Raw genomic sequence first — 57,671 nt, forward strand, 5'->3', positions numbered from 1 at the left:
TATATGTCAACAAATATGATTCGTATTGCAATCGCTGGCGCTGGCGGCAAGATGGGACGACAGCTCATCCAAGCTATTTCTCAAATTGACGGTGTTACCTTAGGTGCGGCTTTTGAGAGAAAGGGCTCTTCATTGGTCGGTAGTGATGCGGGAGAGCTTGCAGGAATCGGCGTTTGTAACATAAAAGTCACCGACAATTTAGAACAAGCAAAAGACAAATTTGATGTATTAATTGATTTTACGCGTCCTGAAGGTACTTTAGCCCACTTAGCTTTTTGTGTAGCACACAGTAAAATGATGATAATTGGTACCACTGGATTTGATGAAGCGGGTAAACAAGCAATTGCCGATGCAGCAAAAAAAATCGCTATTGTATTTGCCGCTAATTTTAGTGTTGGCGTTAACCTTGTTTTAAAACTACTGGAAAAAGCCACTAAAATTATGGGCGATTATACTGATATCGAAATCATTGAAGCACATCATCGTCACAAAGTTGATGCACCATCTGGTACAGCACTTGCCATGGGTGAAGCAATTGCTGATGCACTAGGTTGTCATTTAAAAGATCGTGCTGTTTATTGTCGTGAAGGTCATACTGGTGAACGACCTAAAGGTGCTATCGGCTTTGCGACTATTCGCGCAGGTGATATCGTTGGCGAACACACAGCTATTTTTGCCGACATTGGTGAACGTGTTGAAATAAGCCACAAAGCTTCTAGCCGTATGACTTTTGCTAACGGTGCGGTGCGTGCTGCATTATGGCTTGCTAAACAGCCTGTCGGTTTATATGACATGCGAGATGTATTAAATTTGAATAATTTGTAATTGCATTGCTATGTCTGATGAATATTGGATGCAACATGCATTAATGCTTGCCAAGCGCGCCGAATCTATTGGAGAAATCCCCGTCGGCGCAGTAATCATTGATGAAAATAATCAAATAATCGGCGAAGGCTTTAATCATTCCATTATTAAAAATAATCCGACTGCACATGCTGAAATTATGGCAATAGAGCAAGCTGGTATTTTATTAAATAACTATCGTTTAATTAATACCACCCTTTATGTGACTCTTGAACCTTGTATTATGTGTGCTGGAGCGATCATCCATAGCCGTATAAAACGTGTGGTATATGGGGCAAATGATTTGAAAACAGGCGCAGCAGGATCGTTTATTGATATCCTGAATTATCAAGGTCTTAATCATTATGCCGAAGTAACAGGCGGAGTTTTAATGGATGAATGTAGTGCAATATTAAGCAACTTTTTTAAAAAACGACGCTTACAGAAAAAATTATTAAAGCAATCACGTCAAAATAATGCTGAACAAGGGTAGATATTGTTGTTAGTTGAATAAATAGATTTTGCTAAACTTAAAAAAGTGCAAAAAATAAAAAATATTAATCAATTAGTATCAAAATGAAATCAAATTTTGCCGATTTGAGTTTTAGAAATACTGAGTAAATTAATACTATTGCGTACTATCCAATAAATTTTTAATATACTCAGCCTGTAAAGCAATTATTTCCCATCCTGATGATCAATTGAATTTGTAGTTGGTCAAATCACTATTATTTCAATCTTTTACAAAGTCCTTGAAGGGGTTCAAGTAAATCTGTTTACTCGAACACATAAAATATCCATACAAAATTCTCACAATATGCAATAGCCAAAATTGCACAGCAGCAAAATATAAAGCTTCGGTTTATTATCATTAAATGAAAATATCTAATCCTCATATCAGCTAATATTATCATTATTCTGAACTTTCAATAAAAAATGCTCTTAGTTGTTCTTTTTATCGAGGAATATTGTTAGAATCTAAAACGATATTTTTAAAAAATTAATTCGAGCACTATTCATGAAAAAGCATACCTTAGAAATGATGATATCTGCACAAGATATCCAAAAACGCGTTTTTGAACTTGGACAACAAATCAGTAAAGATTATCAAAATAGCCAAAATGAACTCATTTTAGTCGGGCTTTTGCGAGGATCATTCATCTTTATGGCAGATTTAAGCCGTGCCATCACTGTTGGACATGAAGTTGATTTTATGACAGCATCAAGTTATGGCAATGCTGTAGTAAGTAACCGAGATGTTAAGATATTAAAAGACCTTGATGAGGATATACGCGATAAAGATGTTTTAATTGTTGAAGATATTATTGATACAGGCAATACCTTAAGTAAAGTTATGGCAATATTAAAATTGCGTCATCCCCGCAGTATTGAAATTTGTACTTTGCTTGATAAACCTTCTCGTCGTGAAGTATCGGTGCCGGTTAAATATATTGGATTTTCTATACCTGATGAGTTTGTCGTTGGTTATGGTATAGATTATGCACAGCATTATCGCCATTTACCTTATATTGGGCAGGTCAAGTTAATTGAAGAGTAATAAATAATTTATGACTATCGAAAACTGGTAGAGTAAAGATCGTCCCAAACTATCTTACATTTTTAATATGTTATGCAAGATAGCCATTATTTGAATTAACCGGCATAAACCAGCAAGCTGACTGGAGATCAAATATTGCCGGTTATCATTTTCATCAAGTATCAATCAATTTTATTAAGATCATCGCCTCACCTCATTATTATTGGCGATTTGAAAAAACTGATTCCTTTTTGCAACCGATAATAAGGCTTATACTAACAACCTATTACATATTATATTAAAAATATGTCTTTATATCTGGACATTTCGTTATCGCAATAGCAAGAGGTAAATTAACATCAATAAACGCGCACAGCAACTTGATGTAAAATAGATTAATCTGCTTGATTCACACAATTAAACGACTGAGTTTTGCCTTTTCATAAATTAATAGATAATCAATGTAGCCAAACAACGCAACAATAGATAAACCATCACTGACCAGCAAAGCACTGCTTGTCAATAATTTAATGCTTTTTTACTTAGCTTATCATAGACGATGATAAGCTTAATATGATAAATTTGTCATCAAAATGATTTCGAAAAATTAACCTAATATAGATAGTATTTAAAATAATCAATCTTATCGAGGTATCCGTGTCACGATTTTCCCGTTCATTATGTCTAGTTTTGATGATAACCACAGCGTCTAGTTATGCTGATATGAAATTATCGATTAAAGGGTTATCAGGAGAACTGGCTGATAATGTGGATGCGCGTATTTCGTTAATTGAGCCGAGTAAAATTAATAATACACCCAATTTTAAACGTTATTTTGAAAGTGAAGTTCAAAAAGCGCTACGTGCTTTAGGTTACTACTCCCCTACTTTTGACTATGACGAACAAGATCCTAAAGTCTTAAAGGTAAAAATTACACCAGGTGAACCCGTCATTGTTGAACAACTAAATATTAATATCACTGGTGAAGGTCAACATGATGACGATTTCAAAGCGTTACTCAAAAATAAACTTCCCAAAATTGGCGATGTGCTCAACCATGGTATCTATGAGTCATTCAAAAAAGCATTACTCAATTTGTCGCTCGACAAGGGTTATTTTGATGCCAATATGACTAAACACCAGTTAGCAGTCTCAAATTATGAACATCAAGCTTTTTGGAATATTGATTTTGATACGGGTCAACGTTACAAATTTGGTAAAGTTAGCTTTCCCGATGCCAAAATTCGCACCGATTATCTAGCTAACATAGTGCCATTTAAAGAAGGTGATATGTATACTGCCGAGCAATTATCGTTATTGAATCGGCGTTTAAGTTCAACTAGCTGGTTCAATTCAGTTGTTGTGACACCCGATTTTCCTCACTTAACAGCAAATAAAGAACTCCCGATCGATGTCGCAACGGCACCACGTAAAAAGAATAATATGGACTTAGGACTTGGTTATTCAACCGATAATGGTGTTCATGGAAAAATTGGCTGGAATAAGCCATGGATAAATAGTCGTGGGCAAAGTTTTCAAAGCAATCTTTCGTTATCGTCACCCGAACAAACAATAACCATGAGTTATAAAATTCCCCTAAAAAAATCCCCATTAGAACAATATTATACGATCCAAGGTGGCTACAAAAAAATTGATAATAATGATACCTACTCGCGCTCATATACCTTTGGGGTATTACGAAATTGGGATCATTTTGAGGGTTGGCAAACGGCTTTGGGTTTAAATATGTTACGTGATAACTTTACCCAAGGTGATTCAAGTTATAAAACGTTTTTATATTATCCTTCTATGAGTTTATCGCGAATCCGTAGTGATGGTAATTTATTAGCCATGTGGGGCGATTCACAACGGTATTCAGTTGAAGCGGCGGCAGATGCATTGGGTTCAGATATCAATTTAGTACGCTTCCAAGCGCAACAAACTTGGATCCGCTCATTGCAAAAAACACATCGATTCATTGCTCGAGGTAATTTTGGTATTATTCAAGCGAGTAATTTTGATAGAGTACCGCCATCGTTTAGGTTCTTCGCTGGTGGTGATCGTAGTATTCGTGGCTATAGTTATCAATCTATTTCTCCTGAAGATAAAAAAGGCAAGTTAAAAGGCGCCTCAAAGTTGATCACCGGCTCAGGCGAGTATCAATATAATGTAACAGGTGCATGGTGGGGAGCCGTATTTGTAGATACTGGTGAAGCAATCGATAAAGTTGATAAAGCAAAATTCTATACAGGTACAGGTGTTGGCGTTAGATGGGCATCACCTGTTGGCCCAATAAAATTAGATTTAGCCACCCCATTAAATAGAAAAGATAAAGGCTCTATCCATCTCTATATTGGTCTAGGAAGTGAATTATAATATGGCAGAAAATTCTATTAATTCGAAGCAATCTAAAGCCTCGCATAACCTACATAAATGGAAAAAGCGTAGTGTTGTCATATTGTCTATTTTTATCTTCTTGATAACATTTGTCATTGTCATGATTTACACCAGTTTAGGCGTAAAATTGACAATGTTTGCGCTAAATAAATTTTTACCTGAATTAAAAATCGAACAGGTAGAAGGCACTTTTCATAATTTACATATCAAAGGGCTTTCTCTTAATTTGACTGGTGTTAATGTATCTGTTGATGATGCATCACTCGAACTTTCAGGCTCATGCTTGATTCAAACTGTAGTGTGTTTAAAACATTTTAATGCCGATGGAGTCAATGTTAATGTTAATACGCAAGAAATTGAAAGCTCACCTGACGAAGTGGTTGATAATACCTCGCGTTTTACAATAAAAACCCCCTTACCTATCAAATTACAATCCACTCAACTCAATAATGTCAAAGTGAGTGTTGATGATATGCAATTTGGTCTATCAAGTTTTAATGGTAAAGCAACGTGGGTCAATGAAAAAATTTATGTTTACCCAACTACTGCAATGGGACTTTATGCAATATTTGCTGATACACCTTCAACACCGACACCAGCACAAAAAAATGAAACCAGTTTAGCTATTAATGAACAGATTAATCAATTGTTTAATCAACCGCTAATAAGTTCATTACCTCAAGTTAGTATTCCTTTAGATATTAATGTAACGAGTTTATCTGGAAACGATTGGTTGTTACATATTGGTGGGCAAGATTATCACTTCAATCAGGTCACAATAAATACCGATATGGTAAACAATCACATTGTTGTAAAAAAAGTGGATACAGAGATTAAAACCCCTTATGCTAATGGTCACGCCTTAGTATCGGGTGAAATCACACTGGGTAATGATTGGCCAATTGTTGCCTTAGTCAAAGCTGATACCGAGCAAAACCACTTTAATGGTCAATTTTCTGGAAAATTACTGGGTGAATTATACACTAACACTCGCTTAGAAGGGCTAAACCAATTTGATCTTGATGGCCATATCAATTTTATCGAAAAATATTTACCGGTGATGACCAAACTCCAGGGTAAACACATTCAATGGCCAATTGAAGGGGCAGCCCAATATCAACTTAACGATTTTGATTTAACGCTGGACGGTAACGTTCAGCAGTATGGTTTAACCGCAAAAGGATCGGTAGCCGGCGAAAATATTCCCGCAACCACATTCGATATTGCCGGTAAAGGTACAAATCAAGATGCAACTTTAGCTCATAGCAGAATTAAATTGCCGCAAGGCAACATAGACCTTAGTGGTCACATTAGTTGGCTAAATGCGTTGCAATGGGATACTATTATCAAGCTTGATCATGTCGACATTACCAAAGAACTCCCTGATTATCCGGTTCTGTTAAATGGTCAACTTAAAACAAGTGGAAGCTTAGAAGGTGATAATTGGCAAGTGAATATTACCGATCTACAACTAAAAGGTAAAATAAAACAAGCTGATTTTGCGGCTAATGGTAATATGTTTGTTGATTCGAATAAGTCCTTATCGGCAAATAATCTTGCTATTATGTGGGGAAAAAATCAAATTAGTGTTGATGGTTCAACACAAAAAGCGAATTTAAATACCAAACTAAATTTAGCGTCGTTAGGATTACTTTTTGATGATATGCAAGGGTCTATTGTCGGCAATATCAAAATGAATGGGACAAGTACAAATCCAATTGTTGACTCGAATTTAACTGTCACTGCATTAAGTTTAGCCAATATGTCCATTGCTAAGGCAAACTTATCTGGAAAAATTCAATATCAAAATCAGTTAAGCGGTCAGCTGAAACTAATTGGTGATAATATCCAATTAGCAAGCGAGACAATAAAAAAAGCCAATATCGAACTGACAGGTAACGAAAAAAAACATACTTTAACTCTAGCGCTCGATGGACTGCCAGCATCGTTAAAGACAACCTTAACAGGTCAAATTGATAAAGATCATACTAAATGGACCGGAAACATTGCTAATGCACTGTTAAATTTAGATAATAATAACCACTGGCAGTTAACCAAACCGATATCATTATCTTATGATGTCACCAATCAGATCCCAACAATCGGGGCGCATTGTTGGCGTAATAATTATTCTAACCTATGTTTAGACAAACCATTATCAATATCAGCCAATAGCTCAAGCACAATTTCCCTTAAAGACATTGATTTGGCTAAATTACCGATACCCAATGATGGGGATACTAAAATTACCGGGAGTTTAGATGGAAGAGTCGATATTAAGTTCAATGACAATAACAAAATTCCATCCATCAAAGCCAACATAAATAGTAATAAAATTTATGTACAGCAAAGTATAGGTAGTCAAACTTTACCTATCCCTTTTGATTTATTTAATATTAATGCTGAATTTAATGAACAACAAGCAAAATTAGATTGGCGTTTTAGTTTAAAGCAACTAGGTAAAGTAAGAGGTAATTTGATAATTGATGATCCAATTAATCAGAAAAAACTAGGTGGCCAATTAATTATTGATAATTTGGCATTAGCTATACTCAACCCATTATTGGATAAAAATGAATATGCTAAAGGCGCAATTAATGGTGCCGTAAAATTTTCCGGTTCGCTCAACGATCCGTCTTTAACAGGTGACATTAACTTAAAACAAAGTGAAATCAAATCTAATCAGCTGCCTGTTGATATTAATTCAGCTATGGTAGATATAAAATTAAATGGTAAATCATCAACATTAAAAGGGATTTTAACTACGCAAGCCGGTAATATTAATATTAATGGTCATGCTAGTTGGCTGAATTTAAATAAATGGCAGGCTGAAATCACTGTCAATGGTGCAGCAATGCAAGTCACAGTGCCACCAATGATTGTGATGAATGTTGTGCCTGATATTAAAATTAATGCATCTCAAGATGAATTAACGTTATTAGGTAAGGTTAGTATTCCAAAAGGTAAAATTACCGTTGATTCACTGCCACCATCGAGCGTGGATGTATCGTCTGATGAGGTCATGTTGGATAAAAATCGTCATCAGATCGAGCCGCAAAAATTTGGTATGAAAATCAATAGTCATCTAGATATCGAAATTGGTGATGATGTTACCGTTGATGCCTTTGGTCTAAATGCTTCATTAAAAGGTAATTTAATCGCTACCCAGACAAATAAAGGATTGGATTTACACGGTGAAATTCATATTCCAAACGGTCGATTCCATGCTTATGGGCAAGATTTAATCATTCGCAAAGGCGTCATTACCTTTTCTGGACCAACCGACCACGCTATGCTTGATGTTGAAGCCATCCGTAATCCGGATTCAATGGACAATAATAAAATTACTGCTGGCATTCGTGTTACTGGTTCGTCAGAAGATCCGAAAATCGAAGTGTTTTCAGATCCGGCAATGTCACAGCAAGAAGCTTTGTCATACTTAGTGCGAGGTCAAGGGCTTGATAGTACTGATCAAAGTGACAACGATATGATGACAGCGCTATTAGTCGGGATTGGTACATCGAAAACAGGGAAATATATTGGTGATATAGGGAATGTTTTTGGCATCAAAAATTTGACTTTAGATACACAAGGCGCAGGCAATAGCTCAAAAGTAGTTGTAAGCGGCTATATTTTACCTAACTTACAGCTTAAATATGGTGTCGGTATTTTTGATTCGCTAGCCACTTTTACTTTACGTTATAGATTAATGCCAAGTCTCTACTTAGAGGCTACATCAGGACTTGCTCAAGCACTCGATCTCATTTATCAGTTCGAATTTTAGTATTAAATAATAAAAATAGTGTTAAGTTAATAATACTGTTAATTAATAAGCGAAAGTCAGTGTTTATTAAAGCGGGGATTGATTGTATTTTACTGCAATGTTGCTATTGAGTAAAAGCGAGCAGCCCCATGCTAAGCAGGGGCCATTAATGCGATTATTGTTCTAATTTTCCGTCATTGAAAGGCGCATATCCAATACCTCTTTCGATGTAAGCATCTTTTACTTGACGACATGGATAGGTTTGTCTAATTGTTTCTTCTAATTGAATTCCTTTTAAAAAATCTGAATTTTCAGCCTTAGCTTGTTCTAGTCTATCGATGCAAGCATTATAAGTAGTCACAAATTCTGTATTGTTTTGAGTATAAAACTTGACAAGCTTGTTATGTTGATTTTGCCAAGCGTTATTCCAAGCAACTCTACACACCGCTAAAAGTTTTAAATCGTCAGCACAATAAATGGGCTCTTTAGCTTTAATTGTTTGCAGATCATCGTTAGCTAATTCTTCAGTTGCTTTTTCTTGTAATGCTTCTTGCGCGATACTACAATTAGAAATAGTTCGTTTATCTAGCTTACATAATGATGTCATTTTAGTTTTAAGTTGATCAAAGGATAATTGTTTTAGCTCTTTTTTACCTTCATCAACTTTTTCTTTAAAAATAGTTTCCCATGCAACACATTTAGGATTACCGCTTGTACTTGAAAATAAAGCTTTTTTACATTCATCAATCTTTAAATACTCATCAATAACGTCAGTCCATGCCAAGCCATTAACTTGTTTTTGAATATCTGCCATTGCTGAATCAATGGCTTGTTTTTGCTCAGCTTCTTTACGCTGTTTTTCTTGTTCATCTTTTAGTTGTTTGTCTTTCTTAATAGCACTTTCTGCCGCCAAACACTCTGGATTATTACTGACTTTTTCAGCAGCATTTTCATCTTTTGCCATAAAAGCTTTTTTAAAATCTTGGGTGCATTGTTCAAGTTTTTCGGTTGCTGCATCAATATTTTTTAGAAAATATTCTTCATTTTTTTCTTCACAACCAGCTAAAGCCATAGCGCCTATTAACGCCAGTGGTAATATTTTAAAAGTTTTCATGTTTTCTCCTGTTCAACTTAAGTTGTACTTTCCTTATGTTATTTAAAAATAATCTATTGTTATATTTCAAGATATTATATCAATGAGTTTATAAATTTTAGTAAATTGTTGAATTATTCGTTACCCTATTCACTTATCTTATTAATTACAAGATGATTGATAATAAATGATTATGACAATTTTATCTACTTAGCATAACTTATCATTTATAGCCAATTAGCATTTCTCGCTTTATCCCAAATCCTTTTTGCTTATTAACAACAAAGCCAGCACTCAGTAAATTACGGCGCACAAAACCCGCTGCGGTAAACGTTGCAAAACTTCCACCTGAGCGAGTTAGCTTATAGCAAGCCTTAAACAAGGATTCAGACCACATGTCGGGATTTTTAGCCGGTGAAAAACCATCAAAAAACCAAGCATCAATTAAAATATGTTGTTTAGTTAAAAATGTTGCAAATTGTGCAACATCATCATAACAAACCGATAAATTGACATCTTGACTTAATAACGTGGATTGACTTAAATGCTCGCGCAATTTTTTTGCTAATGGCGCTAATGGATGATCTTTTGCAATTACACTATTGTGTATTTTTTTCATTTCATCCATCGATAATGGGTATTTTTCGACACTAAAAAATTGCAATTTTTTTAGTGGATGATCGGGGTTGTGTTTTTTGAATTGTAAAAAATGATACCATAAAACTAAAAAACTCAGTCCTGAACCAAAACCGGTTTCACCGACAATAAATGTATGATGATCATGTTGTAAAAATCGCAAATTAAGCTCATTGCCTTCAATAAAGACATATGTTGTTTCAGCAACCGCACCATCAGTATTGAAATATACATCATCAAAATAACCAGAAATTGCTGTATTATTATCCCAAATAATTGTCGATTTTTGCATAAATACCCTTAATATGTGAAACAGAGAAGCTAACTGTATATTAGCCTAGATTAAGTATATAATAAGCACATTAAACTTATGAGGTAAATTATGGTTTTTCTTTTTCGCTTAATTAGTGTGATAGTTATAGGGATTATTGTTTGTGTCTTAGGTATAGTTTTTTGTCTATTTAATCCACGTAATCCAAAAAATATTGCTCGATTTGCTCATCTTTTTAGCTTCTTTTTTAAACCAATCTTAGGGCTAAAAATTGATACACGTAAATATCCTGATATTGAAAAAATAGGTAGTTGCGTCTATATCGCCAACCACCAAAATAATTTTGATATGATTGTTGCTGCCGATATTTTTCAACCTAAAACAGTTACAGTTGGTAAAAAAAGTCTTGCTTGGATTCCTTTTTTTGGTCAGCTCTATTATCTCACCGGTAATATTTTAATTGATCGCAAGAATAAATCTAAAGCGCATGATACGATTGCATTAGTTGTTGATGAAATAAAAAAACAAGGCATCTCAATTTGGATGTTTCCTGAAGGTACCCGTAGTCAAGGTCGTGGCTTACTACCATTTAAAACCGGTGCATTTAAAGCTGCGATTGCCGCCGGTGTGCCAATTGTGCCTATTTGTGTTTCTGATACCAATTCGATTAAATTAAATCGTTTAAACAACGGTCATATGATTGTTGAGATGCTCGCACCGATCGAAACTAAAAACCTACGAAAAGAGGATGCTCGTACTTTAATGGAACAGTGCCACCAATTAATGAGTGACAAAATCGAACAAATCAATATGCAAGCCAAGCAACAAGATAATCAAAAATAATTTATGACTAAACAAGACCGTAACTTTGATGATATCAGCGATAAGTTTGCACAAAACATTTATGGCACAACAAAAGGAAAAATTCGTGAAGCGATTGTTTGGCAAGAGCTAGTTAAAATCTTAACATGTTACCCTACCAATCAATCATTAAGAATTCTTGATGCAGGTGGTGGACAAGGGCAAATTGCTTGTCGATTAGCCCAAATGGGACACCAAGTTACGCTTTGTGATATTTCTGAACACATGTTAGCTTTAGCCAAACAAAAAGCCCAAACTGAAAACCTTACGTTGAATTTCATTCATAGCTCAATTCAACAGCTCAGTAATTATGTTCATGAACAATTTGATCTCGTCATTTGTCATGCTGTTTTAGAATGGGTGGCAGAGCCTGTTGAGGTCATCGCATCTTTAAAAAAATACTTAAAACCTGAGGGTTATCTATCTTTGATGTTTTATAACCTTGATGCATTACTATTTAAAACTGTCACACTAGGCAATTTTGGTTACACCCAAGCAGGTCTTCGTAAACGTAAAAAAAAGACGCTCTCACCTGATTATCCAAGAAAACCTAATGATGTCTACACTTGGTTAACTCACCTCGGCTTTGTTATTACCAATAAAACAGGGATCCGAGTTTTTCATGATTACTTAAATAATAAATCCAAAGCTGAAAGTCATTTTGAACAATTACTTGAGTTAGAAAAACAGTATTGCCAAACTGAACCTTATCTGAGTTTAGCTAGATACATTTTGATAAGTGCAAAATTAAACAATGACGATTGAGTGATAGATGAATATAGCCTGATATTAGGCTATATTCATCTTCTAAAATAAGTAGAATTAAGCCTTTACTATAAATAAACGTTCTGTCCGCATCGCCTAACAACAATTGGGGTTGCCTTCGAACATTTTAATTGGTTCTTTTACTTCGACTCATCTAATCAGCAGTTAATTAGCCAACAGGCGTACTCTATAAATTTTACACAAACAATCAATACTGCACGACAATTAGCCTTAAATTATGCTTTAGCAATGATAGTCATAAAACTAAAAAATTTTAGGCAAAAACATTCTACTTGTTATCATTTTAGAGGTAACGTTGAACAAGTTTGGTTAACAACGCCTAAACAGTTGCTGAATCGACATCCATAACAAATCGATAGTAAAAATAATACAACGCTTTTATAGGCAGGCAATGTTTGCTTTGACAAAACAGGGATTAGCGCTGTAACCATTATTGATACAACAAATTCTTTTGTTGGTATTATTAATTATGATGTTATTTGAAAATAGCTCAACGGTTATCCCTGATTTACACCATAAATACGTTTATAGTGGCATAATAACTGGCTACATTATCAATAATAATAACCAATATACTCAATGCAGTCATAGCACTGACAGAACACTATAGGCCAAATCAAATTACCGCTTTGCTAGTACTTAATGATCAGCAAAACTAGTAGGAATACTTTATATTTCTAATATCCAGTATAAATTACCCCATTTTTTAGTTAAGTCGTCAATTGTTCTGTACAATTTAGTTACTAATGCTCAATTATGACTTTAACTTAAATGATTACTCGAAAATTTTTGCATAAATCGGTATCATAAGTAGATTAAATAGATTAGTTAAGGAAAATGATTATGATCGTAGTAACTGGTGGCGCTGGTTTTATAGGAAGCAATATTGTTAAAGGATTAAATAATCAAGGATATCAAGATATTTTAGTTGTCGACGATTTAACCGATGGAACTAAATTCGCAAATTTAGTCGATTTAGATATTGCTGACTATATGGATAAAGATGAATTCATTTCAGCAATTATTGCTGGAGAACAGCTTAATATTGAAACCATCTTCCATCAAGGTGCTTGTTCATCAACAACAGAATGGGATGGCAAGTTTATGATGGAAAACAACTATGATTATTCAAAAGATTTGTTACATTACTGTTTAGATTTCAATATTCCTTTTTTATATGCGTCATCTGCGGCAACTTATGGTGGACGAAGTGATAACTTTATTGAAGATCGCTGTTATGAAAAACCGTTAAATGTCTATGGATATTCTAAGTTTCTTTTTGATCAATATGTAAGAAAAATCCTACCTGATGCAACTTCACAAGTGTGTGGTTTTCGCTATTTTAATGTTTACGGGCCACGCGAAAATCATAAAGGCAGTATGGCTAGCGTTGCCTTTCACTTGAACGAACAAATCCATAAAGGTGAAAAACCGAAATTATTTGTTGGCAGTGATAATTTTAAACGCGACTTTATTTATGTTGGCGATGTAGTTGATGTCAATTTATGGTTTTGGAAAAATAATATCTCTGGAATTTACAATTGTGGTACTGGCCGCGCTGAGTCATTCCAAGCTGTTGCAGATGCGGTACTAAGTTATCACAAAAAAGATGAAATTGATTATATTCCGTTTCCTGATCACCTCAAAGGACGTTATCAACGTTTTACTCAAGCAGATTTAACTAAGTTTAGAAAAACGGGTTGTCCAATTGATTTTAAAACAGTAAGTGAAGGGACAACTGAATATATGCAATGGCTTAATGCGCAATAAAGGAAGTCAAATGAAAACGTTGATAATTGGCCCGTCTTGGGTGGGTGATATGATGATGTCACAAAGCCTATATCGAACTTTAAAACAACTTGATCCCAGCGTTGAAATCGATGTCATGGCACCCGCTTGGTGTCGAGCATTACTGAATAAAATGCCGGAAGTAAATCAATCGATTGCGATGCCTTTAGGTCATGGTGAATTTAATCTCATGCAACGTTATCATTTAGGCAAAGAGCTACGTAATAACAATTATGAACAAGCTTTTATTTTGCCTAATTCGCTTAAATCAGCATTAATTCCTTTTTTCGCCAAAATTCCTAAACGAACAGGTTGGAAAGGTGAAATGCGTTATGGATTGTTAAATGACTTGCGCAAATTAGATAAACCAGCGTTTCCACAAATGGTCGAACGTTATGTTGCGCTTGCTTATCCTAAACAACAAATTCATTCAGCACAAGATCTGCCTAAACCATTATTGTGGCCAAAATTAGAGGTTAGCCAAGAGGATATAACCAATACTTTAACCATGTTCAATATTGCAAACGATGAACCTTTAATTGGTTTTTGTCCTGGCGCTGAATTTGGACCGGCTAAACGATGGCCCGATTACCACTATGCAGCACTAGCCGATATGATTGTAAGCCAACATGCTAAAATTTTAATATTTGGTTCTGCCAACGATCGGGAAGTTGGAAATCAAATTATGGCCAAAATGACGCATAGCGATCAATGTATTAATCTTGCTGGCGAAACACAGCTTGAGCAAGCAATTAATTTAATTGCAGGCTGTAAAGCAATTGTCACTAATGATTCTGGTTTAATGCATGTTGCTGCTGCATTAGATAGGCCACTAGTTGCGCTTTATGGTCCAAGTAGTCCTGATTTTACGCCACCTTTATCCAACAGAGCAGAAATTATTCGATTAATCACCGGGTATCACAAAGTACGTAAAGGCGATGGCGATCAAGGATATCACCAAAGTTTGATCGATATAAAACCCGCTCAAGTGTTCGAAACGTTAATGAATCTCATCGTACGTTGTGAAAAAGAGTAACTAACCATGCGTGTACTTGTTGTTAAAACCTCTTCGATGGGAGATGTGCTGCACACACTACCTGCACTAACTGATGCAGCAAATTGCTTAACTGATGTTACTTTTGACTGGGTAGTAGAAGAGAACTTTGCCCAAATTCCCAGTTGGCATTTTGCGGTAGATACAGTTATACCAGTGGCAATCCGACGTTGGCGCAAAAATTGGTTTGCAAAACCAATACGGCAAGAACGTCACGCTTTTATTGAACAACTTCAACAGAAGCAATATGATGCAATTATCGATGCACAAGGGCTAATTAAAAGTGCGTTTTTGATTATGCGCAAAGCTAAAGGCATTAAACATGGTCTAGATCGTCAAAGCATCAAGGAACCCATAGCGAGTTGGTTTTACGATATAAAGCACCATATACCCAAGCAAATGCATGCAATTGAACGTGTTAGGATGTTATTTGCCCAAAGCCTTAATTACCCTACTCCAACCCTCACTGGCGATTATGCTATTGCTCGCCACTTTCTGAGTACTTTACCAAGTGATGCAGGACAATACCTTATTTTTTTACATGCTACAACGCGTGATGAAAAACATTGGAGTGAGGAGCAATGGCGAGAATTAATCAAACAAATTGAGCCAACAGGATTAAAAATTAAATTACCCTGGGGCGCACCACATGAACAACAACGAGCAATTCGCCTTGCACAAGGTTTTAACCATGTTGAAGTTTTACCTAAACTCTCATTAAATGATATTGCGACCATTATTGCGGGTGCTAAAGCGGTTGTTTCAGTTGATACCGGATTGAGTCATCTAACAGCAGCATTAGATAGACCAAATATTACGCTTTTTGGTCAAACTGATCCTAAGTTGATTGGTGGATATGGCAAAAATCAATACAGTATTATTTCACCTGAAAAAAGCATGAAAACAATCACTGCACAGCAAGTTTACCAAAAATTGACTGATTTGTTATAAATGAGTCAATTCATCATTGCTCAACTAAAAAGGGATAAAATTAATGAATAATTATTGTGAATTAATTCGTGAAAAATATGCACAAATTGGCAGTAATGAACTTGGTTATATTGAAGATGCGCTAAGTGCTGTTATGCAAGCACTTGATGAAGTAGCCAGCAACCAACTTGTCCCTAAAGAGTTAAGAGATAAAGCGGCTTACGCAGCCGCAAATTTACTAATTAGCGACTTTAATGTCACATAGCAGTGGGTAAATTGATAATAAATCGTGTAGATTGTTCATCAGACTCGACATAAATAGAGCCTTTATGCGTTTCAATTATTGATTTTACAATTGCTAATCCAATACCCGCACCAGAAGCATCATTTCCATTACGATGACGAGATTCATCTACACGATAAAACCGGTCAAAAAGATGAGGTAAATGCCGGCTATCAATTTTCTTACCTGGATTAGAAATGATAATCTTCACACGTTTATCGGTGACTTGACTTAAAACAATTCTGATAATTTGATTTTCAGGCGTATAACGAATAGCATTGGATAAAATATTACTTATTGCTCTAGCTAGCATCATTTTATCACCTTGAATATGTGCACAATTACCTTCCAGATTAAAAGCAATATTCTTTTCATCAGTAAGGGGTTCAAAATATTCACACATTAAGCTGAGCATATTATGTAAGTCAATATCGATTAAATTTGGCACTAATTGACGATTATCAGCCTGAGCTAAGAACAGCATATCTGATATCATTAATGACATTCTTTCATACTCTTCTAAGTTAGAATATAAAATTTCTCGGTATTCTTCAGTTGATCGAGCATTATTCAATACGATTTGAGTTTGAGTAGTTAAATTAGTAATGGGTGTTCGCATTTCATGCGCAATATCAGCAGTAAAATTACGCTGACGAAGAAAAACATCTTCCATACGACTAAGCATATTGTTAAATGCGCGTACAAGGCTGACGTATTTGATAGGAACAGTCGAGGTTGAAATTCGATAATTAAGGCTTTTCATATTAATACGCTCAATTTTCTTAATTAAGCGATTAATCGGCTTTTGAGTATAATATATCGAAATGATTGATCCAATTAGCGCAAGTACACAAGAGATTGCAATGAGGAGACCAAGCCCATTTCTTAATCGATTAATAAATTCCAATTGCAAATCACGACCAACAGCTACAATAGTGGTATATTGATTATGTGGTTCAACCATAACGCGTGAAGCGGCAATTCGATAAGATGATTTATCCATATTGGATATTGCAGTCGTATGCTCAGTAACTATCTTTTCAAATTCATCTGGTTTTAGAGCAAGCATTAAATTAGGACCACGTGTCCGATATAATATTTTACCAGAATCATCAATAATATAGACAAACAGATGATGATGACCTGTCAAAATTAATAATAAATTTTGAAAAAATTCATCACGGTTATCATCAGGAGAATAATAAGTAAGCTCTCGTTCAATCGAAGAAATGACTGAATTTAATTCAGTGACATTTTGTTGAATCGAAAATTTTTCAAATGAACGTTCTATCAAATAACTAAAACAATAAAGTAACCCACATGTCAGTAAGCACACAATTAAGGGCAAACGAAATGAGATAATTTTAATCCGCTTCATCCAATACATCTAATTTATATCCCATTCCACGCACAGTATGTATTAATTTAGGTTCAAACCCAGCATCGATTTTATTTCGTAATCGTCTAATTGCCACATCTATCACGTTGGTGTCACTATCAAAATTCATATCCCACACTTGTGAAGCAATAAGCGATCGTGGTAAAACTTCGCCAGGATAACGTAAAAAATACTCCAGTAACAAAAATTCTTTATTAGTTAATTCGATTCTTTTATCCGCTCGCGTAACTGTCCGCTTAGGTAAGTCCATCACCAAATCAGCAATGGTAAGTTGATAATTGTTAACTTGAGGAACATTACGTCTTAATAATGATTTTACCCTCGCTAAAAGTTCAGCAAACGAAAAAGGCTTAACTAAGTAATCATCAGCACCTAAATTAAGTCCTTTAACCTTATCATCAACACTACCCATTGCGGTAAGCAAAATAATTTGTGTATCTTTGCCTGCCTCACGTAATGATTGGACTATTTTCCAACCAACGATATCGGGTAACATCACGTCGAGTATGATTAAGTCATAATCTTCGGTCATAGCACGATGGTAACCATCTAAGCCATTATCGGTTAAATCAACAATAAAACCAGATTCAATTAAACCTTGGCGTAAGTATTCGCCTGTTTTATGTTCATCTTCAACAACTAACAATTTCATTTTGAGTATTTCCTTTATTATTTTATTTGATTATCGAAATTGCATAATGCTGTAATAGGATATATGAAAAAACCAAATGACATCATGACAAATTGATGACTATATTGTAATTTTTATGTCACTAATTAGTTTGTTTGTCTCTGTTATAGTATGCACACAATGATTCATGAGGCTAGACATTATTGTTTCATTGTTTTATTTCCTTTCATCCATTCCTTGCAATTTAATGCAGCCCTAGTTTATCTAGGGTTTTTTTTTATTAATAATAAAGAAAATAGCGATCTATAAACCAAACACCGTTTTTGCGTCGAAAGGTGTATGTCATTTTAGCAAAATTAAAGCATTTTGGGTACGCAAAGAACTATTTTTTCTTTAGTACTACACCCATTTCGATATGATCTGTATATGGGAACTGATCAAACATAGCTAAATGTTTAATTTCATGTGTTACGGTAAGTTGTTGCAAATTTTCTTTTAAAGTATAAGGATTGCATGAAATATAGATAATTGTAGCGTAGTTTTTAAGATTATTGATGGTACCTTGGTCTAATCCACCTCGTGGTGGATCAACTAAAACGGTTTGGCACTGATAACTGTCTAAATCAATACCTTTTAATCGATTAAATTCACGCTCTTTTTTAATTGCGCAAGTAAACTCCTCGGCAGATAGTCTGGCTATCACTAAATTATCAATTTGATTAACCGCAATATTATGTTGTGCCGAATAGACCGAAGCTTTGGCAATTTCTGTCGCTAAAACTTTACGAAAGTTTTGTGCTAAAGCAACCGAAAAATTACCATTACCACAATAAAATTCAAGTAAATCGCCAGATGAACCTTTAGTCACTGAAATTGCCCACTCTAACATTTTGATATTGACTGCGGCATTAGGCTGAGTAAAACTATTTTCAACTTGACGATATTGAAATGTTTTATCCAACACTGGCAAAACCTCATCCACATAATCAACATCAATTGAAATTTTTTGATTACTTGAACGCCCAACTAAATTGACATTAATTCCCTGATCGGCTAATTGTTGCTTTAACAATCTAGCTTGAGCGATCCAATTTTCATCGAGTTTTTTATGATATAACAACGTAATTAATAGTTGGCCACTTAACGTGGAAAAATAGTCTATTTGAAAAAGTAAATGACGTAATGATTCATTGTACTGTAAAAGTGGTAAAACAGCTTGCATAGCTTGATTAATAAGCTTTGTTGCAATAGGAAAGCTATCTATACGAACCCGTTTCTTAGTTTTTTTATCATACATAATATGATAAAGATCTTCGCCATTATGCCATATTCTAAATTCTGCACGCATCCGATAATGACTTACTGGAGAAGAATAAACTTTCAATTCAGGTAGCACAAAATCGCTAAAAAGTGTTTTTAGATTATTGATTTTGTTTTGTAATTGTCGGTTATATTGATCGTTGGAAAAACATTCAGTCATCTTAATTAAGTCATCGCTATTAGGAAAATATGATAAAAGAAATACTGCTTATCGTAGTATAACTAATCAACTACCATAAATAATCCAATTAGATGATTAATTAAAAACGCTATTTAAAAGCAGTAATAGTATGATTTAATAAAATCCTGTTAATCATAACATATACATGAAGGCTGTTATAACAATAAACACATTATTAGCCTAGGATTTAGGCATTTTACTTAAAATTTAATATAAATTTTTGTTATATATAACTGCATTGCTTAATATATCATTCATAAATCATCTTAAATTCAAGATATTGAATTAGATTTTATTTAAATATCGCATCGGCTATTTTTAACAAATAATCCTTTGTATGTTTTTTGCGCTCTAAAAATTGCGCCTGCTCGCTAAGCGAGCTGGAGGCAATTTTTAACATTCAAACACTAGCTATCTGCTCTATGATTAATCACTTACAACACATTTAACCAATGACAAAAGTTTAGAAAAATTTTATCGATTAAAGCGCCATTTATGATCTCTCTTGAAATAATAATTGTTTTAATTGTTTATCATGCCACAGGCGATAAACTAAAAGATCAACAGACCTGCTATTGGGCAATGAATAACCAAACTCAGTTTTTGTTAAACCTGAAATATCCAAATTTAACATAGCTTTATCAAGTAAAGCTGCCTGTAAAATCGGTTTATTGGCTAACTTTTTATAGCGCTTTATTCGAATAGTTAAGGGTAAATTTAACACCTCTAATGCCAAATAAAGCGATACACCGTAAAGCTGGACAAACATTCTTTCTCGATAAAAATAAATATTATCAATACGCTCACTCTGTTTTAATTTTTCAGTAATATTCATTATCCTTTTATTACCTTCTAAAAGGTTATACAAGCAACTCTTGCGCTTGTTGTTGTACTCCAGGAGGTATCAACGTCACCATAATTAGAATGAACATTAAATACAAGTCCCCCCGTTGTTTTATGATTAACAACGTAGTCACCGGTATACCAGTTACTGCCTGTATAATAGTCATTATTTACCATTCCCCATTCGTTGAATAACCCGCCAATCCAATGCTCATTCCAATAACTGATTCTTCGTTGATAAACATTACCTTGACCAGGTAAACCCATCGCCAATCGTTCACCAGATACAATATCCCTACCGTTTGCATTCGTTAAATCAAACACTTCAGGAAGTTTATAATTTCCCCCCAAAGAACGACAAAAAGCCTGACCATCATCAAAAAAAGTATTATCAGTACTTGGTTTTACTAAATACCAACGCCAAATGGTAAATTGGTAGATTAGATTAGTTTTACTTTGATCGCTATAGAGTTTAAATGTTGAAACCGAAAACGACTTATTTGACGAGTCTATAGTAGGTCCTTTCAATGTAATGCGTACAGCATAATCACCTTCGCGACTGAGTGATAAAGAAATTCCAGTACCCGATGAAGCATTGACTGTATTACTATTTATTGCAATAAATTCATTTGCTGTTAGACCTGCCAATTGCATAATAAAAAAGAAATTATTAGAACCGGTTGTTGGAAAATTACTTGTGGCATCATTAATATTTTGCGGCTTAAATCCTCTATCCGGATCCCACTGCTCAGGGGGACCAGCATAATTGCCATTTTCATATATCTCTCCTGGTTGACTTCCTTTACCGAAAACTAAATGAGGTTTTAAATAACACGCTTTTTTTACATTCGGAATAATGTAATAGCTATGGCTTCCGCCTTTGAATGAACTCATATCTGGTATGCCATAATTGGTTACTAAAGTACCATCATCAGCACTAAGTGTTAATTTATAGGGGGATTTGCACGCATCTAACTCACTATTCGGATTCGATTTAATATTGTCTGTTACATCGACACCTTCAACATCCTCCCACTTTGCTTTCAAATAACCCGTGACTGTATAAAGCTTATCCCCATCAGCATCACGCCAATAATTATTTGCTACTATCACATTGGCTAACGGCATTGATGGATAATTAGTAAAAGGTAAATTGGTTTTGATATCTGCAAATGTTGGTGATGGTTTATCTATTACTATTGGATTTAAAGAAGTTGAATTATCTTCTAAAACGGATATTGCCTGATTATTCGGTAATATTAACGATAAGAGTGGTAATACTGTCGTTGAAGTTGTCTTTCCATCATCAAAACTGATATAAGGACTATTGCCATTTATTACCTGTGCTGTTTGTGTCGTTAAAGCATGTACCGGTTTTATTGATACCACTGTAAACAACACCAACAAAAATAGAGTACATAAACCTGTTTTTACTATCCCCTTTCTCAAAAACGCTCTGAATAAGGAGATATTATTAGGCTGATTGATATAGAAAAAATAAAGAAATAAATTTGAAAGTAGATTTTTGTATAAAGAATGAAACTCTTGATAACAATTATTATAACTATTAACTAATAAAAACGATGCCCGATGCCCGATGCCCGATGCCCGATGCCCGATGCCCGATGCCCGATGCCCGATGCCCGATGCCCGATGCCCGATTAAGACCATATTTTAACATATTTTTACCAATCCTTATAGCGGTTTATCTGGTTTTTTTAAAATTATTCAATAAGATATACTGTTAAAAAATGAAGATAAATTTAATAACAATATAACTATAATCGAATAATAATTTGATAATATACTAAATGATATGAATTTTTTTGTAATGTGTTTTTCCGTAAAGTTTTGTAAGGCGTTGATGGTGCTTAAAAGTACACGTTGATAGACGGCAAAATATTTATTTTCCGTTCAACCATTAAGCATTGCTACGCTTTTATTGATTGTAGTTATAGGGATTGCCGCTATAATGTGTACCAAAATTTTAGCTAAAAAGATCATTATGACCGCACAAACATTTTTAGATTTAGGATTAGATGAGATCTTAATCAAAAACCTGCAAGCACAAAATATTCATACACCAACAGCCATTCAGGCACAAACTATCCCTGCTGCACTCGATGGTAAAGATATCTTAGGATCTGCACCCACAGGTACAGGTAAAACATTGGCTTTTTTAATCCCTGCGGTGCAACATCTGCTCGATTTTCCTAGACGCAAACCTGGTCCACCACGTATTTTAATTTTAACACCAACTCGTGAACTTGCCATGCAAATTGCAGAACAATCAAAGCGCCTAACACAATCAACGCATTTGAGCACTGCGACAATAACCGGTGGCGTGGCTTATATGAATCATGCTGAAGTGTTTAGCAAAAATCAAGATATTGTGATAGCGACAACCGGTCGATTATTACAATATATCAAAGAAGAAAATTTTGATTGCCGCGCTGTTGAAATGTTAATTTTAGATGAAGCTGATCGTATGTTAGATATGGGCTTTTCACAAGATGTTGAAACCATTTCGGCAGAGACACGTTGGCGTAAACAAACACTTTTATTTTCGGCAACGCTTGAAGGTGAAGGATTGCATGACTTTGCCAGCCGTATCTTAAATGATCCAATTGAAATTAATGCCGATCCCTCACGCAAAGAGCGAAAAAAGATCTTACAATTTTATTATCGAGCCGATGATTTAACGCATAAAATGGCTTTATTAATCCATTTATTAAAACAAGATGAGTTAAAAAAAACCATTATCTTTGTGCGTAAACGTGAACGTGTGCATGAGTTGGTGACTTGGTTACATCAAGCTGGCATCAATAGTTGTTACCTAGAAGGTGAAATGGTACAAGCCAAACGCAATGAAGCAATAAAAAGAATGATCAATAATACAGTTAATGTATTAGTGGCGACTGATGTTGCTGCACGCGGTATTGATATTGATGATATCAGCCATGTGATTAATTTTGACGCCCCTAAAACAGCTGATGTTTATTTGCATCGCATTGGTCGTACCGCGCGTGCTGGCAAAAAAGGCACGGCGATAATGCTCATCGAAGCTCATGATAATGAGTTATTACAAAAAATCGAACGTTACATTCAAGAACCGATTAAATTAAGAACTATTGACGAATTGAGACCGAAAACCAAAGCCCCTAAACGCGTAACAAAGAAAAAGCCATCACACAAAGCAAAATTAAAAAGTGAAACCAAAAAACAAGATGCAAAAAATAAAAAAGTCAAATTACGCCATCGTGACACTAAAAATAAAGGGAAACCGAAAAAATCAATAAGTAATTTCGAACAAAAACAACAAAGTTAATAGTTTAAACTTATGAAATCAATTGCTTATAACGAATTGGACAAATAGCGTTAATTGCTATAATAAGTCCCGTAGCTTGATTTATATTTTATTTGTTAAGGAGAAAATTATGACATTAGTCACTCGCAAAGCCCCTGATTTTACTTCAGCAGCTGTTTTAGGTACTGGCGAAATTGTAAACAATTTTAATTTAGCTGATCATATCAAAGGTAAATATGCAGTTGTATTCTTTTGGCCAATGGACTTCACTTTTGTTTGCCCTTCAGAAATTATTGCTTTTGATCACCGTTTAGATGAATTTAAAAAACGCGGAGTTGAAGTAATTGGTGTTTCAATGGACTCTGAGTATGTTCACAACGCTTGGCGTAATACTCCACAAGATAAAGGTGGTATTGGTGAAGTGAAATTCCCAATTGTCGCGGACATTAAACATGCAATTATGCAAGCATATGGTGTTGAACATCCTGAAGCTGGTGTTGCTCTACGTGCATCGTTCTTTATCGATAAATCGGGTATTGTTCGTCACGAAACTATCAATGATTTACCAATTGGTCGCAATATTGATGAAATGCTTCGTATTGTTGATGCTTTCCAATTCCACGAAGAACATGGTGAAGTTTGTCCTGCGCAATGGACAAAAGGTAAACAAGGTATGCAAGCTAATCCAAACGGCGTTGCAAGTTACCTAAAACAACACGCTAAAGAAATTTAATTATCAAATTATCACTCTAATGTTTTATTCAAAAGCTTTGCGTTAACCGGAGTTTATCTCCGGTTTTTTTATCTATTATTTTATCGTAGTTTAGAATTATCAAAGCATATTTTATGCTGAACTTTTTAGCAGGTTTTTATATGATGATTAATTAGTTAATTCAACTTATCGCTAAGTAGCGATCGCAACAATAGGTTTTATGTTCTAGTAAAGAAATCAGTAACAATAATTCATTAAAATTGATAATATGTGCATCACATCGTCATATGTAATCCAACCACGCCAATAATAATAATTGCTAAACCAAATAAACGTTGCATGTTTTTAGGTTCATTAAATAAAAATATATTGGCTAATACCGCACCAGATGTTCCAAGCCCTACCCAAACAGGGTAAACAATACTTAACTCAAGATAATGAAGTGAAAAATAAAATAATACAAAAGAGATAAAAAAACCACCCCAATATGCAATTAATCGCAGCACATTTTTTTTCTCTGCATAAAGCTTAAGCCCTACTGCACCTACAACTTCAAAAATCGATGCAGTAAATATTAACAGCCAACCCATGAATACTTATCTCCTACTAATATCCTTATTGTTAACTATCAGTACGTTTAAGTTGAATAACACCAATAATAATTAAAGCCACAAAGAACACATGAAGCAATGTAACATGTTTATCAAATAATAACACATCAAAAATGGTTGCTCCGACCGCACCGACCCCTGAAAAAATTGCATACACAGTACCTGTAGGTATGGTTTTGCAGGCATTCGTTAAAAACGTAAAATCAACAATAAGTAAAGTGATAATGATAAGCCAATGCCATAATTCGGTTGCGACACTGAATCCAAAGATCCAACACAACTCAAAAAAACAGGTAAGCACGACAAACGCCCACTCTTTATTTATATTAGACATAGCTACCTCATTGCTATCATCAACTCTTTTAATCATTATTTAGTTTTGCTTTTTCACCGAATTTGTATCGTAGAAAACAAAAGATGGTTCGCAAACCAAGAAAGTTGCCACCAAAAGAAATTAGTTAATTTGCTAAAAAAGATAAAGCTTGTTTTATACTTAAACGTATATAGTTACTTAAACTTTTTTACAAAAACTTTATTATAAATTGCTTATAATGGGATAATTCTACAACGAAGAAATAGAAATTGCAAGGTTAAAATCGTTTATTATTCAATAGTTCAAGCTTTTATGATTAGGTTAGTTTTGCATGAATTATCATAATAACGATATAATGTTATTGCTATAACATCTTGAGATTAGCTATGAAAAATTCCGATAAAATGAAAAATACAGGGCCAAAAGGACTTGAAGCCCACGCAATGGTAGTGGCAGCGATAGATTTTATGGAGGAAGTTGGCAACTCCGCTTTTAGTATGCGTAAACTTGCCGCCAAAATCGCTTGTGATCCAATGTCACTACAATATCATTTTAAATCAAAAAAAGGGCTGGAACGGGCAATGGCTGAAGAATTAACCCGTAGAATATCAACTATTGATAACAGTATGCCTTGGGATGAACGTCTTCGACATTTAGCTTATCAATATCGGCAAATAGCTCTTGCCTATCCAAATAGTTTCAAATTAATGCAGCAGTTTTGGAGTACTGGACTTGCCGATTATATTAGAGCTGAATATGTTTGTCAGGCGTTAACAGATGCTGGTTTTAATGATAATCAAGTAACTAGTTTTTGTTTGGGTTATTACGCTTGTATTATTGGACTTGCGGCTTCTGAAGCAGGAGGATTACTTCGCCCTGCTGATGATGCGGATCTAAATGACATTGAAAATCTGCCTCAGCAAGGTTTTACATTAACCAAAAAATTAGCTCCTGCATTTCAAGCTGTTGAACCCGGTCAAGTATTTGCTTTTACCGTCGAGCTATTTTTACAAGGCATAAAAAAAGCATTATAAATAAAACTATCGCTGATCAATTGATCATGTACAGCGAATGAAGAAAAAAGCAAACTTACTTAAAATGAAAGATTTGTACCAATAAATAACGTACGACCAGGTTCATTATAAGTTGCTGCACCCGCACCACGAACGGTTATCACGCCATTTTTTGGATTTTTTAGAGATGATGAATTACCCTCTCTAAATAAACGTTTATTAAAGAGATTATCAACACCTGCAGTTAGGGTAAAGTTTTTATTAAATTGATACTGACCACTAAGATTCAAAATTGCATAAGGGCTTAGTTGATGAGTTGAAGTATCGGTTACTTTATCCCCAAGGTAGTCATATTTTTTCGGTTTTTGTTTACCATACCAAGTTAATGCTGTTAAAAATGAGAGTTGTTCAGTCACTTGCCAGTCAATTGCTGAATTGAGAGTATACTTTGGAATGATCGATAAATAATCCCCTGTTTGTTTATTTTTTGACTGTAACATCCATGTAAGATTATTACGCCAATTAATGGTTGATGTAACCGGCACCGTTAAGCTACCCTCTAAACCTTCAACCACGGCTTTAGGTACATTTTGCCATTGAAAAATATTAGAATTTTTGAAGGCGTTTTTTCCACCATCAGCTTGACCAATTGATCTGATACCTGAATCAATTTTATCACGATAATCATTACGGAAATAAGTCATACCAGCAATAAGACCGTCATTATGAAATTCTAAACCTATCTCTTTATTTACACTAGTTTCAGCTTTTAAATTATTATTACCAATTAGATAACAACTACCACCAGCACCATAACACCCTTGTCCTCGACTATAAAGTAGATAGTTAGGATTTGATTGATACAAGTTTGGAGCCTTATAAGCTCGAGCAATACCTAATTTTAAGGTAAAATAGTCACCTAATTCTTGAGCTAAATTCAAACTTGGGCTCCAGTTGCTACCCGAGTCACTTTGATGATTATAGCGTAATGCAGGTGTTAACATTGTTGTTTGGGTTAACTCAATATTGTCTTCGACAAACATTCCCCATAAATTAGCTGAACTTTCCACGCTTCGATTTTTATCTTTAATCCATGGTACACTGCCGCCTTCTTCTGTGGATTGAGTATTTGAAGTAGGATCTTTCATTTTTTGATGATTATATTCAGCTCCAATGGTAATGGTTTGCGGCACAACAATAGTCAACGGTAAATTGGTTTCATTATGTAAGGTAATATTGTCATATTTGATCGTTGAAAAATCGCCATTATCAAATCGACCTTCTGTACCACCAGCCAAACCTTCATTTAAACGACTGTTGCGTGTTTTTTCTACTTGTACATAAGATATGGTATTGACACCATTATCCCAATAGCCTCGATGGGTTAATGCATAATTTTGCCGATACATTCTATTCGTTTCATCATTGTAAAAACGACTAACTAATGGATTTGGGTTATTATTTTGCGTATCACCCGCATAAATATTACCTTGACGACTCACACCAGCTTCAAATTCCAATGATTGCTGTTTGCTAATATCCCAACGTAGTAATCCATTTAGATCTTTATTGCGTACCCCTTCACGCCCTGCACTAGTAGAATTAGGATTAATCTGATGTTTTTGATTGATATCCCAATCATCAGCCTCGGTTTTATTAATATTCCCATATAAACGCATGCTTAAATTATCGGTTAAACCACCAGTTAATACAAAGTCGGTTCGTTTGGTTGCTCCCTCTTCGCTATGAGATGGTAAATTGATATAGCTGTTTAACGCGCCATGCCATTCATTAGTTGGCTGTTTAGTAATAATATTAATCACCCCACCAGCAGCTCCATCACCATAACGTGCAGCAGCTGGTCCACGAATAACATCAATCCGCTGAACAATATCAGCAGGTACCCAGTTAGTATCACCACGTGTATCACGCTCTCCTCGCCATCCATAACGAACTGACATACGACTTTTTACCGGTTTACCATCCACTAAAATAAGGGTGTTTTCTGGTCCCATGCCACGAATATCAATTTGACGATTATTACCACGTTGACCACTGGTTGAGTTACCAGTCAAGTTAACACCAGGCATGGTACGAATAATTTCAGAGAGATCATTTTTGGGAGGCATTTTACTGATATCTTTTTCGGTAATAACCGAAACACCTAGTGCTTGCCTAGTTTGTTCTGCTGCTGTAACAACCATTACATCATCACTATCATTATTTTTGTTGGTTGATGACGGGGTATTGTCTGCGTAGACATTATGACAAACAAAGCTAATTAAAACCGTCAATAGATAAGTCGATTTACGTTTTAAAATCATGTATTTTATTTCCTAAAAAAATGGGAGAGTTAATTAATAATAGTTATCATTATTAATTAACTGTAAATAATGTAAACCGAATTTACACAAAGAAAGTCTATTTGATTGTATTTAAAGCAAAAAAATTTATAAATTAATCGGCGATAATTCAATATTTTTAATTGGCATTAAAATTTACTTGCATCCCCTCTTGCAGTGCAAAAATAGCCACCGTTTTATGAGACTGATTAGGATAAATAGTATAATTCAATTGTAGATTCGTAATATTAGCTTGTTTTAATTTTTCAAATAGTCGCGTTGAAGAATCAACCATTTTTCGATTTTGACGATGCTGTAATAATATTTTTTGTTCCGCTTCAGGTAAACTCAACTCAGCAGCAAGTAATGATTGCTCGGCTCCACCGACAGAAAGCCATAAATTAACTGGTTTACCCAAAGTTGGGCGCTTATCGTTGGCTAGATGTTTAGACAATAAGTCAAACATATATCCACCACTAAACCACATCGATGGGCTAGAAATAATATAAGTATCAAAAGCTATCGGTTTTGCTAAAAAAGCATAAAGATTAAATAATCCCCCATATGAATGACCAAAAATCGCTTGTTTGTTAGGATTAATAGGAAAACGTTTTTCTATTTCAGGTTTAAGCTCTTTTGTTAGAAAATCATAAAAATCATCTGCTCCACCATAACTTACAGGTAAATTGATTTGATGATTAGGCAAAATTTCGGCAACTAGCTTTTCAGGTTTAGGTAAATAATCCAATCCGCGTCGAGATTCACCCGAATAATCAATTGCGACAATCATTCCTTCCTTAATCACACAACGATCGCAAGCTTGATTGGTCATCATATTGTAAGCAGTTAAAAAATAGCTGTCGCCATCAAGTAAGTAAATAACTGGCCAACCATCTTTGGGTGTTGGTTTATTTGGTGTATAGATAGTTATTTTATAATCGCCAATTGATTTGGAATGAACAACTTCGGTTTTAGCATTCGCCACAATAACATTCATTGATTTTTGACGACCTGTTTGACAACCAGTCAACATAAAAATAACCACAAAATAGACCAAAATTAAACGTAACATAGAGTAAGCCAGTTAAAATTGAAATAGTAATAACTTATTTTATTCATCTAATTGATATAACATCAATGATCACATCATATAAAAATAGTGAATATTTTTAATAACATTATCAAATAATTATCTACGCCGACAAAGTCGGCATAATAAAATCTAATTATCTAGCTTTACGATATTCTACAATATCTTCGATAGTAACCACTGGTAAATTATGCTGTTTGGCAAATTCAACTATTTGCGGAGCTCTTGCCATTGAGCCATCATCATTGGTGATTTCACAAATAACCGCAGCGGGTTTGAAACCGGCCAAAGTCACTAAATCAACCGACGCTTCAGTATGGCCACGACGTGTTAAAACCCCACCTTCTTGTGCAACTAATGGAAAAACATGTCCTGGATGATTTAAATCACACGGTTTAGCATGATCAGCAACGGCCGCTTTAATAGTGGTTACGCGATCTGCGGCTGAAACGCCTGTTGTTACGCCTTGAGCTGCTTCAATTGATATCGTAAATGCGGTATGATTTTTGCTAGTATTATTCGCAACCATCATAGGTAATTGTAATTTGTCACAATAAGCTTTTGGCATACATAAACAGACAATGCCACTGCCATGACGAATAGTCAGTGCCATTTGTGGTGTTGTAATTGTTTCGGCTGACCAAACAATATCGCCTTCGTTTTCGCGGTCTTCATCATCTAAAACTAAAACACCTTGACCGGCTTTGATGGAATTAATTGCACGTTCTACTCGTTCAACAGATGTTCCAAATTCATTTAAATTAAACTGATTCATGGTAAATACCTATCCTTTTATAAAATAATTATATTTATCCCAAAGCAATACAAAATGAATCTGATATCGATAGATAAAAAAAGAACAACTAAGTAGATATCATTAAGTAAAACTATAAGTATAAATAAATTAAATACCAGAATCAGGGCAAGTGCTTGACCATAATGATTTTGCTAATAGCAAATTAAGAAAAGATAAGCTACTCTCTTTCATCCAGACTATAACTGTCGGCTTTGGAATTACACCAAATCTGCTTGTCCTTAATGTTTATCAATATTAAATATATCAATAGGATAAATATTAAGCGCTCGTGGGCTATACCACCGGTGGGGAATTACGCCCCGCCCTGAGAACTTTGTCACTAAATTGACGGCAAATACTATAATACAAAATAAATAAAAAAACACGAAAATTTATTAAGTTAGCCTCAAGCAATTGTATCGAAAGTACTATATCAATTAAAAAACACGTTTAAAGCTAATTGCATTGAGCGCTAACCACTGTTATTTAACTTATCGCTCAGAGTCATTTAGGGTAACAATGTTAATAAAATTGTTCAGTATCGATACCTATTGTTATACATTAATAAAATAGACCTAAATGCTAAAGGCGTTTATAAACCCAATGATAAAGTTAGCTTAACGTCACATAATTCTATCTATTCAAGTTAACAAACTACACAAAGATAACAAAGGCTAGCACTGTCACGCAGAGTAACATCCTTTTACATTTCAAAATCAGCATAATAATTTATGTTGCGCAATGCATTGAACCAATCAGCACTTATACGGCACAATTACAGATTTGCCCAACAGCAATTCAAGCGCCAAATAGTTTCGGTTAAATCTTTTTAACAATCACTTATGAAGGATGAGAATAAAATCAGCAAATGCGAATGAAGATATTATTTTGAAATTGTGGGAGTTGAAGAACTATCATTATCAATGATTCATAACATATTTTTATTAACGTGACAAAATCGATACTAAACTTGTAGTATAAGCGCTAAAACAGAATATAACCTGAATTTAGCGCCTGTATCGTAACACTCAAAAATAACATTAGGCAATGCCTAAAAGCCCATTAAGCATCAATATTATCTAATGTCCACGCATTTCACGCATTTTGCGTCGTTCAGCTTTACGCATCCATAACCATGAGATAAATCCAATTATTCCTACTATTAATAAGATAATTGTTGCCAATGCGTTGACCTGAGGATCGACACCTAATCTTACTTTCGAAAAGATTAATTTTGGCAATGTCATTGCGCCAGGACCAGTAACAAAGTTAGCAATAACCACATCATCAAGGGATAGCGTAAACGCCAATAACCAGCCTGAAACTAAAGCCGGTGCAATCATTGGTAACGTAATAATGAAAAATACTTTTAAAGGATTGGCACCTAAATCTAACGCTGCCTCTTCAATTGACTTATCAAGCTCGCGTAACCTTGCACTAATAACAACGGTGACATAAGCAGTACAGAAAGTTGCATGTGCCATCCAAATAGTTATTGCCCCTCGATCTTTTGGCCAACCTAATACTTGTCCCATTCCAACAAATAATAGTAATAACGCCAAACCAGTAATAACGTCAGGCATGACTAATGGTGCAGTAGTCATAAATGAAAAAAGATTAGAGCCTTTAAATCGTCTAAAGCGGATAATTGCATACGATGCTAACGTACCAAGAACAATTGCAAGCGTTGCTGCTCCTGCCGCAATAGATAAACTTAATCCCACCGCTTTAAGTAGGGTTTCGTTATGCACTAGTTCAACATACCATTTAGTCGAAAAATCAGCCCAAACGGTCACTAGACGAGAGCTATTAAACGAATAGACAATTAGAATAATCATTGGGATATACAAAAAAGAAAATACCACCAATAAAATCAGCGCTTTTAAACTGCGACATATCAACGCTAAAGTGATAATCAAGGTAACAATCACACTGAAAATCAAACAACCAATATATAGGTGACTATTGCCAATTAATTCTAATCCTGATGACGAGATCAAAACGGTTAACAATAAAGCGCCTAAGAATGAAGCAATAAAAATAATCACAGCGGATCGCATAATAACAGGTAAATTATTCATCTATTTACCTCCCAATTGTCGATTTTGGAATTTATTAAAGTAGTAAATAGGTATAATTAATATCAACAACATTACCGAAGCCACTGCAGATGCTGCCGGCCAGTCATGGTTATTAAAGAATTCAGTCCAAAGTTGTGTACCTATCATAATGCCTTCAGATGGACCTAATAGTTCAGGAATCACATACTCCCCAACAGCCGGAATAAAGACCAACATACCACCAGCAATTACACCATTTTTAGTTAATGGCACAATAATTTTAAAAAAGGTTTTAATTGGTTTACATCCTAAATCTAATGCAGCCTCGATCAAAGTAGAGTCCACTTTACTTAATGAGGTATAAATTGGCAGTACCACAAAAGGTAAATAAGAATAAACAATACCAATATAAACCGCAAAATAGGTCTTCATTATAATAAGTGGTTGGTCAATAACACCTAACCACATTAAGAAATTATTAAGTAGTCCATTAGGATTTAAAATACCTATCCAAGCATATACTCGAATGAGGAACGATGTCCATGATGGTAAGATAATTAATAATAATAAGATATTTCGGGTTGAGGGTTTACATTGTGAAATAGCCCAAGCTAATGGATAGCCAATTAAGATACATAAAATCGTTGAAATAGCCGCTACTTTCAATGATTGCAAATAAGAATCAATGTAAATGGTATCGCTCAGTAAATTTAAGTAATTACCAAAATTTAAAGCAATATTGAGTAAACCATCATCATAACTGAATAAGTCAGTATAAGGTGGCACCGCTGAAGCCATTTCAGAAAAACTAATTCGAAATACAATTAAAAATGGTAATAAAAACAGTAATAACATCCATAAATAAGGGATACTAATCACTGCTAGTCGACCATATAAAGTCATTAAATCTGAGTCATTGCGTTGTTGGCGCATCTTTTTATAAGCAAAATAGATTGCGACCAAACCAGCAGGAATAAATAAAATACTGCCGGCAATAATCAAACGATAAGCAAATTTAGATGGCTTATAATAGGCTAAATATAATCCTAAGCATGACAATAAAAAACTGAATGTCATTGCAGTGAAAAGCGCATCTAAAAATAGATTGTCAAATGAATCTGTTGAGACAAAACGCCAATAAACATTGAGTAATACAAATGCATTTAACAATAAACCCAATAAAATGGATCGCATCATGATATCCTCTTTTGTCTATTCGGTAAGCACAACACAACTATCAATATCCCAACTAAGATTGACAATGTCGCCCCATGTTGGCATACCTTTACGATAACGATGTTCGTTTTGTAACTGCGCAATAATAATTTGCCCACTTGGTAATTTGACATGATAAATTGATAAATCACCAAGATAGGCAATTTCAACAACCTCACCACTCGCTACGTTGTAACCTTGTTCTGGAATTTCGTCACATAATTTAATTTTTTCTGGACGTAGTGCAACTTGAATAGGAACACCTTCAACCGCTGGTGAATCATAATCAACTTTTAATGGGTGTTTGATCATTGGGCAGTTAAGAATCAAACCATCTTCTAATGTTTCTTGCAAAATACCATCAAAAATATTGACTGATCCAATAAACTCAGCACTGTAACGGCTGTTTGGATGTTCGTAAATCTCTTCTGGTTCACCGATTTGTACAAATTGACCTTTATTCATAATGGCAATTCGTCCTGCCATCGTCATTGCTTCTTCTTGATCGTGCGTAACCATGACACAAGTTGCACCTACTTGTTCTAAAATGCTAACTACTTCAAGTTGCATACGGTCACGAAGTTGTTTATCCAAGGCACCCATTGGTTCATCAAGTAATAATAATTTTGGTCTTTTCGCTAGACTACGAGCCAAGGCTACACGTTGTCTTTGACCACCTGATAGCTGATGGGGTTTACGTTTACCAAATTGTTCCATATGAACAAGCGCTAACATCTCTTCAACGCGTTGTTTGATTTCGTGCGCATTTAATTTGTCTTGTTTTAAGCCAAAAGCAATATTTTGCTCAACCGTCATGTGAGGAAATAAAGCATACGATTGAAACATCATATTGATCGGGCGATTGTAAGGAGGAACTTGCGATAGATCCTTACCATCTAAAATAATTTGTCCGGAGGTAGGTTGTTCAAAACCAGCAAGCATACGCAATAATGTTGATTTTCCGCTACCCGATGCCCCTAACAAGGCAAATATCTCACCGGTATAAATGGTCAGGTTGACATCATCAACCGCATAATAATCATCATTAAAAACTTTAGTTAAATTTTTGATCTCCAGTAATGGAGTTATCATCTTTTTTTTAGGCTGTACCTGATTTGTTGTTTTATTGTTCACTCTTTTTTCCTCATAACAACAAGCCATAAAAAACGAGACGGAAAGATCAAATTAACCTCTCCGTCTATATCAGACTAGTAAATAGTGTAGTACCAAGAATATCGGTTATTTACCAGTTTTTAGTTTTGTCCACGTGCGGGTAATAACACGTTCAAGTTTAGGTTCTTTTACTTTTAAAGTGAATAATTTTTCCATTACTTCTGGTTTTGGATAAACCGCTGGATCGTTTTTCACTTCTGGTTTAACAAACTCATCATTAGCCGCTTTATTAGCACTCGCAAAGTTAACATCGTTGGTTACTTGCGCTGCAATTTCTGGTTTCATGACAAAGTTTAAGAACTCATGTGCTTCTTCTACATTTTCTGAATCTTTTGGAATAGCAAAAGTATCAAAGAAGACTAATGCCCCTTCTTTTGGAATTTGATAACCAATATGTACGCCGTTTTTCGCTTCGTTTGCTCTATCTCGGGATTGTAAAATATCGCCTGACCAACCTAAAATAACGCAGATATCGCCGTTAGCAAGATCTGTAATATATTGTGAGGAATGGAAATAACGAATATTTGGTCTCACTTTTTCTAACAACTCGTAAGCAGCGCCAGTGTAATCTTTTGCATCTGTACTATTTGGATCTTTACCTAAATATTGAAGAGCACTAGCAAAGATTTCGGTCGGTGCATCTAAAAATGCCACACCACAATCTTTAAGCTTTTCCATATTTTCTGGTTTAAATACTAAGTCCCAGCTATCTACAGGTGCATTATCGCCTAAACGTTCTTTCACCTTATCGATGTTATAACCAATACCCGTTGTCATCCATACATAAGGAATGGCATAGGTATTATCAGGATCATGGTTAGCCATCAATTTCATTAAATTAGGATCTAGATTTTTCCAATTTGGTAATTTACTTTTATCTAACGGTAAATAAATTCCAGATTTAATTTGTCTAGCTAAAAAGCTATCAGAAGGCGATACGACATCAAAACCTGAATGCCCAGCCATGAGTTTTCCTTCTAATGCTTCGTTTGAATCATAAACATCATAAACCAGTTTTATACCTGTTGATTTTTCAAAATCACTGATAGTTTGTGAACCGATTTGTCCTGCCCAATTATAAAAATGGACGACTCGATCTTTAGCTATTGCTGATTGAGATAACGCTAGTGAAACACCAGCTACGATTGAAAGAATTGTTTTACGTTGAGTAAACATGCTCACCACTTCTCCTCTAGTTTAGGGATATTACATGTTAGACACAAGCCCATTGGATAAACTCAATGGACCCCCAAATTTTACCAATAACTTCATTAAAAAGTATGGCGAAACCGAGGTAATCAGGCAATCACAAGTCATTAATAAATTTAATGAACGAGTAGAGCTAACCTTGCATTACGAGGGATAAAATACCTTTTTTTTTTGAGATGTCTACTTAAAATATCAAATATCCTAAGTTTCGGGGTTGAGTGACGATATTTTGACCGCTCAACCCACTGTTTATAATAAATTGACAATTAATTTAGCTGTTTTATTCGGCAGTCGCTTGCAAAATTTTGGCGTCTGCTTGCCAGACACGATATTTAACGGTTAAATCATTTGGTACATAAAAAACAATTGGTAAGCGACTATTATAATTTACCGTTCCGATATTGTTACCGATAGTTACAAATTGATTTTTATTAGCACTTTCTGGGCAAGCCATGAGTGTTGATATGCCATCTTTAGCTTTATCAACAACATAATACGAATATCCCCAACCTTTTAATTCTTGTTGTTTAATAGTCCCGCTAAGGCTATGCGCATTACAATCAACATTCATATCTTTACCAACTAACACTTCGACACGGGCACTATTTTCATCTTTTAATGCAGGAAGATGAATAGCATAGCGAGTATAGCCAGGCATGGCTTCTGGGAAAGGTGCTGTATCATTTGCATTCTGTACAACTTTAGATGATTTTGGTGATGTAGAACATGCAGCTAATGCAACACTCATCATCATTAATAACATTATTTTTTTCATTTTTACACCTCCGAAAAAAGTATAATGGTTAACACACAACATATGCTTTTTGAATCTTATTGCGTATAATAACATTTTCTAGACTAAATAATACGGTACAAAAATGCCAGCTGAAAAAAATACGTACGATTTACTGAAATTGATTTTAAACCTATTAATAATAGGATTACTAATCATTATTACTTATCGTGTAGTTGAACCTTTTTTGTTTGGTTTTTTTTGGGCGGTCATGGTGGTAATTGCCACTTGGCCATTAATGATAAAAATCCAACAAAAACTATTTAATAAACGCTGGTTATCACTGTTAGTCATGGCACTAATTTTGGCTTTCGTTTGTATTATACCATTTATATTAATTATTAGTAGTGTTGCACAAAATGGTCATTATTTAATTGAATGGGCCAGAACACTACCTCATCGTGAATTGCCGACATTAGATTGGTTAAGTAGCCTACCTATGTTTGGAAATGAATTACACCAAAAATGGTTAGAAATCATTCAAACAGATGGATCGGAGCTGATCTCCGATATCCAGCCGTATATCGGTATTTTAGTTGGATGGCTTTTAGAACAAGCCACCAATATCAGTATATTCATCTTCCATGCCGGTGTAATGATCATCTTTAGTTTATTATTATTTCTTAAAGGTGAAAGTATTACAAAATACGTCTATGTTTTTGCTAATCGTTTATCAAAACAGTATGGTAAAACAACCGTTACTTTAGCTGGTCAAGCAATAAGAGCTGTGGCTTTAGGTGTTGTAGTCACAGCTATCACATTGGCACTAATTGGTGGCATCAGTTTTGTGCTTACTAACATGCCCTTCCCTGGCATTTTGACGCTCATTTTATTTATCTGCTGTGTGGCGCAAATCGGTCCGGTTATTGTCATGATAGGCTGCATTATCTGGCAATTTTGGGATGGTAATACCATTTCGGCAATTGTGTTAATTTTTGTCGCGATTATTTTAACAACACTTGATAGTGTAATGCGCGCATATTTAATAAAAAAAGGCGCCGATTTACCGTTTTTACTTATTTTGTTTGGTGTTATTGGAGGAATACTCGCCTTTGGTATTATGGGATTGTTTATCGGTCCAGTTGTGCTAGCATTGACTTATAAGCTTATTGAATCATGGGTCGATGAACAAGCTTAACAATAAAGTTGATTAGTCATTAATCGAAGCTTGTCACAAACTTGATTTATGCCCTAATGTAAAGTAAAAAGGAGTATTATTTTCTGGTGTATTTTATGCTATGCTACTACATAGTCCAGTTATAATGATATTTAAATAATGAGAATACCTTTTATTAGATATAACCATCAAAAGCATCTTGATGATTTAGCAAAAATGCCTCAAGATGCTAGTCAATACCGCATTTTATTTGATCCAAATGCATATCGAATTGCTTTGCTCGAAAGTATTCACAAAGCACAACACCGAATTTACATAATAGCGTTATATTTAGAGCAGGATGAAGCAGGACAAGAAATTTTAAATGCACTTTATCAAGCAAAAAAACAAAAACCAAATTTAGACATTAAAATTTTTGTCGACTGGCATCGAGCACAACGCGGACGGTTTGGTGAAGACAAAAATCAAACCAATGCGCGTTATTATAATCAGATGAAACAGCAACATCCCGATATTGACATTCCGGTTTATGGTGTGCCAATTAATCGACGAGAAGTGCTTGGTGTGTTGCATCTTAAAGGATTAATTATTGATGATACAGTCATATACAGTGGTGCAAGCATCAATAATGTTTATTTACATAAATTTAATAAATATCGTTATGACAGATATCATCTTATCACCAATAAAACGTTAGCTGATTGCATGATAAAATATGTCAATGATAATTTTTTACCTTTTGATGGATTGCAGCGTTTAGATGGGGAACAACATAAAACCCGTAAACAAATTAAAGTTGAAATAAAAACATTACGCCAACACCTTAGTGAAGCAAATTATCAATATAAGGGCGATGCAAGTAACAATGAATTAACCGTCTCGCCTATTGCAGGACTTGGGCGCAATAATAGTTTAAATAAAATTATTCATCATTTAATTAATACAACACAACATAACGTTATATTTTGTACCCCTTATTTTAATTTACCCAATATTTTGGTTCGCGATATTATTCGATTACTTAGAAAGGGTAGACAAGTCGAAATTATTATTGGCGATAAAGAAGCAAATGATTTCTATATTCCACCAGATAAACCTTTTAATATTTCGGGTGGATTACCTTATTTATATGAAATCAATTTAAGAAACTTTATTGAACGCTTACAACCTTATATCGATAAACAACAATTAATTATTCGTTTGTGGAAAGATGAAGATCAAACTTATCACCTTAAAGGTGTTTGGGTAGACAATCAATGGATGCTTATTACAGGTAATAATCTTAATCCTCGTGCTTGGCGTTTAGATCTGGAAAATGGCATTTTAGTTCATGATCCTAAACAAGAGTTACAAAAACAAATTAAGCAGGAACTCGATACCATTCGTCAAAAAACGACATTGGTTACTCATTTCCAACAAATTCAAGCTAGTCAATTTTACCCAAAACAGGTACATAAATTGATTAAACGCTTAAGTCGCATTCGTGTTGATAGAATTATTAAACGTTTGTTATAACGTGTTAAACTAAATAAATTTAAATTAGTTGGTATTGAGATCAGTCATTACGTTTTTAATGCCCTGTTAGTCATGCAATTTAAATTATTTCATACTCAAATGTCGCGCTTTTTTTAATATTTTTTACAACATTTAACTGTGGGAAAATAAAATCGATGACTCACTCTCAAGATGTTTACAACGATTTCAGAAATAAAAAAATTAGTTGGTTGTTTTGGCAGTATGCTTTACCGGCAGTAATTGGTACTATTGTCAATACACTGTATAACATTATTGATGGTATATTTATCGGTCATTGGATTGGTCGTGAGGCACTGAGTGGGGCTGGTATTATTTTACCTGTAATGAACCTGACAGCAGGTATCGGTATGCTTGTAGGTATTGGGTCAGCGAGCCGCATATCAATTTTTTTAGGTCGTGGAGAAACGGATAAAGCCGAAAAAATTGCTGGAACATCGTTTATGTTAACCGCTGTTTTAAGTGGTATAACTTTAGCATCACTACTCTACTTCGTTGATCCCGTTTTACATTTTGTCGGCTCCAGCCCAACCAATCATCAATATGCTAAAGAGTTTTTGCAAGTATACTTGCCCGGCAGCATATTTATTACATTAACATTTAACTATAACAATATGATGCGGGCAAGCGGTTACCCATTTAAAGCAATGGTCACCATGTTTATTAGTGTCATTGCCAACATCATTTTAGCACCTATTTTTATCATTGGCTTTGGTTGGGGGATGCGTGGCGCAGCTTTTGCAACTACTTTATCGATGTTTATTAGCTTTTTATTTGTGATGCAGCACTTTATCAGTAAAAATAGCAATATTAAACTGTATCGATGTAACTTTAGATTTAATTTGATATATATTAAATCAATTTTATCAATTGGTATGTCACCTTTTGCGATGCAAGTCGCCGCTTCTATTGTGGTTGTGTTTATTAATTGGCAACTTACCCATTATGCTCCTTTGTCAAACGTTTCAAGTGATGATGCGATTGCAGGTTATTCCAATGCTAATCGATTAATTACATTGATTATTATGATTGTTATTGGTATCAATCAAGGAATGCAGCCAATTATTGGCTATAACTATGGTTCGAAAGACTATCTACGAGTTAAAGCCACTTTTTTCTATGGGGTCAAAGTTGCAACAGTCATTACTAGTATTGGCTTTATTTTAGGTTTTTTTGTTCCAGATGTATTAGTTCGTGCATTTAGTTCTGATGAGGATTTAGTGCACATATCGGCGATAGCTTTACGATATACAACATTATCTTTTGCTTTTGTCGGTTTTCAAATGGTTACCACGAGCTTTTTTCAGTGTATTGGTATGGCAAAAATATCAATTTTATTAAGTCTTTCCCGACAAATTTTGATTTTATTACCAACACTATACCTATTACCGTTATGCTTTGGATTAGATGGGGTTTGGGCCTCATCACCAACAGCAGATCTTTTATCAACTGGCGTTGCATTTACGGTACTATTTTGGTATTTCAAATCGATAAAAAGTCGCTGTCACACTAGTTAGTATTAAAAAATAAATTCATTACTTTTTTGATTAATACAAATTATGGTCAGTTTTAAGGTTAGAGATCAAAAACAAATTGGAATATCACCAACATCTGGGTCATCACATGCTTGAATAAAGTATTGCGTTGACTTTACATAGTTTGGTTCAACAAAAACACCTTGAATAAACATTAACCCTAAGTAATATTTTGCATGAACATCACTTTTTGCAGCAACTTCAAATAGTTTTATTGCTTGAACATAATCTGGTTGGGAACCATCATTATTTATATACATAAGAGCAAGGTCATTTTCAATGTTTAATTTGGCACTGTCTATAATCCATGATTTTGCATCATTATAATTTTTCTCAACGCCGTTACCATTTAAATACATCAAACCTAACATTACTTTAGCGCGATTATCGTTTTGTGCCGCTGATTTTTCAAACCAACTTTTTGCTTGCTGATAATCTTTTTCAACACCATACCCATTTGAAAACAATAAACCTAATTGCAATTGTGCACGTACATCACCTTGTAGCGCTGCTTTTTCATACCACATTTTTGCTTTAGCGTAATCTTGTTCACCAGCATACCCATAAAAATAATAACAGCCTAAAGCATATTGAGCATCAGCATTTCCTTGTTGTGCTGATGTTTCATACCATTGCTTAGCTAAGTGACTATTGTGATCAATACCAATACTATTTTGATACAATGTGGCTAAATCAAATTCTGCACTAGCATCACCTTGTAAAGCAGCAGCGTCAAGCCATTGTTTTAATTTAATACGATCTTGTATCTCATTACCATCAACGTATTGATATTGAATACCAAAATCATATTGCGGCTTTTCTGGTAAACTTTCAGCTGTCATTTGCAAAAGTTCATCATTAGTTAATTTTTTTAATTCATTAGCGTTGACTGTACTCACTGATAATAAAAGTAAAAGTAAAGCGTTTACATTTTTATTCATCTTTTAGTTCTAAACTCCATTACTTGAAATCCCAGTTGTTAGGTCATAACAATAGTGGCTTCAACTATCTTTAATTAAACACTTATTTAGATAAATGCGCTAACAGGTTATTTTATTCAAATACTATTTTTCATTGAATATACACATCTTCTATTTGATTATTGGCAAATTTGATGTTGAAAACCATTTGCACAAGCGTTTTGCAACCATTGCTTAGCTAATTTAGGATCTTTTTTGACACCTAAGCCATGTAAATACATTATCCCTAAATAATACTGGGAATGCGCAAAACCTTGTGCTGCACTCTGTTCAAAAAATTGTTTTGCTTTAGTAAAATCTGGCTTGATAACATAATTATTATAGCCACTCTTATCATCAACGCCATAATAGTAAATTTGCCCCAAGGCGCTGTTCGCGCGGGGTTGATTTTGATAAGCCGCATTTAGAAAATAATCTAATGAATATCCATTAAACTCGGTACTATCTAGACCATAAAAATCGAAATAAGCCACCATATATGATGCTTTAACATTACCTTGGTCAGCGGATTTCCAGTACCAATAATTAGCTTCAGTATAGTTTTTTAAAGGGACGCCATGCCCCATTCGATACATTTCACCTAGATAAAATTGTGCTTCATCACTCCCCATCAATGCGGAATTTTGGTACCACTGTTTGGCTTTAGTATAATCTTGTTCAACACCATAGCCTTTGTCATATAATAAGCCTAAGTTAAATGCTGCGTTCGCATCATTTTGTGCTGCTGCCTTTTCAAACCAGTGTTTTGCTGCTGTGTAATCTTGTTCGATCCCCTTACCTTTGGCATAAATCAGTCCTAACGCCAGTTGAGCACGGCTATTATCTTGTAACGCAGCTTTTTCAAACCACGCTTTAGCAACGGTCGAATTTTGCTCAACACCAATACCTTCAAGATAAAATTTTCCAATATTATATTGAGCATCAGCATTACCTTGAAGCGCCGCCTTTTCAAACCACTCTTTAGCTTTCTTATTATTCTGTTGTATTCCATTATTATTCTTTGAATATAATAATGCTAACTGTAACTGAGCGGTTACATCACCTTGTAACGCTAACTGTTCATTCAAGGCTAACATTTTAGCTTCATGAGATAATAGCGTTGTTACTTTTGATACATCATCTACACTTTCAGATTTATTTGTTGCTTTTTTTCGCCACTCTTTGGCTTTAGCAGGATTGGGGGCAACGCCTTGCCCTGTTTCATACAAATTAGCCAATGCTAGTTGTGCATCCATGTTATTTTTTAAGGCAGCTCTTTCAAACCACTGTCTAGCTTTTACATAATCTTGATCGTCATCATTCGCTGTTAAGTACAAACTTGCTAATTGCACCTGCGCATCATCATGCCCTTGCTGCGCCGCTTGTTCATACCACTGCTTAGCTTTAATAATATCTTGCGTAACACCATAACCATATTGATAAAATTTGCCCAAAGCATATTGTGCATTCACATTACCTTGTAAAGCGGCTTTTTCATACCATTGTTGAGCTTTAGTGAAATTAATCTCAGTACCTTGTCCCTTTTTATATATTTCACCTAGATAAAACTGATAATTAGAGTTGCCTCGTGAAGCTGCTTTTTCGAACCATTCATTAGCTTTAACGTAGTCTTGTTTAACACCTTTACCATTTTGATACATTAGACCTAAATTAAATTCAGCAAGATCACTAACTTTTGTTGCCGCTTTTTCAAAATACTCTTTGGCTTTCACATAATCTTGTTTTACCCCATCGCCATTTAAATAAAGTAATCCTAATTGCTCTTGCGGTCTTGAGTCAGGAAGTGCTGCACTTTTCTCAAACAACTCTTTAGCTTTGACAAAATCTTGTTTTACACCATTGCCATTTTTATACAGCATAGCTAAAAAGTATTGCGACAATTTATCATTTCGTTTAGCTGATTTTTCCAACCATTGCTTAGCTTGTACATAATCTTGTTCAGAACCAATACCATAGTAATAGTAGATACCTGTTTCGTATTCACCATCGAGATCGCCCTGTTCTGCGGCTTTTTCGAACCATTGTTTAGCTTTAGAAAAATTGACATCAATACCGTATGGCTCTTGATTGGTATAACTAAAAGCTAAAGATACCATTGCATTGATATCGCCTTGCAATGATCTTTTTTCATACCACTGTTGAACTTTAATATAATCCTGACTAAGATCATCAACATCTTCATTGTTATCTATTTTGTTAAAATCTGTCTGAGATAATCCTTGTTGACGTGCAGCCTCAAACCACTGATTAGCCAAATCTTCGTCTTGCTTTACCCCTTCACCACGTAAATACAGTTGCCCTAATTTATATTGAGCATAAGCATAGCCTTGCTTAGCAGATTTTTCGAACCAATTTTTAGCGTCAAGATAATATTGTGCATCTTCTTGTGCTTTTGCATAATTTATTATGCCTAAGTAGTATTGGGCTTTGGGATGATTTTGCTGAGCGGCAATATTAAGCCAATATTTGGCACCATCAATATATTGCATCTGCCCTATACCATAAAGTGCAAACTGCCCTAAATTAGCTTGAGCATCACTGTGACCTTTATTAGCAGCACTGGCAAACCACTTTCTCGCTAATCTATAATCTTTTATTACACCATATCCATTTTGATATAAAATACCCAAATAAAATTGCGCACTACTATCACCTTCAGCGGCTGCTTTTTCAAACCATTCTTTAGCTTTGGCGTAATTTTTTTCTAATCCTTCATCACCGATAAAATACAAAATTCCAACTCTAAATTTAGCATCATTGTCAGTTTGCGAAGTTAGCTTTTCAAATAATTCTTTCGCTTTTAGATAATTTTTTTCAACACCATTGCCTTCCTGATATCGAACCGCTAATTCATATTGTGCACTTGGAACTTGTTGTTCATAAGCTAATTGTAACAACTCATCTAATTTTAAATTTTCTTGATCATTGGCATGAACCAAATTTATTGACATGAGTAATAATATTAGTAGATATTTCTTCATTTCTTAATTTGTTCCTTGATTATTATTACCTCAGAAAACAATTTTATACCGGACAGCTTAAATTGTTTTATTATGATAAGCATAAACGATATAGAGAAAATTAGGAATCTAAAGATGTATTTATACATCAGGAAAGATTTTATTAAACATGGATTTGATGACAAAACCGTGTAATTGATTTTGCAATTAAAATAGATTTACTTTAGACCAAATGCTTTGGGGATTGATAGCTTATTTACAAATTTCGCTATCAAGTCCATTTTCACATGCTTTTTTGTACCAATTTTGCGCTTGTTCTGGATCTCTTTTTACCGCATTTCCATCTTCATACATGATACCTAAATTATACTGTGCTTCGGGTTGATCTTGAGCTGCGGCCCTTTCAAACCATTCTTTCGCCAATTTCAAATCTTTTTCAACGCCTTTGCCTTCATAATATATCCACGCTAAATTAGTTTGTGCTTCAGCATCACCTTGAAGTGCTGCCTTTTCAAACCACTCTTTTGCTTTGGTATAATTTTGTTCTATTCCTTCGCCTGTGTCATACATAATGCCTAAATTGAATTGAGCATCGACAAAACCTTGTGTAGCTGCTTTTTCGTACCATGTTTTTGCTTGAGTAAAATCTTGTTCAACACCTCTACCATTCTCGTACATCATGCCTAAATTAAATTGCGCATCAACATCACCTTGTGATGCGGCTTGCTCAAACCAGTTTTTAGCTTGAACATAATCTGGAGCACTTCCCATACCAGTATAGTAAATTTGTCCTAAATTGAATTGAGCCTCAACAATACCTTGCGATGCCGCTTTTTCATACCATTGCTTAGCTTTTTCATAGTCCGGTTCAACACCTTTACCCTGTTCATACATTACACCTAAATAAAATTGTGCTTCAGGATCGTTTTGTTCTGATGCTAATTTAGACAAATCGTTAATACTTAAATTTTTAATATCTTGTGCACTTACTGCATTAGTTAAAAATAAAAAAAATAAAATAATTGTGTAAAATTTTTTCACTTCTTATTCCTTAACTACGAGATAGTTATATTATTTAGATTATCGTATTTACATTTTATTCTAGCAATATAAATAATGATTACCAATGAATTTTAATTAAGTTTTTTAAATCACATTTATGCTTAAACTGGACGATAACCGCAAAATATCAAAACAAGAGTAGGTTTGTCGTAATTATTTAGGAGGCGACAGCCTCCTTTGTAGTGAGTTAAATTTTGTTAATTATTTACAAATTGGATGATCAACACCATTTTCACAAGCTTTTTCAAACCATTCTGATGCTTTGTCATCATCTTTTGGTAAACCACCCATACCGTTTTGATACATCACACCTAAGTTAAATTGTGCTTCTGGTTTTCCTTGCTGAGCAGCTTTTTCCATCCAAACTCTTGCTTTATCGTAATCTTTTTTGACACCTTCGCCTAACAAATACATTTGACCATATTGATATTGTGCATTAACAAAACCTTGTTCTGCAGATTTTTCAAAAAGCTCTCGGGCTTTTGCAAAATTTTGCGATACACCACGACCATTTTGATACAAAGTTGCTAAATTGTATTGACCATGCTGATCATTTTGCGCTGCTGACTTTTCGTATAACTGTTTAGCTTTTTCATAACTTTGTTCACCAGCAATACCATTTTCATAAAAAACACCTAAATTAGACTGTGCCGGTGCATAACCTTGTGCCGCTGATTTTTCGTATAATTCTCTCGCTTTAGCTTGATCTTTTTCAACATTTATACCGTCTTGATAATCTTGTGCTAAAGAGTATTGTGCTTTAGCATCATTTTTTTCATTAGCAAGTTTAATAATTTCTTCTCGAGGCAGTTTTTCTATATCTTCTAAAGAGGTTTCTGCATTAGCAGTACCCGCTAAAAACAAAAACAGTAAGCTTGTGGTGAATATTTTTTTCATGTTTTTTCCTTATCATCTTTATAGGTTAAATAATTCATATTATTTCTATTGTTGTGCTTGGTAATATTGTCAAAATTATTGATCAATAACAACTGACAACATTAATTTTTTGACTAATATCAATATTTTTTTAAGAAAAATAGGTGATTGATTTCAGAGTGACTATTTACGATGAAAAATCTAATGATAAGGTGAATAAAATCAATTTTATAAATATATCTGTGGAGGATAAATACTATTTACACACAAACTATTTAATTATCTTGGGTTTGAAACTGATGCTTTATTTAAGGTCGATAGCGTAACTAAAACAAGGCAAATAAAAATAAATACTATTCCCAACCAACCTAAAAAAGATAGATACTCATCGATAATTAACATGGCTAAAATAGCTGCAATAACCGGCTCTAATAGTGTAATAGTCGTTGCTGTGCTAGCCGATATTTTTGACAGCCCATAACCATAACATAAATACCCGATAAACATGGGAATCAATGCCATATAAAGGCTTATGGTTATATTGATTAATGAATCAAACAACTGAGTTCCAGCTAAAATCATAACTGGAATTAACAATAAACCTCCGCATCCAAATGTCGTTCCCATCGCTGACTTGCTAGATATACCCTTTAACATCATTTGACGAGCCGACCAAGAGTATAATGCATAAGTGAATCCAGCAATTAAACCAAGCAAAATACCAATAGCCAAATGACTATATTGCGTTGATGTCGCACTATTTTCAGAAAAATAAAGAAGCATAATGCCTAAAATGCCAAAAGCCGCACCAATAACCCATTGTTTAGTAATATGAAAATCCTTGCTACTATACTCAATTATTGCTGAAAGAATCGGTGCCGTTCCAATGGATACTACTGTACCAACAGTCACACCAGATAGTCGCATAGAAGAGTAAAATGCTAGCGGATAAAGGGAAACAGCAATACTTCCAACCAGTAAAAAACCTAAGTGATTTGCTATTAACTTACGTTCTTTAATTATATTAGATAAAGCAAAAATAGATTGTAATAATCCCCCTACACCCATGGCAAAGGAACCAATAAATAAAGGAGAGAGTGATGGGGCTAAGGTTGCTGCCGTACCTGTTGTACCCCATAAGATTGATGCCAATATGACGGCAATAACACCGAAAGAACGATTCATTGTGACTTAAAGTGAGTTAGTTTTTTACTCAATGTTTTGCACTTGTTCTCTAATTTGTTCAATAAGAACTTTTAGTTCAATAGCACTTGCTGTCACATCGGCATTGATTGATTTAGAGGCAATTGTATTCGATTCACGGTTAAATTCTTGCATCATGAAGTCCAATCTACGCCCCACTGCTTCGTTTTTCTTTAAAATCGAATAGGTTTCTTTCACATGCGTTGTTAAACGATCAAGCTCTTCTGCTACATCAATACGTTGGGCAAGCATAACGATTTCCTGCTCAAGACGAGAGTTATCAAGTTCTATATTCGCTTCTTCAAGTTTGCTTTTCAGTTTCTCTTTTTGCCATTCCAGTATTTGAGGCATACACTTTTTAATGTTATTAACTTGTTCTGTAATACCTTCTAATCGTTGAATGATCAAATCACGAAGAGCTTGCCCTTCTCGTTCACGAACGGTGATAAATTCATCAATGGTAATATCCAATAGTGCTAAAATCTCTTGCGAAATCGTGTCAAGGTTTTGCTCTTTCGCTGATAACACACCTGGCCAACGCAATACATCGATAGGATTGACTTCAGCAGCTTGATGTTCGGTTTTAATCCAATCTGCAGCAGTTAAAATTTGTTTTGCTAATTCTTTATTGAGTAATAATTCTTGATCTTGTGCAGCAGAATCCAATTCAAAGCGCAAATTACATTCGATTTTTCCTCGAGTTAAACGATTACGTAAGCGTTCACGAATAATAGGCTCTAACGATCGAAACTGTTCTGGCAAACGGATATACGTTTCTAAATATCGTTGGTTGACTGAACGTAATTCCCACGAAGCATTACCCCATTGTTGATTTAGTTCTTTTCTTGCATAAGCCGTCATACTTGAAATCATAATTGCACCCTAAAATTGAAAAACTTGCTGGGCATTGTATCACAAATTCTGTATAATATGCTCTTAGCTTAGGCTAAACATCAACGTAATCCAGTTGATGTCCTCCTAAATGATTAGCTCAATACGATAATTTTTTAAATTAAACTGCTGGAGAATTGCATGCGCCCGTCTGGTCGATCTGCGGAACAAGTCCGCCCAATCAAAATAACCCGTCATTATACTAAGCATGCAGAAGGTTCTGTATTGGTTGAATTTGGTGAAACCAAAGTACTTTGTAATGCCACTGTTGATGAAGGTGTTCCACGCTTTTTAAAAGGTCAAAATCAAGGTTGGGTTACCGCCGAATATGGTATGTTACCTCGCGCAACCAATTCAAGAACACAGCGCGAAGCGGCGAAAGGTAAACAAACTGGACGTACAATGGAAATTCAACGCCTTATCGCACGTTCATTACGAGCAATGATTGATCTTAAATTACTGGGTGAATATACCATTACATTAGATTGTGATGTCATTCAAGCTGATGGTGGCACCAGAACAGCTTCAATAACTGGTGCTTGTGTCGCGCTTAATGATGCCATCAACCAAATGTTGGTTAAAGGACAAATTAAACAAAATCCAATTAAATCTTTAGTCGCTGCGGTATCTGTTGGTATTGTTGAAGGCGAAGCATTATGTGATTTGGAATATATTGAAGATTCTAATGCAGAAACCGATATGAATGTTGTCATGACCGACGATGGTCGAATTATTGAAGTACAAGGCACGGCCGAAGGTGAACCGTTCAGCCACGATGAATTATTAAAGTTATTGGAACTCGCTAAAAATGGTATTGCCACCATTATTGAAACACAAAAACAGGCCTTAAAAGATTAATTGGAGATAATCGATGAAATCATATAAAAGTGAATTTATAGAATTTGCTTTAGAAAGGCAAGCATTAAAATTTGGTGAATTCACCTTAAAATCTGGCCGTAAAAGCCCCTATTTTTTTAATGCAGGACTCTTTAACACTGGCAAAGATCTAGCTTTATTAGGTCGTTTTTATGCAGCAGCATTAACCGATGCTAATTTACAATATGATGTCATTTTTGGTCCAGCCTATAAAGGTATTCCTATCGTCTCATCAACGGTTGTTGCACTTTCAGAACACCATAATGTTGATGTGCCTTATTGTTTTAATCGCAAAGAAGCGAAAGATCATGGTGAAGGCGGAAATTTAGTAGGAAGTTCTATTTATCAACAGCGAGTTATGTTAGTTGATGATGTAATTACAGCCGGTACAGCCATTCGTGAATCAATGCGAATACTTGAAGACAACAAATCTGAATTAGCAGGTGTGCTCATCTGCTTGGATCGTCAAGAAAAAGGACGCGGTGATCTTTCAGCTATTCAAGAGATTAAACAAACTTATCAATGTGATGTCATTTCAATCATTACGCTAGATGACTTGATTCAATATTTATATAAAGATCCCGCCCGCCAAGACCAAGTTAAACAGGTCGAGGCTTATCGCGCGGAATATGGTATAAGGTAATTACCGTCAGATGTTGTTTAAAAATAGATTTAATCAAGCGCTTTTAAAGCGCTTTTTTTATCTTAAACAGTGATAAATCAATAGTAATAATTAAGTTAATCGATTAAATAATGATAAAATGTTTTTAACTATCACTTCGAATGACTTTGCACATAAAATTTGGCATTATCATAATGATAAATGATCTGGGAAAAATCGAAAGGCTCACCGGCCGAAGTATAAAAGATCTCCTCAACACATAGCGCGGGATCCCCCGCTTTTAGCCCTAAATAGCTTGCAACATCTTCCTCTAATTTTATCGCTTTAAAATATTTATCCGAAAATCCGATATTGATATTGCAAATGTCTTGTACATAACTAAATATAGAGTCTTCTGCTATTTGTTTATTCAAATAAGAGACTAATTTTTTGCGATAGTAAGATTGTTCAAAACCATAGACTTCACCATCAACATAACGTAAACGTTTAATAAAGTATACGTCTTCATCATCACTGCATTGCAGATTTTCTTTAATCTTTTGGCTTGGTCGAATAATATCAACATTAAAAACTTGTGACGATCCTGGTAAATCGTTTAAATCGACACTAAAACCATGGCTTTCTAAAAAATTAAGATAACCACTCTTTTTAGGTTGACGAACAAAAATACCGCTACCTTGAATCTGGTAAATAACACCATGACGCTCTAAACGATTAAGGGCTTTTATAATCGTAGTCCGGCTAACCTGATATTGATTAATTAACCCTTCTATATTAGGTAGCTGGGTATCTTTAGGCATGTTTTGTTGATAGATAGTTTGCTTAATTTTTTCAGCAACATCTTGATATTTCAGCATGGCGTACTCTTTATTCTTGTTATAAGTAAACGTTATATATTTTATACAGGTTGATAAGTTTTTTAAACAAAGTGAATGAAAAGTTAGATCTAGATCACAAACAATATAATTGGTCATTAACAATTTTTAATTTAAGGATAATATATGCTCACTTACCTGTTAAAAGGAGTTTAATTGATGTCATCTAAAATTAGAGATTATAATAAATTAGCAGTTGATATATTAAATGAGTTAGGGGGCGAAAATAATATTGTTTCTGTAGCGCGTTGTGCAACACGTTTGCGTGTCGTTACTCAAACCACCCCAGCTGAAGCAAAAGAGAAAATCGCCAATTTGCCAGGTGTTATCACCGTGGTTGAAAAAGGTGGGCAGATTCAAGTTGTTATCGGCACCAATGTAGACAAAGTCTATAATGCATTTACTCAATTAATGAGTGGAAACAATAAAATTGATGTAAATAGCAAAAGTAGTATTTTAAATCGTATTATCGCCACAATGTCAGCTGTTTTTGCTCCCTTTGTTTATGTTTTGGCTGCATCAGGAATTCTACAAGGGATCTTAATTTTAATTAAACTCGCTTACCCAGCATTTGAAAAAACGGGGACTTGCCAAGTCTTCAACTTTATTTCATGGGCACCATTTGCCTTTTTACCTATTTTTATTGCAATTACAGCATCACAACACTTTCGTTGTAATATTTATATTGCGGTCGCTTGTTGTGCAGCTTTATTATCGCCAACATGGGCCGAACTTGCGGCTCTAATAAAATCGGGGCAAGGAGTTGATCTATTTGGTATCGCTTTATCTGAAACCACTTATACATCAACAGTATTGCCACCTTTATTCTTAGTTTGGTTGCTATCTTACCTTGAACGATTTTTAGAACCACGTTTACACAGTATTATTAAACCACTTTTAATGCCACTTATCTGTTTAGTGATTATGGTGCCATTAACCTTACTAGCTATTGGACCATTAACCGCTGGCGCTGCTCACTATATTGCTCATGGCTATAACTGGATAGTTAGCCTTGCACCATCTGTTGCAGGTGGAATAATTGGCGCTGTATGGCAAGTCTTTGTCATATTTGGCGTACATTGGGGTATTACACCTGTTATCATTGAAAATATTAACCAGTATGGTCAAGACTCATTCCAAGCTTTCCAAACTATCGCCGTTATTGGTCAAGTTGGTGCAGCATTAGGTTTCTACCTAAAAACCAAAACCAAAGAGATGAAAGGTGTATCATTATCCGCTTTCGTGACAGGACTATTTGGTATTACCGAACCAGCCATTTATGGCGTTAATTTACGCTTTAAAAAGCCTTTCATTTATGGTTGTTTATGTGGTGCAATTGGAGGGATTGTTGCTGGTTTGTTTTCACCCTATTACTATACCTATGCCGCATTACCAGGGCCATTAACTATTGTCAATGCGATTAATCCTGAACATCCTGGTTCATTTATTGGCGTTTTAATTGGATCAGCAATTGCATTATTCGGTCCTGTGTTGATAATCCAAATTTTAGGAACGGGCGAAGCGAAACAAATACAATCAAATGAGATTGAAAATGATACCCCTAAAGTATTATTAGACGATGTAGAAATAACAAGTCCAATGTCAGGTAAAGCATTGCCACTTAGTAAAGTTCCTGATCCTGCTTTTGCTCAAAAACTTATGGGAGAAGGTATTGCAATTGAACCAACAGATAATCATGTATATGCGCCTGATGATGCACAAGTTACCGCTGTGTTTGCAAGTTCTAAACATGCTATTGGTTTAACATTAGATAATGGTGTTGAATTACTGATCCATGTTGGAATTGATACCGTTAATTTGACAAATAATGAATTTAGTTATCATGTAGAACTTAATCAAAAAGTGAAAAAAGGTGATTTATTAATTAGTTTTGATCCTCAAGCTATCAAGCAAGCAGGATATCCACTAATTACACCAATTATTATTGTCAATACCGATCAATATCAACAAATTATCTTAACGGAAAATACAGAAGTTACACCTAAAGATATTATATTTAAAATTAAGCAATAATAGGGAAAAAGTTATGAAGCAAAAAACATTTTTATGGGGCGGTGCATTAGCTGCCCATCAATTTGAAGGCGGCTGGAATGAAGGAGGCAAAGGCCCAAGCGTTGTCGATGTGATGACAGCGGGTGCGCATGGTGTAGCAAGACAAATTACTCAAGATATTGAAGCTGGTAAATTTTACCCGAATCATACAGCTATTGATTTTTATCATCACTATAAAGAAGATATTAAGCTATTTGCAGAGTTAGGTCTAAAATGTCTGCGTACTTCCATTGCATGGACGAGAATTTATCCTAAAGGTGATGAGTTAGAACCGAATGAAGAAGGTTTAAAATTCTATGATGCGGTGTTTGATGAATTAATCGCAAATGGCATTGAACCTGTTATCACCCTATCACATTTCGAGATGCCACTGCATATTGCCCGTCACTATGGTGGATTCCGTAATCGTAAAACCGTAGAGTTTTTTGAGCGTTTTGCTATTACCTGTTTTGAACGTTATAAACACAAAGTCAAATACTGGATGACGTTTAACGAGATCAATAACCAAATGGATACCAGTAACCCGATCTTCTTCTGGACTAATTCAGGTGTGCAAGTTAAACCAGGGGAAAACCCTCAAGAAGTGCTTTATCAAGTTGCACACTATGAGCTGTTAGCGAGTGCTAAAGCTGTGATTGCTGGTAAAAAAATTAACCCAGATTTTCAAATTGGTTGCATGGTTTCTCATGTACCTATTTATCCGTTCTCTTGTAATCCTGAAGATATGATGGCGTCAGAAATTGCAATGCATCAGCGCTTCTTTTTCCCTGATGTACATGTTCGTGGCTATTATCCAGCATATGCATTAAAAGAGTTTGAACGCGAAGGCTACAAACTTGATATTACTGAAGAAGATTTAGCTTATTTGAAACAAGGTACTGTTGATTACATCGGCTTTAGTTACTACATGTCAACTGTCGTAAAAGCTGATGTGAAAAATGATAACCGTGATAATATCGTCAATGGTGCACTACCTAATGCAGTTGAAAACCCTTATATAAAAAGCAGTGACTGGGGCTGGCCAATTGATCCTGAAGGTTTGCGCTATACACTTAACCGTTTATATGATCGCTATCAGTTACCTTTATTTATTGTGGAAAATGGTTTTGGTGCAATTGATGAATTAGAACATGATAATCAAATTCATGATAAACCTCGCGTTGAATATCTGGGCGCACATATTAAAGCGATGCAAAAAGCTATTGACTATGATGGCGTTGACGTGATGGGCTATACCGCATGGGGAATTATTGATGTGGTTTCTTTCACTACAGGTGAAATGAAAAAACGTTATGGCGTGATTTATGTCGATCGTGATAATGAAGGTAACGGCACAATGAAACGCTATAAAAAAGATTCATTTCAATGGTATAAACAAGTCATTGCCACCAATGGTGCTAATTTAAAATAGTGCCGTTTGATGTTTGATTAGCAACAATGAGGATTTTATTATTACAAGTAAAATCCTCATATACACGTTATATTTTTAATCGCCAGCTAACACAATGATTGACTGACAAACATTTTCAGAATCATCAAAAATTGAAAATTAACTGTTTATCCAATTGTGGATCAATTAATGTAACATGAAAACCAATTAACCTGACGCCTCGATTATTACGTCTTTCTTGCCATACTTTATAAGCTTGAGCAATTAAATCTTGTTTATCTAATTTTGGCCAGACATGTTCTTGTGTGGTTAATTGAAAATCATCAAATTTGAATTTGACTCCTTGTCTTGCGATCGATAGATCTGTTCTAACTTTGCTTAATCTTTTCTCTAATTCATCATACAACGGTTCGAGTTGGTCTAAACATGCTTCCCATTGATAAATGTCATCGATTAACGTGCGTTCAACGCCTACCGATTTACGTTGTCGATCATTACAGACCTCGCGTTCATCAATACCTTGGCATCGTTCAAATAACACTCGACCAAATTTACCAAACTGATTAAGTAGTTTAGTAAGATCGTAATTAACAACATCGTTACAAGTAAATAAGCCCAATTCAGCCAGTTTTTTTTCGGTCACTTTACCTACACCAGGAATTTTATTAAGTGGTAACTGTTCAATAAAATGGTTCACTTGTTCGGGCCTAATGACATACTGACCATTAGGCTTATTCATATCCGATGCAATTTTTGCTAAAAATTTTAAAGGTGCAACTCCGGCTGACGCAGTTAATTCAAGTTCATTAAAAATAGCTTGGCGTATATCTTGGGCAATAAGCGTTGCTGAACCATGACAAAGTTTACACTCTGTTACATCTAAATAAGCTTCATCAAGCGAAAGTGTTTCAATTGCAGAAGTATAACGCGCAAATATTTGGTGAATCTGATTTGATACCTCTTTATAAACTGCATGTCTACCAGGAATTACTTTAAGATTAGGACATAGTTTTATCGCTTGTGCTGTTGACATTGCACTATGTACACCAAATTGACGTGCTAAATAATTAGCTGTTGCAACAACACCTCGTTTGCGCGGATCGCCACCTACTGCAATAGGTAGATGACGATAACGAGGATTATCTCGCATTTCAACTGCAGCATAAAAACAATCCATATCGATATGAATAATTTTTCGCATAAAGGGTATAATTTTACTTAAGATATAACTGTATAAATATACAATATCATACCTTAAGTACACATGCAAATCGACAATAAATTAGTGTGATAATTTATCAAAATCGATCAATCCATTTTTATCATAAGGATCGCCTATCCACCGAGTTGATTGATGAAAGTTAGGATTAACAATACTTTTTTGCGGTTCATATAAGTTATAACTTAGTCCAGCCAAATCAGACCAAGTATGAATCAAATCTTGAGTACTGTATTTACGATCAACATAGTTTTGATAATTATTAGGATGTGTTGCCCGCCACTGCGGTGATTGCCAAAGCATAAATGGCACGGTGTACATGGTTTTCGTTGGTGCTTTTTCATTACGACCTAATACATCATGAGGTGGAGTTTGGTAGACATCTTCACCATGATCAGAAAAATACAAGATAAAACCATTTTCGTGGCTTTGTTTAAACATTTTAAACAAGGTTGTTGTAACATAATCATTATAACTGACCGCATTATCATAACTATTATAAACATCTAACTTATCATCATCTAAAGGATAAGTAACGCCGGTTTTATCGCGAAAACGATCATGCTCGCCATCTTTTGGATAGCGAAACTCATACTTCATATGCGTACCAAGTAGATGAATAACAATAAATTTCTTTTCTGCAGGATCGGCTAACACAGTTTTAAAAGGCGGAAAAACAGACTCATCATACTGCCTTGAACTTTGATTGCGATCATTATTCATATAAAACTGCTCATCAGCCTGCTTTGAAAACATGGTTAACATGGTATTACGTTCCGTCATTGTCTGTTGATTAGTGATCCAAAACGTTTTATAACCAGCTTGTTTCATCAAGTAAATTAGTGAGGGAGTTTTCAAATATAAATCAGGATGCCGCTCATCAGCAAAGGTTAACGCTTGTTGTAGAATTTCAATGGTATACGGCCTTGAAGATACAACATCATTAAATACGAATAAATCTGGATTATCCTTTTTAAATTGTTCAATTTGAGGCGTCGTATCGCGTCCGTAACCATAAATCCCCATGCGATTACGAGTGGTGGATTCACCAATAATTAGCACCAAAGTTCTTGGCGTATCACCATTAGCATCGGTTAAATTTTCTAACTTTGGTAAGGTTTGCAAGTGATTTAAGATATCTTCCATACTAGATAATTGCGAACGATAAGCTATGTAACTATTGATTAATTGCCAAGGTACTGTGGTTTC

Annotated in this window: 46 protein-coding genes, 1 pseudogene and 1 riboswitch (1 of these 48 only partly in view); of the genes and pseudogenes, 21 read left to right on the forward strand and 26 right to left on the reverse strand. The window is 34.8% G+C overall.

Annotation, left to right across the window (positions count from 1 at the left end):
* The first annotated feature begins 3 nt into the window (after nt 1-3).
* From dapB to A9G09_RS12095, 5 genes are all read left to right on the forward strand, one after another.
* Complete coding sequence (dapB, locus tag A9G09_RS12075; RefSeq protein WP_065635087.1) at nt 4-825, forward strand: 4-hydroxy-tetrahydrodipicolinate reductase; 822 nt, start codon at nt 4-6, stop codon at nt 823-825.
* A gap of 10 nt (nt 826-835) precedes the next feature.
* Nucleotides 836-1,336 (forward strand): tRNA adenosine(34) deaminase TadA, encoded by a 501-nt coding sequence (gene tadA, locus A9G09_RS12080; protein WP_065635088.1) that lies wholly within the window; start codon nt 836-838, stop codon nt 1,334-1,336.
* 525 nt (nt 1,337-1,861) lie between these two features.
* On the forward strand, nt 1,862-2,401 hold the full coding sequence (gene hpt, locus A9G09_RS12085; protein WP_065635089.1) for a hypoxanthine phosphoribosyltransferase: 540 nt from the start codon (nt 1,862-1,864) through the stop codon (nt 2,399-2,401).
* A gap of 672 nt (nt 2,402-3,073) precedes the next feature.
* Nucleotides 3,074-4,756, forward strand: a complete 1,683-nt coding sequence (locus tag A9G09_RS12090; RefSeq protein WP_141671598.1) for an autotransporter assembly complex family protein — start codon at nt 3,074-3,076, stop codon at nt 4,754-4,756.
* A gap of 1 nt (nt 4,757) precedes the next feature.
* Entirely contained in the window at nt 4,758-8,561 is a 3,804-nt protein-coding gene (locus A9G09_RS12095) for a translocation/assembly module TamB domain-containing protein (RefSeq protein WP_065635091.1), read from the forward strand.
* A 154-nt stretch (nt 8,562-8,715) separates the two neighbouring features.
* Here A9G09_RS12095 and A9G09_RS12100 read toward each other — a convergent pair whose 3' ends face one another.
* Nucleotides 8,716-9,654, reverse strand: a complete 939-nt coding sequence (locus A9G09_RS12100) for a hypothetical protein (protein ID WP_065635092.1) — start codon at nt 9,652-9,654, stop codon at nt 8,716-8,718.
* 202 nt (nt 9,655-9,856) lie between these two features.
* The gene (gene mnmD / locus A9G09_RS12105) at nt 9,857-10,561 is read right to left on the reverse strand and encodes a tRNA (5-methylaminomethyl-2-thiouridine)(34)-methyltransferase MnmD (RefSeq protein WP_065635093.1); all 705 of its coding nucleotides are present in this window, start codon (nt 10,559-10,561) and stop codon (nt 9,857-9,859) included.
* 90 nt (nt 10,562-10,651) lie between these two features.
* On the opposite strand from mnmD, the gene A9G09_RS12110 reads away from it, so the two are divergent.
* From A9G09_RS12110 to A9G09_RS12135, 6 genes are all read left to right on the forward strand, one after another.
* Nucleotides 10,652-11,383 carry a 1-acylglycerol-3-phosphate O-acyltransferase gene (locus A9G09_RS12110; RefSeq protein ID WP_065635094.1) on the forward strand — a complete coding sequence of 244 codons (732 nt, stop codon included), beginning with the start codon at nt 10,652-10,654 and terminating at the stop codon, nt 11,381-11,383.
* A 3-nt stretch (nt 11,384-11,386) separates the two neighbouring features.
* On the forward strand, nt 11,387-12,166 hold the full coding sequence (gene cmoM, locus A9G09_RS12115) for a tRNA uridine 5-oxyacetic acid(34) methyltransferase CmoM (RefSeq protein ID WP_065635095.1): 780 nt from the start codon (nt 11,387-11,389) through the stop codon (nt 12,164-12,166).
* An 864-nt stretch (nt 12,167-13,030) separates the two neighbouring features.
* Nucleotides 13,031-13,957: an ADP-glyceromanno-heptose 6-epimerase gene (rfaD, locus tag A9G09_RS12120; protein WP_065635096.1), complete on the forward strand. Its 927-nt coding sequence runs from the start codon at nt 13,031-13,033 to the stop codon at nt 13,955-13,957.
* 10 nt (nt 13,958-13,967) lie between these two features.
* The gene (gene rfaF / locus A9G09_RS12125) at nt 13,968-15,011 is read left to right on the forward strand and encodes an ADP-heptose--LPS heptosyltransferase RfaF (RefSeq protein WP_065635097.1); all 1,044 of its coding nucleotides are present in this window, start codon (nt 13,968-13,970) and stop codon (nt 15,009-15,011) included.
* A gap of 6 nt (nt 15,012-15,017) precedes the next feature.
* Nucleotides 15,018-15,980, forward strand: a complete 963-nt coding sequence (gene rfaC, locus A9G09_RS12130; RefSeq protein ID WP_065635098.1) for a lipopolysaccharide heptosyltransferase RfaC — start codon at nt 15,018-15,020, stop codon at nt 15,978-15,980.
* Between the two features lie 43 nt (nt 15,981-16,023).
* Nucleotides 16,024-16,224 (forward strand): YaeP family protein, encoded by a 201-nt coding sequence (locus A9G09_RS12135; RefSeq protein ID WP_065635099.1) that lies wholly within the window; start codon nt 16,024-16,026, stop codon nt 16,222-16,224.
* Here A9G09_RS12135 and A9G09_RS12140 read toward each other — a convergent pair.
* The 5 genes from A9G09_RS12140 to A9G09_RS12160 form a co-directional block, all read right to left on the reverse strand.
* Complete coding sequence (locus tag A9G09_RS12140; RefSeq protein WP_065635100.1) at nt 16,217-17,620, reverse strand: heavy metal sensor histidine kinase; 1,404 nt, start codon at nt 17,618-17,620, stop codon at nt 16,217-16,219. The two genes, A9G09_RS12135 and A9G09_RS12140, sit on opposite strands and share 8 nt — an antisense overlap.
* A complete protein-coding gene (locus A9G09_RS12145; RefSeq protein ID WP_065635101.1) occupies nt 17,607-18,293 on the reverse strand; it encodes a heavy metal response regulator transcription factor in 687 nt (228 codons plus the stop codon). The genes A9G09_RS12140 and A9G09_RS12145 overlap by 14 nt, the downstream gene beginning before the upstream one ends.
* A gap of 361 nt (nt 18,294-18,654) precedes the next feature.
* Nucleotides 18,655-19,752 (reverse strand): tRNA (uridine(54)-C5)-methyltransferase TrmA, encoded by a 1,098-nt coding sequence (trmA, locus tag A9G09_RS12150; protein ID WP_065635102.1) that lies wholly within the window; start codon nt 19,750-19,752, stop codon nt 18,655-18,657.
* Nucleotides 19,753-20,266: 514 nt separating this feature from the next.
* Nucleotides 20,267-20,608 carry a hypothetical protein gene (locus A9G09_RS12155; RefSeq protein WP_065635103.1) on the reverse strand — a complete coding sequence of 114 codons (342 nt, stop codon included), beginning with the start codon at nt 20,606-20,608 and terminating at the stop codon, nt 20,267-20,269.
* Between the two features lie 17 nt (nt 20,609-20,625).
* Nucleotides 20,626-22,287 (reverse strand): hypothetical protein, encoded by a 1,662-nt coding sequence (locus A9G09_RS12160; protein WP_065635104.1) that lies wholly within the window; start codon nt 22,285-22,287, stop codon nt 20,626-20,628.
* Nucleotides 22,288-22,621: 334 nt separating this feature from the next.
* On the opposite strand from A9G09_RS12160, the gene srmB reads away from it, so the two are divergent.
* Together srmB and A9G09_RS12170 are read left to right on the forward strand one after the other, a co-directional pair.
* Nucleotides 22,622-23,944, forward strand: coding sequence for an ATP-dependent RNA helicase SrmB (gene srmB / locus A9G09_RS12165; protein WP_065635150.1), 1,323 nt, complete (start codon nt 22,622-22,624; stop codon nt 23,942-23,944).
* Between the two features lie 109 nt (nt 23,945-24,053).
* On the forward strand, nt 24,054-24,656 hold the full coding sequence (locus tag A9G09_RS12170) for a peroxiredoxin C (RefSeq protein WP_065635105.1): 603 nt from the start codon (nt 24,054-24,056) through the stop codon (nt 24,654-24,656).
* A 254-nt stretch (nt 24,657-24,910) separates the two neighbouring features.
* Here A9G09_RS12170 and A9G09_RS12175 read toward each other — a convergent pair whose 3' ends face one another.
* Both A9G09_RS12175 and A9G09_RS12180 read right to left on the reverse strand, forming a co-directional pair.
* A complete protein-coding gene (locus A9G09_RS12175; protein WP_065635106.1) occupies nt 24,911-25,225 on the reverse strand; it encodes a multidrug efflux SMR transporter in 315 nt (104 codons plus the stop codon).
* Nucleotides 25,226-25,256: 31 nt separating this feature from the next.
* Nucleotides 25,257-25,580, reverse strand: a complete 324-nt coding sequence (locus tag A9G09_RS12180) for a multidrug efflux SMR transporter (protein WP_218056920.1) — start codon at nt 25,578-25,580, stop codon at nt 25,257-25,259.
* A 365-nt stretch (nt 25,581-25,945) separates the two neighbouring features.
* Here A9G09_RS12180 and A9G09_RS12185 point away from each other — a divergent pair, with 365 nt between their 5' ends.
* Entirely contained in the window at nt 25,946-26,593 is a 648-nt protein-coding gene (locus A9G09_RS12185) for a TetR/AcrR family transcriptional regulator (protein ID WP_141671593.1), read from the forward strand.
* Nucleotides 26,594-26,652: 59 nt separating this feature from the next.
* Here A9G09_RS12185 and A9G09_RS12190 read toward each other — a convergent pair whose 3' ends face one another.
* From A9G09_RS12190 to eco, 8 genes and pseudogenes are all read right to left on the reverse strand, one after another.
* Nucleotides 26,653-28,896 carry a TonB-dependent siderophore receptor gene (locus tag A9G09_RS12190; RefSeq protein ID WP_081297573.1) on the reverse strand — a complete coding sequence of 748 codons (2,244 nt, stop codon included), beginning with the start codon at nt 28,894-28,896 and terminating at the stop codon, nt 26,653-26,655.
* A 157-nt stretch (nt 28,897-29,053) separates the two neighbouring features.
* On the reverse strand, nt 29,054-29,986 hold the full coding sequence (locus A9G09_RS12195; protein ID WP_081297574.1) for an alpha/beta hydrolase: 933 nt from the start codon (nt 29,984-29,986) through the stop codon (nt 29,054-29,056).
* A gap of 154 nt (nt 29,987-30,140) precedes the next feature.
* On the reverse strand, nt 30,141-30,779 hold the full coding sequence (ribB, locus tag A9G09_RS12200; RefSeq protein ID WP_065635107.1) for a 3,4-dihydroxy-2-butanone-4-phosphate synthase: 639 nt from the start codon (nt 30,777-30,779) through the stop codon (nt 30,141-30,143).
* A gap of 197 nt (nt 30,780-30,976) precedes the next feature.
* Nucleotides 30,977-31,137, reverse strand: a riboswitch (FMN riboswitch).
* A 742-nt stretch (nt 31,138-31,879) separates the two neighbouring features.
* The gene (locus A9G09_RS12205; protein ID WP_081297583.1) at nt 31,880-32,638 is read right to left on the reverse strand and encodes an ABC transporter permease subunit; all 759 of its coding nucleotides are present in this window, start codon (nt 32,636-32,638) and stop codon (nt 31,880-31,882) included.
* Between the two features lie 243 nt (nt 32,639-32,881).
* Nucleotides 32,882-33,754 (reverse strand): annotated as a pseudogene (potH, locus tag A9G09_RS12210) (putrescine ABC transporter permease PotH); the annotation flags it as partial.
* Nucleotides 33,755-34,072: 318 nt separating this feature from the next.
* Entirely contained in the window at nt 34,073-35,209 is a 1,137-nt protein-coding gene (gene potG / locus A9G09_RS12215; RefSeq protein WP_218056922.1) for a putrescine ABC transporter ATP-binding subunit PotG, read from the reverse strand.
* A 105-nt stretch (nt 35,210-35,314) separates the two neighbouring features.
* Entirely contained in the window at nt 35,315-36,424 is a 1,110-nt protein-coding gene (locus A9G09_RS12220; protein ID WP_065635108.1) for an extracellular solute-binding protein, read from the reverse strand.
* Between the two features lie 313 nt (nt 36,425-36,737).
* The gene (eco, locus tag A9G09_RS12225) at nt 36,738-37,232 is read right to left on the reverse strand and encodes a serine protease inhibitor ecotin (RefSeq protein WP_065635109.1); all 495 of its coding nucleotides are present in this window, start codon (nt 37,230-37,232) and stop codon (nt 36,738-36,740) included.
* A 103-nt stretch (nt 37,233-37,335) separates the two neighbouring features.
* On the opposite strand from eco, the gene ydiK reads away from it, so the two are divergent.
* From ydiK to A9G09_RS12240, 3 genes are all read left to right on the forward strand, one after another.
* Entirely contained in the window at nt 37,336-38,388 is a 1,053-nt protein-coding gene (gene ydiK / locus A9G09_RS12230) for an AI-2E family transporter YdiK (RefSeq protein ID WP_065635110.1), read from the forward strand.
* A 138-nt stretch (nt 38,389-38,526) separates the two neighbouring features.
* Nucleotides 38,527-39,882, forward strand: coding sequence for a CDP-diacylglycerol--serine O-phosphatidyltransferase (pssA, locus tag A9G09_RS12235; protein WP_065635111.1), 1,356 nt, complete (start codon nt 38,527-38,529; stop codon nt 39,880-39,882).
* A gap of 155 nt (nt 39,883-40,037) precedes the next feature.
* Nucleotides 40,038-41,417, forward strand: a complete 1,380-nt coding sequence (locus A9G09_RS12240; protein ID WP_065635112.1) for an MATE family efflux transporter — start codon at nt 40,038-40,040, stop codon at nt 41,415-41,417.
* A 65-nt stretch (nt 41,418-41,482) separates the two neighbouring features.
* Here A9G09_RS12240 and A9G09_RS12245 read toward each other — a convergent pair whose 3' ends face one another.
* The 6 genes from A9G09_RS12245 to A9G09_RS12270 form a co-directional block, all read right to left on the reverse strand.
* A complete protein-coding gene (locus A9G09_RS12245) occupies nt 41,483-42,376 on the reverse strand; it encodes a tetratricopeptide repeat protein (RefSeq protein WP_065635113.1) in 894 nt (297 codons plus the stop codon).
* A 158-nt stretch (nt 42,377-42,534) separates the two neighbouring features.
* Nucleotides 42,535-45,396 carry a tetratricopeptide repeat protein gene (locus A9G09_RS12250; protein ID WP_065635114.1) on the reverse strand — a complete coding sequence of 954 codons (2,862 nt, stop codon included), beginning with the start codon at nt 45,394-45,396 and terminating at the stop codon, nt 42,535-42,537.
* Between the two features lie 231 nt (nt 45,397-45,627).
* Nucleotides 45,628-46,416 carry a tetratricopeptide repeat protein gene (locus tag A9G09_RS12255; protein ID WP_065635115.1) on the reverse strand — a complete coding sequence of 263 codons (789 nt, stop codon included), beginning with the start codon at nt 46,414-46,416 and terminating at the stop codon, nt 45,628-45,630.
* A gap of 222 nt (nt 46,417-46,638) precedes the next feature.
* The gene (locus A9G09_RS12260) at nt 46,639-47,334 is read right to left on the reverse strand and encodes a tetratricopeptide repeat protein (RefSeq protein ID WP_065635116.1); all 696 of its coding nucleotides are present in this window, start codon (nt 47,332-47,334) and stop codon (nt 46,639-46,641) included.
* Nucleotides 47,335-47,592: 258 nt separating this feature from the next.
* A complete protein-coding gene (locus A9G09_RS12265) occupies nt 47,593-48,498 on the reverse strand; it encodes a DMT family transporter (RefSeq protein WP_065635117.1) in 906 nt (301 codons plus the stop codon).
* Between the two features lie 24 nt (nt 48,499-48,522).
* The gene (locus tag A9G09_RS12270; protein ID WP_065635118.1) at nt 48,523-49,389 is read right to left on the reverse strand and encodes a YicC/YloC family endoribonuclease; all 867 of its coding nucleotides are present in this window, start codon (nt 49,387-49,389) and stop codon (nt 48,523-48,525) included.
* Nucleotides 49,390-49,548: 159 nt separating this feature from the next.
* Here A9G09_RS12270 and rph point away from each other — a divergent pair, with 159 nt between their 5' ends.
* On the forward strand, nt 49,549-50,265 hold the full coding sequence (rph, locus tag A9G09_RS12275) for a ribonuclease PH (RefSeq protein ID WP_065635119.1): 717 nt from the start codon (nt 49,549-49,551) through the stop codon (nt 50,263-50,265).
* 13 nt (nt 50,266-50,278) lie between these two features.
* Entirely contained in the window at nt 50,279-50,926 is a 648-nt protein-coding gene (gene pyrE / locus A9G09_RS12280; protein WP_065635120.1) for an orotate phosphoribosyltransferase, read from the forward strand.
* A gap of 131 nt (nt 50,927-51,057) precedes the next feature.
* Here the strand turns inward: pyrE and A9G09_RS12285 are convergent, their stop codons facing one another.
* On the reverse strand, nt 51,058-51,762 hold the full coding sequence (locus A9G09_RS12285) for a GntR family transcriptional regulator (RefSeq protein WP_065635121.1): 705 nt from the start codon (nt 51,760-51,762) through the stop codon (nt 51,058-51,060).
* Nucleotides 51,763-51,939: 177 nt separating this feature from the next.
* Between A9G09_RS12285 and A9G09_RS12290 the strand changes: the two genes are divergently transcribed.
* Together A9G09_RS12290 and A9G09_RS12295 are read left to right on the forward strand one after the other, a co-directional pair.
* The gene (locus tag A9G09_RS12290) at nt 51,940-53,814 is read left to right on the forward strand and encodes a glucose PTS transporter subunit IIA (RefSeq protein WP_065635122.1); all 1,875 of its coding nucleotides are present in this window, start codon (nt 51,940-51,942) and stop codon (nt 53,812-53,814) included.
* A 13-nt stretch (nt 53,815-53,827) separates the two neighbouring features.
* Entirely contained in the window at nt 53,828-55,264 is a 1,437-nt protein-coding gene (locus tag A9G09_RS12295; protein WP_065635123.1) for a 6-phospho-beta-glucosidase, read from the forward strand.
* 124 nt (nt 55,265-55,388) lie between these two features.
* Here the strand turns inward: A9G09_RS12295 and dinB are convergent, their stop codons facing one another.
* Together dinB and cptA are read right to left on the reverse strand one after the other, a co-directional pair.
* Nucleotides 55,389-56,444 carry a DNA polymerase IV gene (dinB, locus tag A9G09_RS12300; RefSeq protein WP_065635124.1) on the reverse strand — a complete coding sequence of 352 codons (1,056 nt, stop codon included), beginning with the start codon at nt 56,442-56,444 and terminating at the stop codon, nt 55,389-55,391.
* Between the two features lie 81 nt (nt 56,445-56,525).
* On the reverse strand, nt 56,526-57,671 hold the 3' portion of the coding sequence (gene cptA, locus A9G09_RS12305) for a phosphoethanolamine transferase CptA (protein ID WP_065635125.1). It continues 561 nt past the right edge of the window; 1,146 of the gene's 1,707 nt are visible here — the last part of the coding sequence; its start codon lies off the right edge, out of view; its stop codon occupies nt 56,526-56,528.

This window comes from Gilliamella sp. wkB292 (assembly GCF_001690235.1).
Taxonomy (GTDB): domain Bacteria; phylum Pseudomonadota; class Gammaproteobacteria; order Enterobacterales; family Orbaceae; genus Gilliamella; species Gilliamella apicola_F.

Bases quoted from the DNA above. Each gene is read 5' to 3' on its own strand.
- dapB (WP_065635087.1), top strand. From the start codon at position 4: ATGTCAACAAATATGATTCGTATTGCAATCGCTGGCGCTGGCGGCAAG.
- tadA (WP_065635088.1), top strand. From the start codon at position 836: ATGTCTGATGAATATTGGATGCAACATGCATTAATGCTTGCCAAGCGC.
- hpt (WP_065635089.1), top strand. From the start codon at position 1,862: ATGAAAAAGCATACCTTAGAAATGATGATATCTGCACAAGATATCCAA.
- A9G09_RS12090 (WP_141671598.1), top strand. From the start codon at position 3,074: ATGATAACCACAGCGTCTAGTTATGCTGATATGAAATTATCGATTAAA.
- A9G09_RS12095 (WP_065635091.1), top strand. From the start codon at position 4,758: ATGGCAGAAAATTCTATTAATTCGAAGCAATCTAAAGCCTCGCATAAC.
- A9G09_RS12100 (WP_065635092.1), bottom strand. From the start codon at position 9,654: ATGAAAACTTTTAAAATATTACCACTGGCGTTAATAGGCGCTATGGCT.
- mnmD (WP_065635093.1), bottom strand. From the start codon at position 10,561: ATGCAAAAATCGACAATTATTTGGGATAATAATACAGCAATTTCTGGT.
- A9G09_RS12110 (WP_065635094.1), top strand. From the start codon at position 10,652: ATGGTTTTTCTTTTTCGCTTAATTAGTGTGATAGTTATAGGGATTATT.
- cmoM (WP_065635095.1), top strand. From the start codon at position 11,387: ATGACTAAACAAGACCGTAACTTTGATGATATCAGCGATAAGTTTGCA.
- rfaD (WP_065635096.1), top strand. From the start codon at position 13,031: ATGATCGTAGTAACTGGTGGCGCTGGTTTTATAGGAAGCAATATTGTT.
- rfaF (WP_065635097.1), top strand. From the start codon at position 13,968: ATGAAAACGTTGATAATTGGCCCGTCTTGGGTGGGTGATATGATGATG.
- rfaC (WP_065635098.1), top strand. From the start codon at position 15,018: ATGCGTGTACTTGTTGTTAAAACCTCTTCGATGGGAGATGTGCTGCAC.
- A9G09_RS12135 (WP_065635099.1), top strand. From the start codon at position 16,024: ATGAATAATTATTGTGAATTAATTCGTGAAAAATATGCACAAATTGGC.
- A9G09_RS12140 (WP_065635100.1), bottom strand. From the start codon at position 17,620: ATGAAGCGGATTAAAATTATCTCATTTCGTTTGCCCTTAATTGTGTGC.
- A9G09_RS12145 (WP_065635101.1), bottom strand. From the start codon at position 18,293: ATGAAATTGTTAGTTGTTGAAGATGAACATAAAACAGGCGAATACTTA.
- trmA (WP_065635102.1), bottom strand. From the start codon at position 19,752: ATGACTGAATGTTTTTCCAACGATCAATATAACCGACAATTACAAAAC.
- A9G09_RS12155 (WP_065635103.1), bottom strand. From the start codon at position 20,608: ATGAATATTACTGAAAAATTAAAACAGAGTGAGCGTATTGATAATATT.
- A9G09_RS12160 (WP_065635104.1), bottom strand. From the start codon at position 22,287: ATGGTCTTAATCGGGCATCGGGCATCGGGCATCGGGCATCGGGCATCG.
- srmB (WP_065635150.1), top strand. From the start codon at position 22,622: ATGACCGCACAAACATTTTTAGATTTAGGATTAGATGAGATCTTAATC.
- A9G09_RS12170 (WP_065635105.1), top strand. From the start codon at position 24,054: ATGACATTAGTCACTCGCAAAGCCCCTGATTTTACTTCAGCAGCTGTT.
- A9G09_RS12175 (WP_065635106.1), bottom strand. From the start codon at position 25,225: ATGGGTTGGCTGTTAATATTTACTGCATCGATTTTTGAAGTTGTAGGT.
- A9G09_RS12180 (WP_218056920.1), bottom strand. From the start codon at position 25,580: ATGTCTAATATAAATAAAGAGTGGGCGTTTGTCGTGCTTACCTGTTTT.
- A9G09_RS12185 (WP_141671593.1), top strand. From the start codon at position 25,946: ATGAAAAATTCCGATAAAATGAAAAATACAGGGCCAAAAGGACTTGAA.
- A9G09_RS12190 (WP_081297573.1), bottom strand. From the start codon at position 28,896: ATGATTTTAAAACGTAAATCGACTTATCTATTGACGGTTTTAATTAGC.
- A9G09_RS12195 (WP_081297574.1), bottom strand. From the start codon at position 29,986: ATGTTACGTTTAATTTTGGTCTATTTTGTGGTTATTTTTATGTTGACT.
- ribB (WP_065635107.1), bottom strand. From the start codon at position 30,779: ATGAATCAGTTTAATTTAAATGAATTTGGAACATCTGTTGAACGAGTA.
- A9G09_RS12205 (WP_081297583.1), bottom strand. From the start codon at position 32,638: ATGATTATTCTAATTGTCTATTCGTTTAATAGCTCTCGTCTAGTGACC.
- A9G09_RS12220 (WP_065635108.1), bottom strand. From the start codon at position 36,424: ATGTTTACTCAACGTAAAACAATTCTTTCAATCGTAGCTGGTGTTTCA.
- eco (WP_065635109.1), bottom strand. From the start codon at position 37,232: ATGAAAAAAATAATGTTATTAATGATGATGAGTGTTGCATTAGCTGCA.
- ydiK (WP_065635110.1), top strand. From the start codon at position 37,336: ATGCCAGCTGAAAAAAATACGTACGATTTACTGAAATTGATTTTAAAC.
- pssA (WP_065635111.1), top strand. From the start codon at position 38,527: ATGAGAATACCTTTTATTAGATATAACCATCAAAAGCATCTTGATGAT.
- A9G09_RS12240 (WP_065635112.1), top strand. From the start codon at position 40,038: ATGACTCACTCTCAAGATGTTTACAACGATTTCAGAAATAAAAAAATT.
- A9G09_RS12245 (WP_065635113.1), bottom strand. From the start codon at position 42,376: ATGAATAAAAATGTAAACGCTTTACTTTTACTTTTATTATCAGTGAGT.
- A9G09_RS12250 (WP_065635114.1), bottom strand. From the start codon at position 45,396: ATGAAGAAATATCTACTAATATTATTACTCATGTCAATAAATTTGGTT.
- A9G09_RS12260 (WP_065635116.1), bottom strand. From the start codon at position 47,334: ATGAAAAAAATATTCACCACAAGCTTACTGTTTTTGTTTTTAGCGGGT.
- A9G09_RS12265 (WP_065635117.1), bottom strand. From the start codon at position 48,498: ATGAATCGTTCTTTCGGTGTTATTGCCGTCATATTGGCATCAATCTTA.
- A9G09_RS12270 (WP_065635118.1), bottom strand. From the start codon at position 49,389: ATGATTTCAAGTATGACGGCTTATGCAAGAAAAGAACTAAATCAACAA.
- rph (WP_065635119.1), top strand. From the start codon at position 49,549: ATGCGCCCGTCTGGTCGATCTGCGGAACAAGTCCGCCCAATCAAAATA.
- pyrE (WP_065635120.1), top strand. From the start codon at position 50,279: ATGAAATCATATAAAAGTGAATTTATAGAATTTGCTTTAGAAAGGCAA.
- A9G09_RS12285 (WP_065635121.1), bottom strand. From the start codon at position 51,762: ATGCTGAAATATCAAGATGTTGCTGAAAAAATTAAGCAAACTATCTAT.
- A9G09_RS12290 (WP_065635122.1), top strand. From the start codon at position 51,940: ATGTCATCTAAAATTAGAGATTATAATAAATTAGCAGTTGATATATTA.
- A9G09_RS12295 (WP_065635123.1), top strand. From the start codon at position 53,828: ATGAAGCAAAAAACATTTTTATGGGGCGGTGCATTAGCTGCCCATCAA.
- dinB (WP_065635124.1), bottom strand. From the start codon at position 56,444: ATGCGAAAAATTATTCATATCGATATGGATTGTTTTTATGCTGCAGTT.